Annotated in this window: 57 protein-coding genes (2 of these 57 cut by a window edge); 23 read left to right on the forward strand and 34 right to left on the reverse strand. The window is 55.8% G+C overall.

Annotated features, from left to right (window positions below):
• From KJZ99_06650 to KJZ99_06680, 7 genes are all read right to left on the reverse strand, one after another.
• Positions 1–257: the start of a proprotein convertase P-domain-containing protein gene (locus KJZ99_06650; protein ID MCL4305575.1), read on the reverse strand. 1,441 nt of this gene lie to the left of the window's left edge; 257 of the gene's 1,698 nt are visible here — the first part of the coding sequence; it begins with the start codon at positions 255–257; the stop codon falls past the left edge of the window.
• Positions 223–771, reverse strand: coding sequence for a GNAT family N-acetyltransferase (locus tag KJZ99_06655; protein ID MCL4305576.1), 549 nt, complete (start codon positions 769–771; stop codon positions 223–225). The genes KJZ99_06650 and KJZ99_06655 overlap by 35 nt, the downstream gene beginning before the upstream one ends.
• A gap of 62 nt (positions 772–833) precedes the next feature.
• A complete protein-coding gene (locus tag KJZ99_06660; protein ID MCL4305577.1) occupies positions 834–2,036 on the reverse strand; it encodes an acetyl-CoA C-acyltransferase in 1,203 nt (400 codons plus the stop codon).
• Between the two features lie 49 nt (positions 2,037–2,085).
• A complete protein-coding gene (locus tag KJZ99_06665) occupies positions 2,086–3,042 on the reverse strand; it encodes a paraslipin (protein MCL4305578.1) in 957 nt (318 codons plus the stop codon).
• A gap of 54 nt (positions 3,043–3,096) precedes the next feature.
• Entirely contained in the window at positions 3,097–3,543 is a 447-nt protein-coding gene (locus KJZ99_06670) for an NfeD family protein (protein ID MCL4305579.1), read from the reverse strand.
• 37 nt (positions 3,544–3,580) lie between these two features.
• The gene (locus KJZ99_06675) at positions 3,581–4,696 is read right to left on the reverse strand and encodes a patatin-like phospholipase family protein (protein ID MCL4305580.1); all 1,116 of its coding nucleotides are present in this window, start codon (positions 4,694–4,696) and stop codon (positions 3,581–3,583) included.
• A gap of 57 nt (positions 4,697–4,753) precedes the next feature.
• On the reverse strand, positions 4,754–5,614 hold the full coding sequence (locus KJZ99_06680) for a class I SAM-dependent methyltransferase (GenBank protein ID MCL4305581.1): 861 nt from the start codon (positions 5,612–5,614) through the stop codon (positions 4,754–4,756).
• Positions 5,615–5,762: 148 nt separating this feature from the next.
• Here KJZ99_06680 and KJZ99_06685 point away from each other — a divergent pair, with 148 nt between their 5' ends.
• Positions 5,763–6,887, forward strand: coding sequence for an aminopeptidase (locus KJZ99_06685; protein ID MCL4305582.1), 1,125 nt, complete (start codon positions 5,763–5,765; stop codon positions 6,885–6,887).
• A 69-nt stretch (positions 6,888–6,956) separates the two neighbouring features.
• On the opposite strand, the gene KJZ99_06690 is transcribed toward KJZ99_06685, so the two are convergent.
• The 5 genes from KJZ99_06690 to KJZ99_06710 all read right to left on the reverse strand — a co-directional run bounded on the left by KJZ99_06690 (position 6,957) and on the right by KJZ99_06710 (position 13,147).
• The gene (locus KJZ99_06690; protein MCL4305583.1) at positions 6,957–8,597 is read right to left on the reverse strand and encodes a T9SS type A sorting domain-containing protein; all 1,641 of its coding nucleotides are present in this window, start codon (positions 8,595–8,597) and stop codon (positions 6,957–6,959) included.
• 649 nt (positions 8,598–9,246) lie between these two features.
• Positions 9,247–10,848: a T9SS type A sorting domain-containing protein gene (locus tag KJZ99_06695; protein MCL4305584.1), complete on the reverse strand. Its 1,602-nt coding sequence runs from the start codon at positions 10,846–10,848 to the stop codon at positions 9,247–9,249.
• On the reverse strand, positions 10,845–11,354 hold the full coding sequence (locus KJZ99_06700; GenBank protein ID MCL4305585.1) for a hypothetical protein: 510 nt from the start codon (positions 11,352–11,354) through the stop codon (positions 10,845–10,847). The genes KJZ99_06695 and KJZ99_06700 overlap by 4 nt, the downstream gene beginning before the upstream one ends.
• Before the next feature lie 154 nt (positions 11,355–11,508).
• On the reverse strand, positions 11,509–12,528 hold the full coding sequence (locus KJZ99_06705; protein ID MCL4305586.1) for an aldo/keto reductase: 1,020 nt from the start codon (positions 12,526–12,528) through the stop codon (positions 11,509–11,511).
• A gap of 7 nt (positions 12,529–12,535) precedes the next feature.
• Entirely contained in the window at positions 12,536–13,147 is a 612-nt protein-coding gene (locus KJZ99_06710; GenBank protein MCL4305587.1) for an NADPH-dependent F420 reductase, read from the reverse strand.
• A gap of 176 nt (positions 13,148–13,323) precedes the next feature.
• On the opposite strand from KJZ99_06710, the gene KJZ99_06715 reads away from it, so the two are divergent.
• The 3 genes from KJZ99_06715 (at position 13,324) to KJZ99_06725 (ending at position 15,193) form a co-directional block, all read left to right on the forward strand.
• Positions 13,324–13,875, forward strand: a complete 552-nt coding sequence (locus KJZ99_06715) for a LemA family protein (GenBank protein MCL4305588.1) — start codon at positions 13,324–13,326, stop codon at positions 13,873–13,875.
• Complete coding sequence (locus tag KJZ99_06720; GenBank protein ID MCL4305589.1) at positions 13,872–14,861, forward strand: M48 family metallopeptidase; 990 nt, start codon at positions 13,872–13,874, stop codon at positions 14,859–14,861. Before KJZ99_06715 ends, KJZ99_06720 begins: the two co-directional genes overlap by 4 nt.
• A 113-nt stretch (positions 14,862–14,974) precedes the next feature.
• Positions 14,975–15,193 (forward strand): T9SS type A sorting domain-containing protein, encoded by a 219-nt coding sequence (locus tag KJZ99_06725; GenBank protein ID MCL4305590.1) that lies wholly within the window; start codon positions 14,975–14,977, stop codon positions 15,191–15,193.
• A gap of 87 nt (positions 15,194–15,280) precedes the next feature.
• Here KJZ99_06725 and KJZ99_06730 read toward each other — a convergent pair whose 3' ends face one another.
• The 4 genes from KJZ99_06730 to KJZ99_06745 are packed head-to-tail and all read right to left on the reverse strand — an operon-like array spanning position 15,281 to position 16,993.
• Positions 15,281–15,775: an SRPBCC domain-containing protein gene (locus tag KJZ99_06730; GenBank protein ID MCL4305591.1), complete on the reverse strand. Its 495-nt coding sequence runs from the start codon at positions 15,773–15,775 to the stop codon at positions 15,281–15,283.
• A complete protein-coding gene (locus KJZ99_06735) occupies positions 15,772–16,155 on the reverse strand; it encodes a DUF1801 domain-containing protein (GenBank protein MCL4305592.1) in 384 nt (127 codons plus the stop codon). Before KJZ99_06735 ends, KJZ99_06730 begins: the two co-directional genes overlap by 4 nt.
• Complete coding sequence (locus KJZ99_06740; GenBank protein MCL4305593.1) at positions 16,152–16,649, reverse strand: VOC family protein; 498 nt, start codon at positions 16,647–16,649, stop codon at positions 16,152–16,154. The genes KJZ99_06735 and KJZ99_06740 overlap by 4 nt, the downstream gene beginning before the upstream one ends.
• Positions 16,646–16,993, reverse strand: coding sequence for a winged helix-turn-helix domain-containing protein (locus tag KJZ99_06745; GenBank protein MCL4305594.1), 348 nt, complete (start codon positions 16,991–16,993; stop codon positions 16,646–16,648). The genes KJZ99_06740 and KJZ99_06745 overlap by 4 nt, the downstream gene beginning before the upstream one ends.
• A gap of 385 nt (positions 16,994–17,378) precedes the next feature.
• On the opposite strand from KJZ99_06745, the gene KJZ99_06750 reads away from it, so the two are divergent.
• The 4 genes from KJZ99_06750 to KJZ99_06765 are packed head-to-tail and all read left to right on the forward strand — an operon-like array spanning position 17,379 to position 20,192.
• The gene (locus KJZ99_06750; GenBank protein ID MCL4305595.1) at positions 17,379–17,825 is read left to right on the forward strand and encodes a hypothetical protein; all 447 of its coding nucleotides are present in this window, start codon (positions 17,379–17,381) and stop codon (positions 17,823–17,825) included.
• 7 nt (positions 17,826–17,832) lie between these two features.
• Positions 17,833–18,675, forward strand: a complete 843-nt coding sequence (locus KJZ99_06755; GenBank protein ID MCL4305596.1) for a 4Fe-4S dicluster domain-containing protein — start codon at positions 17,833–17,835, stop codon at positions 18,673–18,675.
• A complete protein-coding gene (nrfD, locus tag KJZ99_06760; protein MCL4305597.1) occupies positions 18,675–19,877 on the forward strand; it encodes a polysulfide reductase NrfD in 1,203 nt (400 codons plus the stop codon). The genes KJZ99_06755 and nrfD overlap by 1 nt, the downstream gene beginning before the upstream one ends.
• A 51-nt stretch (positions 19,878–19,928) precedes the next feature.
• Entirely contained in the window at positions 19,929–20,192 is a 264-nt protein-coding gene (locus tag KJZ99_06765) for a hypothetical protein (protein ID MCL4305598.1), read from the forward strand.
• A 272-nt stretch (positions 20,193–20,464) separates the two neighbouring features.
• Here the strand turns inward: KJZ99_06765 and KJZ99_06770 are convergent, their stop codons facing one another.
• Positions 20,465–21,304 carry a rhomboid family intramembrane serine protease gene (locus tag KJZ99_06770; GenBank protein ID MCL4305599.1) on the reverse strand — a complete coding sequence of 280 codons (840 nt, stop codon included), beginning with the start codon at positions 21,302–21,304 and terminating at the stop codon, positions 20,465–20,467.
• Positions 21,305–21,307: 3 nt separating this feature from the next.
• Positions 21,308–22,879: a PEGA domain-containing protein gene (locus KJZ99_06775; GenBank protein ID MCL4305600.1), complete on the reverse strand. Its 1,572-nt coding sequence runs from the start codon at positions 22,877–22,879 to the stop codon at positions 21,308–21,310.
• Positions 22,880–23,028: 149 nt separating this feature from the next.
• Here KJZ99_06775 and bshC point away from each other — a divergent pair, with 149 nt between their 5' ends.
• From bshC to KJZ99_06830, 11 genes are all read left to right on the forward strand, one after another.
• The gene (gene bshC / locus KJZ99_06780; protein MCL4305601.1) at positions 23,029–24,672 is read left to right on the forward strand and encodes a bacillithiol biosynthesis cysteine-adding enzyme BshC; all 1,644 of its coding nucleotides are present in this window, start codon (positions 23,029–23,031) and stop codon (positions 24,670–24,672) included.
• A gap of 3 nt (positions 24,673–24,675) precedes the next feature.
• The gene (gene bshB1 / locus KJZ99_06785) at positions 24,676–25,395 is read left to right on the forward strand and encodes a bacillithiol biosynthesis deacetylase BshB1 (GenBank protein MCL4305602.1); all 720 of its coding nucleotides are present in this window, start codon (positions 24,676–24,678) and stop codon (positions 25,393–25,395) included.
• The gene (locus tag KJZ99_06790; protein MCL4305603.1) at positions 25,386–25,874 is read left to right on the forward strand and encodes an SET domain-containing protein-lysine N-methyltransferase; all 489 of its coding nucleotides are present in this window, start codon (positions 25,386–25,388) and stop codon (positions 25,872–25,874) included. Before bshB1 ends, KJZ99_06790 begins: the two co-directional genes overlap by 10 nt.
• 15 nt (positions 25,875–25,889) lie before the next feature.
• The gene (locus KJZ99_06795; GenBank protein MCL4305604.1) at positions 25,890–26,408 is read left to right on the forward strand and encodes an SET domain-containing protein-lysine N-methyltransferase; all 519 of its coding nucleotides are present in this window, start codon (positions 25,890–25,892) and stop codon (positions 26,406–26,408) included.
• 1 nt (position 26,409) lies between these two features.
• The gene (bshA, locus tag KJZ99_06800; GenBank protein MCL4305605.1) at positions 26,410–27,594 is read left to right on the forward strand and encodes an N-acetyl-alpha-D-glucosaminyl L-malate synthase BshA; all 1,185 of its coding nucleotides are present in this window, start codon (positions 26,410–26,412) and stop codon (positions 27,592–27,594) included.
• Positions 27,537–28,109: a hypothetical protein gene (locus KJZ99_06805; GenBank protein MCL4305606.1), complete on the forward strand. Its 573-nt coding sequence runs from the start codon at positions 27,537–27,539 to the stop codon at positions 28,107–28,109. The genes bshA and KJZ99_06805 overlap by 58 nt, the downstream gene beginning before the upstream one ends.
• Before the next feature lie 96 nt (positions 28,110–28,205).
• A complete protein-coding gene (locus tag KJZ99_06810; GenBank protein ID MCL4305607.1) occupies positions 28,206–28,637 on the forward strand; it encodes an OsmC family protein in 432 nt (143 codons plus the stop codon).
• Complete coding sequence (locus KJZ99_06815; protein ID MCL4305608.1) at positions 28,630–29,139, forward strand: GNAT family N-acetyltransferase; 510 nt, start codon at positions 28,630–28,632, stop codon at positions 29,137–29,139. Before KJZ99_06810 ends, KJZ99_06815 begins: the two co-directional genes overlap by 8 nt.
• Before the next feature lie 38 nt (positions 29,140–29,177).
• Positions 29,178–30,560, forward strand: coding sequence for a phosphomannomutase/phosphoglucomutase (locus KJZ99_06820; GenBank protein MCL4305609.1), 1,383 nt, complete (start codon positions 29,178–29,180; stop codon positions 30,558–30,560).
• Positions 30,561–31,437: 877 nt separating this feature from the next.
• Complete coding sequence (locus tag KJZ99_06825) at positions 31,438–33,492, forward strand: T9SS type A sorting domain-containing protein (GenBank protein ID MCL4305610.1); 2,055 nt, start codon at positions 31,438–31,440, stop codon at positions 33,490–33,492.
• 118 nt (positions 33,493–33,610) lie between these two features.
• The gene (locus KJZ99_06830; protein ID MCL4305611.1) at positions 33,611–35,317 is read left to right on the forward strand and encodes a T9SS type A sorting domain-containing protein; all 1,707 of its coding nucleotides are present in this window, start codon (positions 33,611–33,613) and stop codon (positions 35,315–35,317) included.
• Between the two features lie 76 nt (positions 35,318–35,393).
• On the opposite strand, the gene KJZ99_06835 is transcribed toward KJZ99_06830, so the two are convergent.
• On the reverse strand, positions 35,394–37,289 hold the full coding sequence (locus KJZ99_06835; protein ID MCL4305612.1) for an Nramp family divalent metal transporter: 1,896 nt from the start codon (positions 37,287–37,289) through the stop codon (positions 35,394–35,396).
• Between the two features lie 7 nt (positions 37,290–37,296).
• On the reverse strand, positions 37,297–37,944 hold the full coding sequence (locus tag KJZ99_06840) for a metal-dependent transcriptional regulator (GenBank protein MCL4305613.1): 648 nt from the start codon (positions 37,942–37,944) through the stop codon (positions 37,297–37,299).
• A 387-nt stretch (positions 37,945–38,331) separates the two neighbouring features.
• Here KJZ99_06840 and KJZ99_06845 point away from each other — a divergent pair, with 387 nt between their 5' ends.
• The gene (locus tag KJZ99_06845) at positions 38,332–41,418 is read left to right on the forward strand and encodes a T9SS type A sorting domain-containing protein (GenBank protein ID MCL4305614.1); all 3,087 of its coding nucleotides are present in this window, start codon (positions 38,332–38,334) and stop codon (positions 41,416–41,418) included.
• A gap of 84 nt (positions 41,419–41,502) precedes the next feature.
• Here the strand turns inward: KJZ99_06845 and KJZ99_06850 are convergent, their stop codons facing one another.
• Positions 41,503–42,447, reverse strand: coding sequence for a hypothetical protein (locus KJZ99_06850; protein MCL4305615.1), 945 nt, complete (start codon positions 42,445–42,447; stop codon positions 41,503–41,505).
• 76 nt (positions 42,448–42,523) lie between these two features.
• On the reverse strand, positions 42,524–43,390 hold the full coding sequence (locus KJZ99_06855; protein ID MCL4305616.1) for a homocysteine S-methyltransferase family protein: 867 nt from the start codon (positions 43,388–43,390) through the stop codon (positions 42,524–42,526).
• A 180-nt stretch (positions 43,391–43,570) separates the two neighbouring features.
• On the opposite strand from KJZ99_06855, the gene KJZ99_06860 reads away from it, so the two are divergent.
• Genes KJZ99_06860 through nth form a run of 3 tightly spaced genes read left to right on the forward strand, consistent with a single transcriptional unit; the run spans position 43,571 to position 48,201 of the window.
• Positions 43,571–44,110: a TlpA family protein disulfide reductase gene (locus tag KJZ99_06860; GenBank protein MCL4305617.1), complete on the forward strand. Its 540-nt coding sequence runs from the start codon at positions 43,571–43,573 to the stop codon at positions 44,108–44,110.
• Positions 44,111–44,168: 58 nt separating this feature from the next.
• Positions 44,169–47,555: a T9SS type A sorting domain-containing protein gene (locus KJZ99_06865; protein MCL4305618.1), complete on the forward strand. Its 3,387-nt coding sequence runs from the start codon at positions 44,169–44,171 to the stop codon at positions 47,553–47,555.
• A 1-nt stretch (position 47,556) separates the two neighbouring features.
• A complete protein-coding gene (gene nth, locus KJZ99_06870; protein ID MCL4305619.1) occupies positions 47,557–48,201 on the forward strand; it encodes an endonuclease III in 645 nt (214 codons plus the stop codon).
• A 75-nt stretch (positions 48,202–48,276) separates the two neighbouring features.
• Here nth and KJZ99_06875 read toward each other — a convergent pair whose 3' ends face one another.
• From KJZ99_06875 to KJZ99_06930, 12 genes are all read right to left on the reverse strand, one after another.
• On the reverse strand, positions 48,277–49,017 hold the full coding sequence (locus tag KJZ99_06875; protein ID MCL4305620.1) for a redox-sensing transcriptional repressor Rex: 741 nt from the start codon (positions 49,015–49,017) through the stop codon (positions 48,277–48,279).
• Between the two features lie 9 nt (positions 49,018–49,026).
• Entirely contained in the window at positions 49,027–50,478 is a 1,452-nt protein-coding gene (locus KJZ99_06880; GenBank protein MCL4305621.1) for a sugar transferase, read from the reverse strand.
• Positions 50,479–50,519: 41 nt separating this feature from the next.
• Positions 50,520–53,033 carry a DNA gyrase subunit A gene (gene gyrA, locus KJZ99_06885; GenBank protein ID MCL4305622.1) on the reverse strand — a complete coding sequence of 838 codons (2,514 nt, stop codon included), beginning with the start codon at positions 53,031–53,033 and terminating at the stop codon, positions 50,520–50,522.
• Positions 53,034–53,095: 62 nt separating this feature from the next.
• On the reverse strand, positions 53,096–53,605 hold the full coding sequence (locus KJZ99_06890; protein ID MCL4305623.1) for a DUF1572 family protein: 510 nt from the start codon (positions 53,603–53,605) through the stop codon (positions 53,096–53,098).
• A 12-nt stretch (positions 53,606–53,617) separates the two neighbouring features.
• Complete coding sequence (locus tag KJZ99_06895) at positions 53,618–53,929, reverse strand: hypothetical protein (protein ID MCL4305624.1); 312 nt, start codon at positions 53,927–53,929, stop codon at positions 53,618–53,620.
• A 20-nt stretch (positions 53,930–53,949) separates the two neighbouring features.
• Positions 53,950–54,330: a hypothetical protein gene (locus KJZ99_06900; protein ID MCL4305625.1), complete on the reverse strand. Its 381-nt coding sequence runs from the start codon at positions 54,328–54,330 to the stop codon at positions 53,950–53,952.
• Between the two features lie 12 nt (positions 54,331–54,342).
• Positions 54,343–54,690, reverse strand: coding sequence for a hypothetical protein (locus KJZ99_06905; GenBank protein ID MCL4305626.1), 348 nt, complete (start codon positions 54,688–54,690; stop codon positions 54,343–54,345).
• Between the two features lie 9 nt (positions 54,691–54,699).
• Positions 54,700–55,269 (reverse strand): hypothetical protein, encoded by a 570-nt coding sequence (locus KJZ99_06910; GenBank protein MCL4305627.1) that lies wholly within the window; start codon positions 55,267–55,269, stop codon positions 54,700–54,702.
• 28 nt (positions 55,270–55,297) lie between these two features.
• Complete coding sequence (locus tag KJZ99_06915) at positions 55,298–55,822, reverse strand: putative metal-dependent hydrolase (protein ID MCL4305628.1); 525 nt, start codon at positions 55,820–55,822, stop codon at positions 55,298–55,300.
• Complete coding sequence (locus KJZ99_06920; protein ID MCL4305629.1) at positions 55,822–56,349, reverse strand: putative metal-dependent hydrolase; 528 nt, start codon at positions 56,347–56,349, stop codon at positions 55,822–55,824. Before KJZ99_06920 ends, KJZ99_06915 begins: the two co-directional genes overlap by 1 nt.
• Positions 56,350–56,379: 30 nt before the next feature.
• Complete coding sequence (locus KJZ99_06925) at positions 56,380–57,375, reverse strand: esterase (protein MCL4305630.1); 996 nt, start codon at positions 57,373–57,375, stop codon at positions 56,380–56,382.
• A gap of 1 nt (position 57,376) precedes the next feature.
• Positions 57,377–57,671, reverse strand: the end of a protein-coding gene (locus KJZ99_06930) for a T9SS type A sorting domain-containing protein (protein MCL4305631.1). The gene runs 1,481 nt beyond the window's last position; the window shows 295 of its 1,776 coding nt (coding positions 1,482–1,776); its start codon lies beyond the right edge, outside the window — the gene reads right to left on this strand; it ends in the stop codon at positions 57,377–57,379.

Raw genomic sequence — 57,671 nt, forward strand, 5'->3', positions numbered from 1 at the left:
ATGATGATGGACTGCTCGATGTCAATGATCGCGACGGCTTGACCCAAATCGGGAATCGGCACCGGAGTGCTGGTTGAAACGAACACGTCATCCAGCGAGCGCGCCGGAACACGCACGGGTCCCATCGGAGCTACCGTACGGTCATAATGCTTCTGCGGCTCGCTTGCGGGATAAGCGGCAAGCCAGCTCGCAAAGAGCAGAACGAACAGGAGTACGAAGAGCTTAGTCTTTGGTAAGGTCAATCGAATACTGGACACGGCCGGTCGAATCGGCGCGGTAATAGTCAAAGAGGTACTGAGCGACCATGTTCATGTTTTCGACGGTGCAGTCCATTCGAGTGTACTTCTGCTGCTTGCACCAGCGAATCGCATGGTCGAATAGTTGTCGGCCGAAACCCTTTTCCCTCTGAGTGGGCCTGATGAACAGGTCCAGCAGGTTGGGAATGCGTTCGGCTTCCAACGTTGAGGGAGTCAAATAGATTAGTAAGAACCCGACGGGGATTCCGCTGGATGTTTTCCCCAAAAAGATAGTGCCAAGACGGTCGTTCTCAAGAATCTCCTTTAGATACGATTCATTGATGTCATCCGGCAATGCCTCGAATTCTTCGCCTTCTCCCTGATACTCGGCGACCAGCTCGAGGAGCTGTGTGAGGTCCGCAGTCGTTGCGGTGCTAACAATCATCAGTTTGGTGAATGAAAAGGTAAAAGTGCCTGAATGTTCGTCACTCCCAATCTCCGGAGCGGTCGGTGTCGCCGGATGGAGAAGAACCACTAATATACACAGCGAACATTATGCCAACTTACGGTAAATTTAGCAATTATGCCAGATCTTGGTTAATTGCTGTTTTCCAATAAGATAGCTTGTCCTTGTCCTACTCCGACGCAGAGGGAGGCAATTCCCCACCTCGTTCCGGCATCCCTCATCGAGCGTGCAAGGGTGCCTAAAATGCGTGCACCGGACATTCCGAGGGGGTGACCGATGGCAATGGCGCCTCCCTTTGGGTTCACACGGTCAATGGGGGGATCGAGTTCTGCCAGCACGGCCAGCACCTGCACGGCGAACGCCTCGTTGACTTCCCAGAGACCAATTTCAAAACGTGTGAGGCCCGTTCGCTTGAGCAGTTTCTCGACGGCATTGACCGGCCCGATGCCCATAATTCGCGGATCAACACCTGCCGACGCCGTTCCGGCAATCCGGGCGAGCGGCTTCAACTTATGCTCTTTGACAAACTGCTCGGAACAAATCAAGAGTGCGGCGGCGCCATCGTTCAGCGAGGAGGAATTTCCCGCCGTGACCGTCCCGCCTTTGCGGAAGGCCGGCTTCAGAGCGGCAAGTTTTTCCAGAGTGGTGTCACCGCGGGGGCCTTCATCGCGGTCGACAAGCACTGCCTCGCCCTTTTTCTGCGGAAGTTCTACGGGAATGATTTCCTCTTTGAACAACCCGCGCTCGTGAGCTATGACAGACTTTTGATGTGACTCCAACGCGAATTGATCCTGAAGTTCGCGCGAGATATTCCATTTTTCATAGATATTCTCGGCGGTCTCCCCCATAGACTCGAGCGGAAACAGCTCTTTCATCCGAGGGTTGGGATAACGCCAGCCAAGGGTGGTATCCCATGCCGTCAGATTTCCGAAGGAAAAACCGTTCTCGAGCTTGGGCACACTGAACGGCGCACGGGTCATGGACTCCACGCCGCCTGCAATGTAACAATGTCCCTCACCTGATGCAATGGCTCGATAGGCACAAGCTGCGGCTTCCATTCCGGAGGCGCAGAGGCGATTGACGGTCACGGCGGGGACGGAGTCGGGAAATCCGGCCAACAGCACGGCCATACGAGCGACGTTACGGTTGTCCTCCCCTGCCTGATTCGCGCAGCCCATATAGACTTCATCCACAAGGCTGGGGTCAACGCCGGAGCGTTCGACGAGTTTCTTCAGAACGAGCGCCGCCATGTCGTCGGGCCGCACCGATTTCAAGATACCGTTATGCTTGCCCACCGGTGTGCGAAGGGCATCTACGAGAAAGACGTTTGTCATGCAGAAGATTGGAGACTTGGAAGAGTTCTGATTCAAAATGTGTAGCTGGTTACGACTTGCCGTCTGCCTTCTGAAACGCCTTCGTAGCCGCAGCAACCGTACCCGCAAGATCCGCGAGGTTTGTAGGAATAATCATGGTATTGTTCGTCTTGGCAAGGTTGCCGAACTCCGCTACATACTGTTCAGCGACGCGCAAATTCAATGCGTCCATGCCGCCCGGCGCCTGCAGTGCTTGAGCGACTTCCCGAAGTCCGTTGGCGGTTGCCTTGGCGACCAGCTCGATTTGCTGGGCGCGGCCCAAGGCTTCATTGATTAGCTTGGCCTTCTCACCCTCGGATTCATTGATGAGCTTCATGCGGATTCCCTCTGAAACCGCAATGGCTTCCTGTCTGTTTCCTTCGGCGATGTTGATTGTTGACTGGCGCTCGCCTTCGGATTTCGCAATCGTCGCACGCTTCTCGCGCTCTGCCCGCATCTGCTTTTCCATCGCGTCTTGAATGGGCGCAGGTAAACGAATATCCTTTATCTCATAGCGGGTTACCTTGATTCCCCACGGTTCGGCCGCCTTGTCCAGAGCATCCACCACACCAGCGTTAATCGATTCACGTTCCTCGAATGTCCTGTCAAGCTCCAGTTTTCCGATTAAACTGCGGAGCGTCGTCTGCGCAAGCTGCTGCGTAGCGTAACCGTAGTTGTTGATCCCGTACGAAGCCTTAACCGGATCCACAACCTGCAAATACAGGATTCCGTCAACCGCCACGACCACGTTGTCGCGGGTAATGCAATTCTGCTCCGGAACGTCCAACGCAACTTCTTTCAGACTGTGGCGATAGCGAATGACGTCCACAAACGGAACCAGGATGTGAAATCCTGCCTCAAGCGTTTGCGCGTACTTCCCCAACCGCTCAACGATATAGGCGCTCCGCTGCGGCACGACCACCGCTGTCTTAATGACCAAAATTAACGCCAAGAGGGCGATACTTCCGAACACAATTAATAACGCCATGTTTGCCTCGACGAATGTCGCACCGAGTACGTAAGATGATATCATTTCTAACTCCTACACGCGCTCAACGCGCAAGGTTAAGTTCTCCCTGCCGACGATTCTCACCGATGCCCCCTTCTCAATCACTTCGTTCGCCGCAGCATGCCATTGTACACCGCGAAACTCAATTTTCCCGCCTTCTCTCTTCGGGTCAATCTCTTCGCAGACGGTTGCAAGCCTGCCGATGAACTCCCATTCTTCGTTTTCCAATCCTTCACCCGACTTGCGGCCTTTGAATGTGCGGACCACGTACTTTCTCAATAGCAGCAATGAGAGTAACGATGCCGCCGTAAAGACCGCCAGCGATGCCGCAAGTGAATCAATAACCCCGGCCCATAACAACGCCGCCGCCAGCCAGGCGCCTATGCCAAAGAACAGCAACACCACACCAGGCAACATTAACTCTCCCAAAACGAACGCCAGACCCAAGAGAAACCAAAGTAACGGAGCATACTCGCTCATACAAGCCTCCCTTTATTTTTGCAACCCGAATCCTCTTCTACCTCGGCAGCTTAGGCACGTCGTCTTTGAAGAGGACGACTTCGAGCAGATAGTCTTGCTTGTGTTTCAGAAAGTCTGCCATGCGGCGGCGGCCAAGCTTGATGCCTTCGCGCACTGCCTCGCGCGTGAAACTACGGGCGGAAGTGGAGAATTCTCCCATTTCAGATTTTGACGGACCGATGACGTATGTGTCAATCACCGCGTAGCGGCGGTGCAGGTCGGCAAACTGCTCGCAAACTTTCCGGTCGGGAGAGCGCGAAGCGAGGTCAAATTTCGCGGCAAGCTCGTTAATGAAAGCCGCACGTTCATAGTCTTCGCGATCCGTGTTGTCTACGAACAACTCCAGAGTGCGTTCGAGAATTGGCACCACTCGATTGAACGGTCCGGTTCCGGGCTGCGGGAACGCAGACGCCCGCAGAATGTGTAACTCCTGCTCCTGAACGGGCAGTCTCGCGAGGGCCTGCTCTTCACGCACCTTGCGGAATTGAGCAAAGACCTCGCGCAACGGGGTGACGTCTGTAACGCCTCCGTCCACGTAGCCTTTAACCGGCGGAAACACAATCGGAATGGCCGCGGATGCCATAATCGCATCAATGGCCGTCATGCCGGGCAAAGGTTGATTGAGCGCAACCTCTTCAAATCTCCCGAACTGCAGGTTGACCATACCTACTTTGACTGCGTCCGGCCACTTCTTGTTGCCAAGATGTTTTTCCAACAGCCTGCGCAGAGGTTTGGTGTCGTAGACCGAGTCCGCTTTGCGCAAAATAGCAACTGCCAAGTCACCCGGCAAGTTCCTGCCTAACAGGCGGCGCGCACCTTCTGTCAGCACACCAGTGGTTTTGAGGGGGACATAGACAGACGCATTGTTGGAGATTTCATCGTCCCATAGTTCGGCCAGACGAACCGCGTTCTGCGGTTGTTGCTTTCTGCTGCTGGCTGGATGCCCATCCGGCGTGCCGAATAGTTGGGCGACATTCAGTCCTCCAACCGATACCCCGTATCCTCCGTCATAGGGCTGTCCACCGCGGGCAAAATACTCGGCAAGCATTCCGGCTTGATAGGCACCGTACGCTCCGCCTCCCTGCATGGCGAGTAGTAGATAAGGGGAAGTCATGGGGACGGGAGAAAGTCTGGCAGCAAGCGCGGGTAATATGAGAACGTTGTGTCGTGTCTAACGTATCGGTCGGTGGACCGCGTCGAGCGCGAATGTCATGGGAAGCTCAGGCTCGGATTCCGGCAGGCGGAACATGTCCGGTCCGGCTTCCACCATGTGCGGATAAGGCTTGAAGCAGCAGGTTGGGTATTCTTCGAACTGTTCGACCAGCAGACCTGCTCGAGTCAGCGCGCGGAACACGTCAGCGAGACTCCACTGCCATTCTCGCGTAGGAGCCTGCGGAATATAGCTTTGGTCGGCATAGTCCGGCATCGGTGGCATAACCACGCCCTCCTCGCAATGGAAGTATCCGAATTTCCGTTCCAGCTTGCCGTTTTCCCAGTCAAACATCATCAGCGCGGGATGAATTTCCACGATGACGAAGCGGCCATGAGGCGCGAGCAGTTTGGCGATAACACCGGCCCAAACATAGAGATCTGAGAGCCAGTTAATCACGCCGTAGCTCGTAAAAATAACATCGAACTGCTCATGAAGAACTTGATCGGCAAGCAGGACATCACACTCTACAAATTGGACTCGCTCCGCAACACCTGCTTTTGCAGCAAGTTCGCGCGCTGTGGCAATCGCGACCGGAGAAAAATCGAGGCCCACAACTTGTGCGGCACCGCGGCGAGCGATTTCAATGGTGGATTTGCCAAAATGACACTGCAAATGCAGGACGCGTTTCCCTGCAACATCGCCCAGCCAATCCAGCTCCAATCTGTCAAGCGCAGGTTTTCCGTTCAGAAAGCCCGGGACATCGTAGAAGTCGCTGGCCGCATGAATCGGCGTGACCTCGTCCCACCACGCGCGGTTAAGCAAATGAGCGGGGTGCGTCTTCTCGCCTGATGATCCTGCTAAATGATTATCTATGGTCATCTTAGGGTCTTGCATGGACATAGAATGTACGCTTTTTCCGGCAGGGGTGCAAGTGGGGATGGGGTATGACGGCTTGCGAAACAGAGCGATTTTGAGTAATTTGTCACATACAATCCGAGGAACATAACCACAGGAGATTCTCACTTAGATGTACGATCCTCGACACAAAAAACTTGCTGAAGTGCTGGTGAAGCACTCCACCAAAGTGAAGCCCGGCGACAAAGTGCTAATCGAGTGCTTTGACATTCCGCTTGAGTTCATCAGAGTGCTCTTGCAGGAAGTCTGCGATGCCGGGGGCCTGCCGGTGCTGGAATACAAGCACCAGTCCGTAATGCGCACTCTGATGCGTAACGCCACCGAAGAGCGCATGAAATTGATTGCCGACAGCGAACTCTACCGGATGAAGCAAATGGACTGCTACATCGCGGTTCGCGGTGTTTTCAATGCCAAGGAATTGATCGATGTTCCCGGCGATCAGATGTCGCTGTATGAGAAGCATTGGTTGAAGCCTGTGCATCTCAAGCAGCGCGTCGAGAACACCCGCTGGGTGATTCTCAAATACCCGTCGCCGCAAATGGCGCAGATGGCCAAGATGAGCCACGAGGTGTTTGAGGACTTTTTCTACCACGTGTGCTGCGACGTGGATTGGAAGAAGGCCAGCGACGCGATGATTCCGGCGAAAGCCTTCATGGAAAAGACCGATAAGGTGCATATCAAGGGACCGGGAACCGATCTGCAATTCTCCATTAAGGGAATTCCGGCGGTGCCTTGCGGCGGAAGCTTTAACATCCCCGACCTGGAGATATTCACGGCGCCCGTGCGTAATTCTGTGAACGGCAAGATCAGCTACAACTCACCGTCCACCTACCGCGGTTTCACGTTTGAAAACGTCGTGCTCGAATTCAAGGACGGCAAGGTCGTCAATGCGACGTCCAACGACACAAAGCGTATCAACGAGATTTTCGACACGGATGAAGGTGCGCGTTACGTGGGCGAGTTCGCGCTTGGTTTTCATCCGTATGTGCTCGAACCGATGGACGACATTCTGTTTGACGAGAAAATCGCCGGTTCGTTCCATTTCACGCCCGGCCAGGCCTACGAGAAGGAAGCCGATAACGGCAATCGCAGCCAGATTCACTGGGATCTTGTATGTATTCAGCGTCCCGAGAAGGGCGGCGGCGAAATTTGGATGGATGGGAAACTCATTCGCAAGGATGGCGTTTTCGTGCATGAAGCGTTCCTCGCAATGAATCCGGAGAATCTGGTGAAGTAGCTACTTCACGCATGATTGTAAGAGAAAGCCCCGCTAAGTAGCGGGGCTTTCTGGTAAGTGGAATCTAACTTACTTCAACAGCAGCAGCTTTGTGACAACATGTGTTGTTGAGGAGGATAGTTTCGCAAAGTACGTTCCGCTTGCGACATTGTCGGCACTGATTGTCAAGGTCTTGACGGACTGAATGCGGCCCGTGTATAACAACTTGACCAAGCGGCCATGCAGGTCGTAGAGTATAACACGGTACTCCCCGGGTTCTGCAACATGGATCGTCAGTGTCGTCGTTGCGTTAAACGGATTGGGAAAAACGGACAGCGAAAGTTCGGTCGGCAACTCGTTACGTTTATCTGCGCTCGTGCCTGATGTATCCGGAATCGAATCCGGCGGCGATGTCAGCCACGGAATAAACTCCACGCCGTTACCGACTTCAGTTCCTTGACCTTCGGGATTGAACACTGCGTGATACGGCCCCGTCGAATCCCCCCACCAGTTCTCACGCGCGTCAAAATAGGGTCCGGCCGAGAACGCAGCGATTCCGGGTGGCAGGAATTGATTGGCCCGAGCGAATACGGTGTCCAGAGGTGTGCTGATGGCTCGAACATCGGGAGAAGTAGCAGGTTGCAAATCGATGAACTTATTGTCTACCAGATCCACAGAACCGGAGATTTCAATGCCCGGTGCTGCGCCTCCAGTTGTCGTTCCGCCAACAAATTTGTTGCCGTAAACCTGTCCGAAGTAACCCGGCTGAGGGTCTTGGCAAATGAACTTTATCGCTGACGGTCCGGAGGCAATCCCTTCGCCTTGGTAGTTGTTAAACATGTTTCCCCGAATACTTATCGGCGAACCGTCTTCACTTGGACAGCCCATGGCGACCTCCAGCAACGCAGGGCACCGGCCTATGTCTTCAAAGGTATTACTGTCAATCCTGCAATTACTTACCGGATTGATGTTCACCAAAGAGAATCCCCTGCCAGACGGGCCGAACCGACAAGTGCTCACTTCAATGTCGCTGCCGTGCAATTGGAGCAGATGTGTTCCTCCATCTGTATCACGGCGTAACGAGCTATTGCGAACAATTGAACCTGTGGAACAGAAGATCAGCCACCAACCCGATCCGCTAAAATCGCATTTGTTAACTCGAACTGTACCGAACGCGCCCGGATAGAGACAGAACCACAGGCATCCGTTAAAGCGACAGTGCTCCGCTTCGATAAGTTGCGCGGCAAGGACCGCTTGAGAGACTGAATCAAACACACAGTTGCGCAGGTACAAAGCTGATCCGGTATGATGTACTCCACCGACTCTCGTCGGCCAATCTGGTTGACGCATTTCGGGCCGGTTAAAAAAGACGAATTTCTCAATATGGACCGTATCACCCGGAAAAACTGCAACGGATGGTGTATCCGATCCTCTGGGAATAGGATCAAGAACTGTTCTCAGCTCCGCAAGAGTGTCCGCAGGGTACCAGCCCGTCAAGGTCAACGAGTAGGCGGGGGCGATGAGAAATTCATGGTAGACTCCGGGACTCACCCGCACTGTGTCGCCAGTTTGCGTCACATTCAGTGCATCTTGTATTGTCGCGTATTCTGAAGGGACTTCCAGGGTCTCGGCTTGGACCAAGGAAGAAGTTATGCAGATCACGATCAACAAGTTGGCCGCAACCACCAGATTTCGCACGATTCCGTTAGGGTGTACAAGTTGTGACAGCATAGGAAATGCATGCATAGGCAGTGCAGTTTGCTTCACATGATTCACAGGATTGGACAGCAGGACAAGGAACCTTGCATACATACATGACGTATGTGGCGGTCGCCGACAAGCTTATCGAATTGGTGCAGACATAGCTGCAATTCCCAATATTACACTCGACTGTATGGCAGTTCTCCAGAAAGGTTTCGTTGCCGCCTTCAAGCTTATACAAGTTTGCGCAGGATTGACACTTGCTGCAATCTCCCGTGCCACCTGAACATGTTGTGTGGGTTGTGAAGGTGTAATTGCCATCGCACAAAGGCGAGAACTCAGTGCGCGTGCAATTAGCCGTTAGGTTTTCTCTGCAACCGGCAGTTGAGCACGTTGCATCGCTGAAACAAATACACTCTGTGCAGGCCCCAACTCCTATCGGCATTCCCAGACACAACAAAACCGCAAGAGTCGTCATTGCGAAAGTCGTGGAAGGTGTTCTCTTCATGGCTATCCTCCAAGTCATTCTGATTCCCCTGATGCTCTCTGTCATTTGGTGCACTACTCCTGATTTACAGCTTCAGGGTTTGCCGTCTAGCGTTTGCTGGGCATTCGTGGCAATATCGCGAACTATTTGCAACCAAGATGATTTCATCGCGTTGTCGGAGTTTTCCTACGGCTACTTCAGCAGGAGCAGTTTCGCTGCTTGTGGTGCGTGCGACGTCGTGAGCTTTGCGAAGTAGACTCCGCTTGCGTACTTGCTGCCGTCGAAGTGAACTTCGTGCAGTCCGGCTGTGAACAAATCGTCAGCGAGTGTCGCGATCCTTCTGCCCAATATGTCGAACAATTCGAGTCGCACAATCTCGGACTTCCAAAGCGAGAACGAAATCGTTGTCGTGGGGTTGAATGGATTAGGAAACACAGACAACAAGAGCTCGCTCGGCAACTCGTTGCGTTCATCTGCGCTCGTGCCTGAAGTATCCGGAATCGAATCCGGCGGTGCAGTCAGCCACGGAATGAACTCCACGCCGTTACCAACCTCGGTTCCCCGTCCCTCGGGATTGAACACCGAGTGATATGGTCCCGTCGAATCCCCCCACCAGTTCTCACGTGCATCGAACGGCATCCCATCAGTCTGCGCAGCCAGACCCGGCGGAAGAAACATATTGTCACGTGCCAGCGTAATGCCCGAGACGCTTCCAAACAACCACACGTCTCCCAAGTTCTCCGGGAAAAGATCCGCGAACTGATTGTTCGCCAGTGAAACTCGGAGATTTGACCGGACTCCGGGTCCTATGGTTGAACTGCCATTCTGAAAAGAGTTGCTCTCGATATGTGCAATGTTCTCGTTAGTGCTTCCTTGGCAACTGATCTGTATCGCCGTTGTGCCAGATGCGGGTCCAACGCCATGGAAATCAACAAACTCATTGTTGAAAATCGTAATCGGTGCATGTTCAAACATCTCATCGCAGTCCACGGATCCGTCAATCAATGAGTATGCACGTTCGATTCCCTCAAACGCGCAATTCTCAATCAAACAGTTTCCTTGCGAGTATAAGCTGAGAACCGGAAAGGCGCTGTAACATGGTCCGAAGCGGCAGCCAGAGACTGTGATACTGCTTCCGAGGATTATCAGAAATTCCGATTGTTGGCGATTGCAGAGAAATGTGCAGTTGCGCACTACTGAATTGCTGTAGCATTTCAGGAGGTGGGGGCCTTCGCCGTCAAAGGAGCAATCGCGGCAGTCCACCATGCCATAAACACTGGGTGTCACGCAATCACGATAACATCCTTCAAATATACAGTTCCTCAAGTAAAGTCTCGCGCCACCCCGCACTCCCCGCGAGACGGAATCAAAGCGGCAGTTCTCAAGAGAGAGCGCTGTTCCCATAAACCGCACTCCACCGGTGCGGGTCGCCGCACCATACTGACGATATTCGTGGCGATTGAAGAAAGCAAAGTTCCTGATTGCAACGGAGTCACCGCCGAACACCGCTGCCGAAGGCGTGTCCACTCCCGATGGAATCGGATCGAGTGTGGAGCGCAGAACGGCAAGTGTGTCCCCGGGATACCAGCCCGTGAGTGTCAAAGAGTGAGATGGGGCCAACAGAAACTCATGATAGACCCCCGGTGCCACACGAATGGTGTCACTCGTCTGCGAAGAATCAAGCGCAATCTGGATCGTCGAATAGTCTGCAGGAACCTCCAATACGCGACCCAAAGAGTCTGCAGTCAGGAACGCGACCCAAAAGAGCAGTGTTAAATAGGTTGCAGGCTTCATGGCGTGCACGGCATGGTTGAAAGCCCATACGATAAGCAGCCGACCGCTACGCAGGATGCATCACAATCCCCACAGTCCTCCAGACCTTCGTAGTCGGCACAGTATAGCTTGCAGACGTAAAGCACATAGGTGCTGCTCGAAGTAAGTGATACGGAACTGCAAGTTGTTCCACATTCGTCAACTGAACAGAGATTCGTGTGGCAGTTAGCAACCCAGATTTCGTTCCCACCACTCACTTTAAAGAGGTTAACGCAACTATAACACTTTCCGCAGAGCGTTTCACACGAGTTCACTGCTGCATAAAAGGCATACTCCCCGTCACACTCTGGCGTGAACTCCAGCCGCGTGCAATTCGCTGTCAGGTCAAGATCGCACTCATCGTTTGAGCAGGTGTTGTCCGTGACACAGATGCACTCCGTGCAGGCGCAGATCCTTGCCGGCAGTCCCAGACACAAAAAAACCGCAAGAGTCGTCATTGCGGCAGTCGTGAATGGTGTGTTCGTCATGGCAAACCTCTGAGTCTTCTTGTTTCCCCGATGCGGGCGGCCTCTTTGGTGCACGACCTAAATGTACGGCTTCAGGATTCCCTTGTCAAGGGTTTGCGGTGCAGAAAAAGATGGACAATTTCTATACTCTCCTATTGGTCTGATTCTTCGCAAGTTAACGTCTGATTGTTGTCTCCCCGCGAATGAGCTTTTTCACGTGTTCCGATTGAAGCATGGAATGTGGGAATCCGAGTTCGGGCGCCGTCGCATCATTCAAACGCTGCATTACCTCAATGGGAATTGTTACGTCCAGCGCACCAAGATTGTCTTCCAGCTGGGCGATCGTGCGCGCTCCGAGGATTGGACAAGTCACGCCCTCCTGCTCCATGTTCCAGCGGATCGCAAGCTGTGACGGCGTGCAGCCAATCTCCAAAGCGCATTCCGTAACGACTTGTGCAATTCTAAGGCTGCGGTCATTCTCCTTTTGTGCGCTGATGTTGGGCCGCAGTCCGCTCTCGTTGTTCTGATACTTTCCCGTGAGCCAGCCGCCGCCCAGCACGGACCATGTCGTGACTCCGATGCGAAACTCCCGCGCCATCGGAAGCAGATCGCGTTCAAGCGAGCGATCCATCAGACTGTATTTCAGTTGCAGCGAGGTGATAGGAGCTAAATTCCGAAACTCCGCAATGACTTGCGCCTGTGCCACTTTCCATGCGGGCGTATCTGATATCCCGATATACAGTATCTTCCCCTGGGTGACCAGATCATCGAATCCGCGCAGCACTTCTTCAATCGGAATGTTGCCCTCCCAAACATGCAGATAGTAGACGTCGATGTGGTCCGTTCGCAGCCGCTTCAAACTCTTCTCGACGGAGCGCATCATGTTTTTGCGGGAATTGCCGCCGGCGTTGGGATCTTTGGGATTGGACGAGAGCGAGTATTTCGTCGCGATGACCAACTCGTCACGGCGGACCTCCATGAACTCGCCGAGATACGACTCGCTCGTGCCGTCGGTATAGTTGATGGCTGTATCGATGAAATTACCGCCGCGTTCAGTATAGAGTTCAAACATGCGGCGCGAATCGTCCTTGTCCGCGCCCCAGCCCCAGTCTGTGCCGAACGTCATCGCCCCGAAGCACAGTGGTGACACCGCGAGTCCGCTGTGGCCGAGCAGCTTATAATTAGTCAATAGCATGGTGTAATTATCTCTTGCTTAGTATGAACGCAAACTCCCGTCCCTGTCCCTGTGTATAGGCAAGTTTAATCCAGAGCATGGCCAGCGCTTCCAAATAGCGCGCCATCGCCAGCGGTCCGGCGTCAATCGTTTCAAAGCCAAGTTCATCCGAGAGGCGCATCACTTGCGTCTTGGCAATCGCGTCCCCGCCGCACAGAAACATCACGGCATTGCCGTTCGGATAGCACGGATCGGCCATGTTGTTGAAACCCGTGCTGTTAAAGCACTTCACCACATGGGCATCTCGCTGCAGATTCTGCAGTTCCTCTGCGCCGGAAGAGTCTCCGCTCGCCAAAAGCCCTCCGCGACCCGGAGCTATCGGGTTCGTGGCATCTACGATGACCTTGCCTGTTAGCCCCTGTGCTTCGCGCAGAATCTCAAGGGCCGCAGAATAAGGCGTCGCCAGCACGATGACATCGCCCCATGCCAACGCCTCGGGGATTGTTCGCTCATTCAACCGCTCTGCTCTATCTGCTGAGCGATCGGGCTTTCGTACACCAAACACAACCTCGTGGTTCGCCGTCCAGCGCTTCCCGAGCGTCCCTCCCACATTGCCTGAGCCAATGATTGAAATCTTCATGGGAAATTGCCTGTTATCTGATTGGAAATGAGCTACTTCGTCCTCTTGGCGATAACAGCTCAATGCTTTTCCTCAAAGCTTGAACCACTTTATGAAAAGGAGATTTCCTGAGATTTGCAACTGACCTCAAACCGCCGTAAATTCAAGGAGTGTTTAGCAACTAACGGGAGATCCGCATGAGTTTTCTGATATTTCTGGGCATCGTGGCGGCACTGGTCATTTACATCATCGGCCTGTATAACGGCCTGGTGACGCTGCGCAATCAGGTCAAGGGCGCATGGTCACAGATAGACGTGCAGCTCAAGCGCCGGCACGACTTGATCCCCAATCTGGTCGAAGTTGTCAAGGATTATATGTCCTATGAGCAGGAGACGCTCGAAAAGGTGATCAAGGCCCGCAACTCGGCCGTCGCTGCGCAGGGTCCTGCCGCTGTTTCAGCCGCGGAGAATCAGGTCACCGGTGCGCTTCGGCAGCTTTTCGCTCTATTCGAAAACTATCCCGATCTGAAGGCCAATCAGAACGTGATGAAGTTGCAGGAGGAGTTGACAGCGACCGAGAACAAGATCGCCTTCGCTCGGCAGTATTACAACGACACCGTGATGACCTACAATACCAAGCAGGAACTCTTCCCCGCCAATCTGATTGCCGCAAATCTCGGCTTCAAAAAGGAAGAGTATTATCAGGTGCCCGAAGAAGAGAAGCAGAATGTGAAGGTTGACTTGCGGTGAGCGACTACCGCCGCGATTTTCTGGCAGAGATCCGGTCCAACAAGCGGAAGTCCCTGATTCTCTTCATTGGGCTTCCGCTTTTGTTGATCGCGCTCTGCTGGGTGATCGGCCGCACCTACGATTACGGCGACATCGGTTTGCCGATCGGGTTCATTGTGGCGGTTTCCGTCATGCTGATCACCTATTTTCTCGGTGACGACATCGTGCTGGGCTTCACCGGCGCGCGCGAAGCCACGTGGGAATCTGATCAAGTGCTGTTCAACGTCGTGGATGAAATGCGCATCGCCGCTGGTTTGCCGATGCCTCGTGTCTACGTCATTGACTCGTTCGCGCTCAATGCGTTCGCCACCGGCTGGAGTCCCGACAATGCCGCGATTGCCGTGACGCGCGGATTACTCGAGAAACTTAATCGCGAAGAACTGCAGGGCGTTATCGCTCATGAAATGGGTCATGTCGCGAATCTTGACATTCGTTACATGCTCCTCATCTCCACGATGGTCGGCGCGATCGCCCTGATTGCGGACGGATATCGCCGTTCGATGTGGTATGGCAGCGGGCGCACGGGCCGCGCGGCGACCAAAGGCGGCTCGCGTGGCGCTTTCTTGTTGATAGGCATCGTTCTCTCTATCCTTGCGCCGTTTGCCGCGCTGGTGATGCAGGCTTCCATTTCGCGCAAACGCGAATACCTTGCAGACGCCACCTCGGCTCGCCTGACCCGCAATCCTCTCGGCCTCGCCGCAGCGTTAGCCAAGATTGATCAGTCTCTGTTTGTCAATCCGCTGCCGTGGATCAACCGCGCGACCGTGCACCTTTTCATTGTCAATCCGTTGCGCAACGATGAGATGCAGAAGGGCATTATCTTCTCCACACATCCCCCCACCAAGGACCGCATTCAAAGGCTGCAGGCAATGGCAAGCCTGCACACAAATGTCAGCGAGATGCTGGCGGAGGGTGAGAGAGACTCGATGCCTCCGCGTACTGAGTGACAAAGTTGCTTTTCGTAATAGAGCCGTGTCACCTGCTTGCGGCAAACGGCTTATGGAGCTATGTTATTCGGAATTGAATTCGTGTCTGGATGAGTGGGCAGATATGCTAACTCCTGATAGGCGTTTCCCGTGAAAACGAGTCTTATTCTTTCTATTGCCTTAAGGTCTTCGATGTCAATGGCCGCGAAGTTGCCGCGCTGTTAAACGAACGCGTTGCAGCAGGTGTGCACCGTGTGGACTTCGATGGAAACGCGCTGTCTTCCGGAGTCTACTTCGCTCGGCTGCGCTCTGCGGCTCATGCTAAAATGACGCGGCTTGTATTGATCAAGTAGTACGGCCGGAGCTGCTCAATGTGAAGAGCGCGAGTCCCCCGACTCGCGCTCTTCTATTGGTCCACTTGCCTATCGGCAGCCTCACAATCAGTCTTTCAGCATCTCGTCCAACTTCTCGAAGCTCTGCGCCCAGCCTTCTGCCGCACCCATCGCCACAATCTTGTCGCGGCCTTCGTTGGTTTCAAATGTCGAGATCATAAGCAGCTTCGTCCTATCGCCGTGATCTTCAAACAGCACGGTTGTTCTGCTGTCCGGCGGCGGTCCGCCCGGTCCCCAGAAGTCTCCTTCAATGACCTTGTCCATCATTACGAGCTTCTCAATCGGCACGATCTCTTCGAAAATGAACAGGCACGGATAATCCCCGCCGTCCGGTCCGACCATCGTGATTGTAAATTGTCCTCCCGGTTTCAGGTCGACTCTGCAATCCTTGTTGGTAAACCCGTGCGGCCCCCACCACGCGAGCAGATGCTCTTTCTTCGTAAACGCATCCCACACCATTTGTCGCGGAGCGTCAAACATCCGTGTGAAGACAATCTCTCGGTCTTTGATTTCGACCCGCATTTTTTCGAGAGCCGTGCTCACTTTCTTTCTCCCCTTTTCTTTAGTTTCCGCTGTTCCTCAAGTTCCTCGTTCTCCTTCATCCGCGCCCTGACGATGGATTTCACCAGCGTAGCGGGCAGCGGCTTTTCGACCGTAAATTGAATTGTGCCTTTCGAAGTCTTGTAGCCCGCGAGTTTGTCTTTCAGTTCTTCGGTTACGAACGCGCTCGCGCCAAAGAAACTCATGTGATCCTTGAAGGCGGCATAGTGCACCAGATTGCCCTTGTAGTAGACCGTCGGCATACCGTAGGAAATCTTCTCCTCTGCACCTTTTGCGACAGAGAGGATCGTCTTTCGCAGTTTCTCTAATGCGTCTCGCTGCTTGGTGGGCAGGGCTGCAAGATATTTCTCTACCTCGTTCATCTCCCGTCAAACGCGCGCTTCAATTCGGCGATGTCGAGCTTCCGCATCGTGAGCATCGCCTGCATTGCACGTCCCGCCTTCTCTTTGTCAGGATTGTTGATCAGGCTTGCCCATTCCCTTGGAACGATTTGCCACGAGAATCCGAATTTGTCCTTCAGCCAGCCGCACGCGCTTTCCTGTCCGCCGTCGGCCGTCAGCGTGTTCCAATAGTAGTCGATCTGTTCTTGAGTATCGCAGTCCACCATGATCGACACGGCTTCGGAAAATTTGAAGATCGGCCCGCCGTTCAGTCCCATGAACTTCTGGCCGTTTAATTCAAACACCACCGTCAGCACACTGCCTTCCGGCCTGCCTGAGGCCTTTGCGGAGGCGGCATCATAGCGCGAAACATCCAGAATCCGCGAATTGGGAAAGATCGAAATGTAATAATTCGCGGCTTCCTCGGCCTGTGTGTCAAACCAGAGACAAGTCGCGAATGTGATGCTGCTGTTCATTTAGGTGTATTGCCTTTCTTATTCTGTGTTTGCAAATGTCTCAAGTATTCGTCCAGCCGGTCAAATCGTGCTTCCCACATCTGACGATATTGTTCAATCCAGTCTGACGCCTCTTTCAGTGGAAGCGCTTCGAGTTTCGCCGGCCGCTTTTGCGCGAAGCGAGTCCGCGAAATCAAGCCCGCCCGCTCAAGAACCTTCAGATGCTTCGTAATCGCCGGTCCCGACAGCTTGAATGGCTTGGCTAATTCGCGTACCGAACTTTCCCCGGTTGCGAGCTGTGCCAGAATAGCTCGTCTTGTCGGATCTGAAAGTGCTGAAAATGTTTGGCTTAATCTATCTTGCATGATTTTTATTAACAATTTAGTTAATTAACCTTTTGGTAATATACAAAACGAATTCTGATTTGTCAAGTCCCGCCGGCTCTTTTTATGATTCCTCCTGTATTATGGGTGCAATAAAAAATATGTCAAAAAGTATCGAATTCTTAAATACTGTGAATTCAAAACATATCTCTATCATACTATTTTTTCTTCGGTAACATAGTCACTTGACATTCGTGAATTTTGTCACTTTCTATACTCAACCATTTGCAATGAAGCTCTTCTATTATCAATTAGAGTGCGTCATTCACTTGCTCTCCTCCTATTTAAGCTCGCCTCATCATAGATAGTTCGCACGTCCGCCTCCGCCGTCTCGACTGATTAGCCACACCTTTGGATTGGAGCCGCGATGCCCCCACAAGTTTCTCGCCTCATCTATATCTTCGCCACAATCGTGCTCGCCTTTGTTGCGACGCGCTGGTGGCTGCAGCCCGACAGCTTCGGTCAATACGGACACTATCGCGGCAAAGCCCTGCCCGCCGCAGTCGCCCACGACCCCAGCTATGTCCCCAAGACCTCTTGCGCCGACTGCCATGAGGACGAAGCCGCCGAACATGCTGCCGGACCACATCGCAAAGTCTCCTGCCAAATCTGTCACGGCCCGGGCGCCACACACATCGAAGACCCGCAGACCACCAACATTCGAAAACCGGATGTCGCTGCCGCCTGCCTGCGGTGTCACGAACAGCGCGCCGCTCGTCCGGCTCGCTTCCCTCAAATAGTTGAAGCGGATCACGCCGGCGGAAAAGCCTGCAACTCCTGCCACACGGTTCATAATCCTTCCGAAACCGAGTGAGGTCAACATGAACGACAGACTCTACAAGCTCAGCAGAACCTCACCCGAATCCACCGACCTCGCGCAGACTGCGCAGGAGATGGCCAGCACCACCCGCCGTGATTTTCTAAAAACACTGGGCACCGCGTGCGTCGCCATCGCGATTGCGCCCGTCGCCGAGAAACTCTCCGTCGCCGAAGCGGCCAAAACGGAAAATACTCCCGCCGAAAGAGACTGGAGCAAACACAAGTGGGGCATGGCCATTGATGTCGAGAAGTGCATCGGCTGCGGACATTGCGTCGTCGCCTGCAAGGAAGAAAACGGCGTGCCCAAGGAACCCTTCTACTTCCGCACGTGGATTGAACGCTATCAGCAGTTCGGTGATGAAACGGTGGTCGACTCTCCGAACGGCGGATATGACGGCTTCCCGCCGGAAACCGAACGCGCGGAACGGCTCGACAAGGCTTTCTTCGTTCCCAAGCTTTGCAACGCCTGCGAGCATTCGCCCTGCGTGCAGGTCTGTCCTGTAGGCGCAACGTTCGAAACTCCCGACGGCGCCGTGCTCGTGGACCCCGACTATTGCATCGGCTGCCGCTACTGTATTCAGGCCTGTCCCTATGGCACTCGCTTCTTGAATCCCATCACGGGAGTCGCCGACAAATGCACGCTCTGCTATCATCGCATCCATAACGGTCAGCAGCCCGCCTGTGTCGAAAACTGTCCCACCGGCGCGCGGCTCTTCGGCGACCTCAAAGACCAGGACGGCCCGCTCAATCAGTTTCTTCGCGAACACAAGATTCACGTGCTGAAACCGCATCTGAATACCTATCCGAAAGTCTTCTACTCCGGTATCGACAAGGAGGTGCGCTGATGGAACATGTCAGTCATCTCTATGAAGCGCTGGAGCGTGTCGTCGGCTTCATCTATCCCAATGAGGTCGAGGCGCACTGGAGCGTTCTGATTGTCCTCTATCCCTATCTGACCGGACTCGTCGCAGGTGCCTTCATTCTGGCCTCGCTCGAGCGCGTCTTCAATGTGCGCGCCGTGCGGCCCACCTATCGTCTCGCGCTGCTCACTGCGCTGGCCTTTCTGATTATCGCTCCGCTCCCGCTGCTCTCGCACCTGTCCAAACCCTGGCGATTCTGGGAAATTCTCGTCACGCCCCATCTCACCTCTGCGATGGCCATGTTCGGCTTCGTCTATATGTGGTATCTGATGGTCGTGCTCCTGCTCGAAATCTGGTTCGACTACCGGCGTGACTTTGTCATCTGGTCGCAGCAGACCACCGGCTTCAAACGCTTCTTCTACAAAGTGCTCACGCTCGGCGTCACCGACGTTTCCGAAAAAGCCATCCGCTTCGACGAAGCCGCCGTCAAGACCATCACCATGATTGGTATTCCTTCGGCCTTTCTGCTTCACGGCTACGTCGGTTTCATCTTCGGCTCCATCAAAGCCAATCCGTGGTGGTCGAGCGTGCTGATGCCCGTCATCTTCCTCTTTTCCGCCATCGTCTCCGGCATTGCGCTCGTGCTGCTGATCTATCTCATCTCCAACAAGATTCGCCGCGTGCCGCAGAATATGGAGTGTCTCGACACGCTGGGCCGCTATCTCCTTTACATCTTCATCATCGACTTCGCCCTCGAAGGCCTTGATGTGATTCAGCGAACCTACACCGCCGAAGAATCCTTCGATATCATCTACGCGCTCGTGCACGGACACTTGTTCGCGACACACGTGGTCATGCAGCTCATACTCGGAACGTTCGTCCCGCTGGCCTTGCTTGGCTGGATTCAGTTCGGTAAAGTTTCGGCACCTGCTCGCGTCCGCATCTACTGGCTAAGTTCGGTGCTTACGTTGATAGGAATTTTCTTCATGCGCTGGAATGTGGTCATCGGCGGGCAGCTCTTCTCCAAGAGTCTGCGCGGCTTCACGACCTACAAGGTTGAATTGATTGGCTGGGAGGGCGGCCTGATGGCTCTCTCGCAGGCGATTCTGCCCGTTCTCATTCTCATCTTCCTGATTAAATTCCTGCCCCCGTGGCAGGAGCATCCTGTAACCGACCGCGCCCACTGACAACTCTTGCCCTGCGCGGAGTATTCGAGAATTTTCCATAAGGAGGTTCGCATGGAGCAGCCGGTATTTTCGTGGCGCAGCTACGATCGCATGTCGCAGATTCTGCAATCCGTCGGCTATGTCGTCGTCGTGTTCGGAACTATCGCGGGATTGTTTATCGCCGCGACCAGCGAGTCGCTGTTGCGGCTCGCGGGAGTGTTTATCGTTGCGATGAGCATTCTGCTTGGGCTTTATCATGTCAGCTTCTCGATGCTCATGACCGCGATGCACAACATGATTCGCCGCATGGACGGGGAGCGCGCGCCGGAAGAGTAGAGTTGGCCATTCTTCACCTCGTCTCCTGAAAGAAGTGAAGGATCCCGCCATGCCTTCAATTCACGCCTTTCCTCGCTGCCTCACGGCCTCCGGCTGGGGCATCTGCCTTCTCTTTCCTTAACCTCAATTTGCCCAAATGTTTACAACATTTTTACAAAAACCGCTTGACTTTTCGTAAATATTGTATTATATTAACGCCATCAAACTAGGATGCTGGCCATAAAAAAGGGACAGCCGCAGCCGTCCCTCATATCCCATCCCGCAACCCTCCGCTACGGCTTCAAGCCCTTGTCCCTCAGGAATTGACTTGCCTTCTCCAGCCTGCGCTGCTCGTCCTTGCTCAACCCGTCCATCCCCACTCGGTTAATCTTGTCGAGTAGCTCGTCCACTTCACGCCGCACCTCTTCTATCTCCGCTTCCTCCCGTTCACGGGCCGACTCTTCGAGCTTGCGCTTCCACTCCCGCATTCGCTGACCCGGCGCGCTGTAACGCAGCTTCCCCCACTTCAAGTAAATATACCCCATCACCATGCCGCCCAGGTGCGCCAGATGCGCCACGCCTGAACCCGGGTTGAAACTCGCCAGAAACTCGATAATTCCGAAAATAATCGCGAAGTAGCGCGCCTTAATCGGAATCACAAACCAGATGTATATAATGTTATCCGGAAACAGCACCGCATAGGCCAGCAACAAACCGTAAATCGCGCCCGATGCTCCCACCGTCGGCACACCCGAACCCATGTTGAACAGCGCGTAGCACAATCCGCCGCCCAATCCCGTCAGTAAGTAATACTTCAGAAATTCGCGGCTTCCCAATACGCGCTCGAGCATCGAGCCGAACATCCACAACGCCAGCATGTTGAACAAAATGTGGCTGAACCCGCCGTGCAGAAACATGTAGGTGAACAGCGTCCAGAAGCGACCGCCGAAAAAGTCTACAGGGATCAGCGCGAAGTTCGAAATGAAAAATCTGTTTAGCCCGAGAATCTCCTGCGCGGCAAATATCGTCAGATTCGTCAATATGAGAAACTTGACGACCTCCGTCCACGTCATCTCGGGATTGATAAACCGCAGCGGCGGCTCGCGAAACAGTAACTTGAATCGGGATATCACGTCCTACTGCACCTCGAACTTCCAAAGGTAATTGAAGATCTGATTCTTCTCTCCTGTTCTGATCATAATCCGGTTTTCGCCTTGAATCAAGGTATGTTGAAGCGACCACTCTTCATAACTCCCGCGACCTGCCGTCGTTTGGTCATGCCGCGGCCGGAAATTGTCGAGGAACAATCTCCCGTTCACTGTCACCGTCACTTCACAGCGCGATGAAAGCGAGAGCGGATACTTGCGATTCGTGCGGTAGATGTAAAGCCGCAGATTCAAGAGCGAGGACGGCGACACGTCTTCGGGTAACTCAAAAATAAACTCGATGTAGTCCGCGCCCGTCGGATTGCGGTTCGCGTCTCCCATCGCCAGCTCCCACCCCTGCATATCCGTCCCGGGTATCTTCTCTATCTTCGGCCCGTGCGTCTCCGAAACTCTTGCGCCCTTATTGCGCTCGTAGATGCCCGTTTCCCACCGGATATTCCCCATCGTCTTTACGCTTCCGTCGCTCCGGCATTCGGCGCTGACCTCAAACTTGCGCGTATACTTCGCGGTCGCGGTCGGATTGGGATTTGCCGGCGTAATAGACATCCGAATCGGTTCGGGTGTATGATAGCCGTCAACCTTTCCGAACGAGACCACATACACCCCGAAATCGTGCGGCACGACCGCCAACCCAAACCCCACCGAGTCTCCGTCTACAAATATCGGTCCCTGCACCGGCTCGGTCGTCACGGTCAACTCTTTGCGCGAACGCTGCTTTTCGGTCAGCGTGAAAAACACCAACTGCGCTCCCGCCGCTCGCGACAGTCTCACGACATGCTGTTCCGGCTGCGACGTATAGCCGTCAAGCTCCACTCGCACAGTGTGAGTTCCGAGCGGCAAAGTCACTACGGTCGGCGTGCGCTGTTCAAGCCGTTTGTCGTTCAGAATAATCGTGGCGCCCGGTAGCGAACTCGAGATCTCGACACTTCCCGTCGCTTCGTTATAGCCCGACCGCGCCGATTCATCGCGCATCAGTGGCGAAGTCTCCCGCTGCGGCAGCGATTCACGAACCGGAGTGGGCAACGGAGATTCTTCTATCTGCGTCGTTCTCGCGGTATCGCGGCTCACGGCGGGAGGCGCGGAAATACTCGTCTCTTCCACCGAACGCGGAGCGATGCGCGGCACCTCCCAGGGCTGCTCTTTCTTGACTCGTTCGCTGATTCCTTCCTGTCGCGGCGGCACCAATGAGGGCGGTGTCTTGCTTCCAATCTGCTCTGAATAGCGGGAGCCGTTGCCGCTGTCCGCTTCCAGCATAAAATACAGCGCTTCCGTCGTGCCGCGTCCCACTTCGACCACCTGCACAAACGGCTGCGCGCGATGACCCGGCAGACGCACAGTGAAAGAGTGCTTGCCTGCTGGAATATCACTAAGTTCGGCGGGCGTCGTGCGGCCCAGAGACACAAGGTTCATCCAGATTTCCGCTCCCGGCGGATCACTGCTGACCGTCACCGTTCCCACCGAGCCGGGTCCATAGCGGTCAATCAGCAAATAGCCGCCCAACCCAACTACCCACAGGACCAAGAGTATGAGGATAAGTCGCATAAACCAGTAAATATAGGCTTATCTTAGAGAAAAGCAATGGACCGGCGCGGAACGAATTCTCCCACAAACCGTTACATTGTTTGACAAACCGTGTGTGAATCGGTATATTTTGCAATTGCTTACACGACAGGATTCTGATGGAATTGGCCATGCCTCGCACCCTGCAGCGGGTTGCTCTCGCCTACGATAATCTGCCCGGATTCTCTCCGGCATGGCGCGCGGTTGTCTCAGAACACCCCGATTCCGAGTGGCTCTACGCCTGTTCTCCGGCCAATCCCGAAGCCTGCCGCGAGGCCGCGCACACACGCCTGAAAGAGTTTCCGTTCTTTTCCGAGTTGGCCTCGATTCTCAGAGAAGAGGTGCGCCTTTACGGCCTTCCCGACGAAACGCTGGGACGCCTCTCATTATTAGAGCAAGGCAAAGCGGTGATCGTAGCCACCGGACAGCAAGTCGGTTTCCTCGGCGGTCCGCTGTTTACCTTTGTGAAAGCTTACCATACCGTGCGATTGGCGCGCGCACTTGAGGCCTCTCTGAAGCTGCCCGTGCTGCCGCTCTTCTGGCTCGAAGGCGAAGACCACGATTTGGCTGAGATTCGCACAAGCTGGTTCCCGCAGCCCGACGGCACTCTCGGCTCGATTGAGTTCACACCCGCTCGCGAAATTCCATATCAGGAAGTCGGTCGCTATCCACTCGGCGAACACGCCGCAGCACAGGTACACGAACTGGTTGCACAGTTGCAGAATGTCTCCGGCGAAGCCGCCGAAGCGCTCGAACACAGCTACAGCGACACAGACCTGTCCACCGCAATGGGCAGATTGCTTGCCGCCACACTCGGTTCGCGCGGCCTGCTCATCTGCGAAGGTCGACACGCCGGACTGAAGCAACTCGCACAGCCACTCTGGGAGCAGGTGATTGAAAGCGGCTCCGTTCTGAGTGACGCTTTTCAAAGTCGCTCTGCCGAAGTTCGCGCGCGCGGATTCAACAGCCCCATGAGCCCGACTCCCGACGCGCACTTCTTCTACGTCGTCGGTCAGGACTTTATTCGCCATCCGTTGCAGTTGGATGGCACGGTCAAACACCTCGACGGCACAACCTCACGCGTTACTCCGCACGAGCTGTCGGCCAAACTCCGCTCGGGCGAATGGACGGTCAGCCCGAAGGCCGGTCTGCGGCCGCTCTATCAGGATTATGTGCTGCCCACCATTGCCTACGTGGCAGGTCCGGGTGAACTCGAATACCACGCGCAGCTTCAACCGTTCTATGAACTCTTGAACGTCACTGCTCCAAGTCTGTTTCCGCGCATGTCGGCGACATTCGTGGACCACAAGTGCGAGCGACTGCGCGAAAAGATGGCCCTCTCGTGGGAAGAACTGTTCCTCTCGGCCGAACACGAACTCACCAAACAACTTTTGCGCGAAGCAGACGAGCATGAAACTGCGACTCTGTTTGCCGAAGCCCGCGCACGGATTGAGCAGGCCTTTGAAGTTCTGAAGCACACCTTGCGTGTGCTGGACCCGACATTGGAGGGCGCGGCGACCTCTGCCGCCGGCAAGGCCTTGCATCCGCTTGAACAGTTGGAAGGCAAGGCCACCAAAGCCGTCAAGCAGCAGCACGCGGTCGAATTGGCCCGACTGCAGAAAGTTCTGTTCGCCATCCGGCCGAACGGCAAACCGATGGAGCGCGCGGTCGGCACGGCGTGGGCGCTTCTCCACTATGGAGTCACGGAGTTTATCGACATTCTTGATTCACTGCCCGCCGACGGTGCGGCACATCACATCGTAATCACAGACTAAGGCATGAGCGAAAACACCCAACACGTGGACGTGCTCGCAATCGGCGCGCATCCGGACGACATCGAACTATCCTGCGCGGGAACACTCCTGCGGATGAAATCGCTGGGCTACAAAATCGGCATTGTGGACATGACCCGCGGCGAACGCGGCTCACGCGGTAACGCCGACATTCGCGCCAAAGAAGCGCAGGAAGCCCTGCAGATTCTCGGCTTCGAATTCCGCGAAGTGCTTGACGTCGGCGATTTGCAGATTCAGGACACGCACGAACGCCGCGTGAAAGTCGTGGAGTGCATCCGGCGGCACAAGCCCAAACTCGTCTTCACGCATTGGGGCCGCGACAAACATCCGGACCACGAAGGCACAAGCGAACTTGTCAAGCATTCGATGTTCGTCGCCGGCGCGGCCAATTTTCCCGCGCGCTTTGAGCCGCACAATCCCGCGCGGCTGCTCTACTGGCCGTCGTCTTGGGTCATGGAACCCAACGTGTTTGTGGATGTCACCGATTTTTATGAACACAAGATCCGCGCGGCGAAGGCACACAAGTCGCAATTCTTCGACCCCCAGAGTAAAGACCCGATGACGATTCTTTCGCAGCCCGCCTTCTTCGAACGGTTGGAAATCCGCGCGCGCTACTTCGGCGACCAGATCGGCGTCAAATATGCGGAGGTATTCTATATGCGCGAGCCTGTGAAAGTGGACAACCCGATGCTCTTATGCCCATAGCCACGCGCGGCGAATACTGGTTCGTCAAACAAAGCAAATTGCACGGCCGCGGCCTGTTCGCACGCAAGGACATTCCCAAGGGCACGAAGATCATCGAATACAAGGGCACGCGCATGCCGCCCGACGATTTGCCCGACGTGGACGAGAATAAGCCCGACGCGCATCACACGGTCATCTTTACGCTCGACAACGGTTGGCTGATTGACGCGAGCCGGCGCGGAAACGCCGCGCAGTTTGCCAATCATTCGTGCGCGCCGAATAGCGACACCATTGAAGAAGACGGCCGCATCTACATTCGCGCGCTGCGCAAAATCCGCAAAGGCGAAGAAATTCTCTATGACTACCACCTCTATCTGTCCGGCCCGTTTCAGAAAAGCTGGCTGACCGATTACGCCTGTCACTGCGGCGCACGCAAGTGCCGCAGGATTATGCTGGACCGCAAGATTCCCGTGAAGTTCCGCAACAAACAGCACGCTTAACTCTTCTATCTTCCCATGCCCTCAGATTCTTCTTACTTCATCGTCCGTGATTCAGTCATTCAAGGCAAAGGTGCGTTTGCCGTCAAGGCCATCCGCAAAGGCACTCGCATTATCGAGTATACCGGCCAATTGATTCCGGAGGACGAAGCCGACCGCCGCTATGACGATTCCAAAATGAAACGCCATCACACGTTCCTCTTTCAAATCTGCGACGGCGCGGTGGCAATTGACGCCGCGGTGGGCGGGAACGACGCCCGCTTCATCAATCACTCCTGCAATCCCAATTGCGAAGCGGTGGAGGATCGCGGCCGCGTCTTCATCGAAGCGATTCGCGCGATTCAGCCCGGCGAAGAGCTGACTTACAACTACGGCTTGACCGGCAGCGGGGAAGAGCACGACGACTGGCGGGAGAAATATGCCTGCCGCTGCGGCGCACCGAACTGCTCGGGCAACATGCTCATCAAGCCGAAGAAACTCAGACCAAAACCCGCCGCAAGAAAAGCTGCGAAAGGCAAGCGCGCGAAACGCACCTGATATGAGAATCGGCATCATCCTCTATCCGACCTACGGCGGGTCGGGCATTGTCGCGACGGAGCTGGGCTGCGCGCTGGCGATGCGCGGGCACGAAGTGCACTTCTTCTCGACGGCGCGGCCGTTCCGTCTGCCTGCTTTTCAGCAGAACACCTATTTTCACGAAGTGCCGGTCGTGGGCTACGACTTGTTCGAGAATACGCCCTACACGTTGACGCTGTCTTCGACGCTCTTTGACGCTTTCAAGATGTATAAGCTGGATGTGCTGCACGCGCATTATGCGATTCCGCACGCGACGGCGGCCTATCTGGCGCGCGAGATGAACGGCGGGCTGCCGCCTGTCATCACCACCTTGCACGGCACGGACATTACGTTGGTCGGTGCGCATCCGGCCTATGCTCCGGTCGTCAAATTCACTCTTGAACAATCGGATGCGGTGACCGCCGTGTCGCACGATTTGTCACGGGAAACGCGCGAGAACATCGGCTACAACGGGCCGCTGCAGGTCATCTACAATTTTATTGACACGGACCTCTATAAGCGCGATACCTGCGTGCAGCGCCGTGAATGGCTGGCAGCGGCGGACGAGCCAATCATTCTGCACATTTCAAATTTCCGGCCTGTTAAGCGAATTCCCGATATTGTCTCGGTGTTTGCGAAAGTTCGTGAACAGGTCAAGGCCAAGCTTGTGCTGGTGGGCGACGGCCCCGCGCGCAGCAACGCGGAACTTCAGGTGCGCGAATTGGGTTTGCAGGGTGATGTCCGCTTTCTCGGCAAGCAGACGGGCCTGATTGACCTGTTGAGTGTCAGCGATATATATTTCCTGCCCTCGAACAAGGAAAGTTTCGGGCTGTCAGCACTCGAAGCCATGAGCTGCGAAATGCCGGTCGTGGGCTATGATGTGGGTGGTTTGCCGGAAGTTGTGGTGCACAACGAGACGGGCTATCTGCTGCCTGTGGATGACCTGGACGGCCTGGCGGCAAGCATTTTGCAGTTGGTGAAAGACACGGACTTGCGCCGTGCGATGGCCGAGGCCGGCCGTAGACGCGCAATGGAAGTTTTTCACATTGACAAGATTATTCCGCAATATGAGAAGTTATACTTGGATACCTTGGAAAAGACGGAGGCCAAATGTCTGAAACGAACGGCCGCCACGCCTTCTTTGTCGTCCAAGTCCGCAGTCACCTGACGAAGTTTTTTCATCTTCCGACGGAGCTGCCGGCCCGGACGGAGGATGAGGTGGAGGCGATTCTCAACAACGGATATGATTTGAGCGAGGGCCGCGAGGCCATGCGCTGGGTGCTCGAACATCGCCCCGATTACGAACACGCCGCGGCCTATCGCACGTTCCTGCTCAAGTGGGACCTCTACAACGAGGCCAAGCAGATGATCGCCGCGCACATGTATGAAGACGCGCTGTTGCGGCTCGGCACGGTGCTCGTGATGGACGACAAAGACCCTGCCGCTCACTATCACGAAGGCGTGGTCTATCGCTTCATGTATCGCTTCCCGGACAGCGAGCAGAGTTTGCGCCGCTGCCTGAATCTCTATCCGGAGTGCGCCATTGGCCACCGCGCGTTGGGCTACACTTTGGCCTACATGGATCGCAAACGCGAGGCGATCGAAGCGCTCGAAACGGCCCTGCTTGGACTGCCCGGCGATCCGGAAACGCTGCGCGCGCTTTCCGAAATCCGCGCACAATAATTCCTTCAATATTTTTCGATCTTATCGTTTTCCTGTTGCGGCGGCGCGTGACGGCACGCGCCCCGCTCATCCATCTTAACTCTTAAGGGTATTCTCATGGCGATTCGTAAAGCCACTGCAATTTGGAGCGGTACGCTCAAGACCGGCAAAGGTAATCTCACGACCGAATCCGGCGCGCTCAAGCAATTGAATTATTCGTTTCACGACCGGTTTGAAGACGGCAAAGGCACCAATCCCGAAGAACTTGTCGGCGCGGCGCACGCTGGCTGTTTCGCCATGGCATTGTCCGGCGGATTGGAAAAGGCGGGGCATCCCGCCGAACATATCGAAGCCGTCGCGCACATCACGCTCGACTTCGTGGACGGCAAGCCGACCGTCACCAAGTCGCACATCGTCTGTAAGGCCAAAGTGCCGGGTATGGACGCGGCGACCTTCCACGAAATTGCCGTCGAAACCAAAGCCGGCTGTCCGATCTCTCGCCTGCTGATGGGCTCCGCCGAAATTTCGCTCGACGCCTCGCTTGCCTGATCTGCAGCTGCCTTCTCCCACTGCTCGCATTCGCTTTCGTCCGTTGACGTTCGACTATCTCGACGTGATGTGCGAACTGCTCGGCGACCCCGAAGTGATGCGCCACTATCCGCATCCGCTGGATCGCGCGGAAACTCAGGGCTGGATTGAACGCGGGCTGGCACGTTACGAGCGTGACGGCTGTTCATTCTATGCGCTCGAATCGCTGGAAACCGGCGAGTTTCTTGGGCAGTGCGGCGTGCTGATTCAAATGGTCGAAGGCGTCCCCGAAACCGAGGTCGGCTATCTGCTTGTGCGCAGGCATTGGCACAAGGGCTACGCCACCGAAGCCGCGCGAGCTTGTATTAATTTCGCGCACAGCGAGCGCAGCGCTCCGCGCGTGATTTCGCTGATTAATCCGGAAAACATCCCCTCGCAAAACGTCGCGCGGCGTCTCGGCGCGGAAATCGAAAAACGCGTCATCTGGTATGACCTCCCTCACGACGTCTGGCTACATAGATGAATTGAAGCAATCACTCACCTTCTCATAACTTTCCCCACATGCTCAATCCCCACATTTTCCGTGAATATGATATTCGCGGCGTCGTTGAAACCGATCTGACTCCCGACACGGTCTATGAACTTGGTCGCGGAATCGGCACGTTCATTCGCCGCAAGGGTGCAAAAAAGTTTACGCTGGGTCGCGATGGCCGACTGACCAGCGAACGCATCGCCAACGATTTGAAATCCGGTCTGCTCACCACCGGACTGGAGCTGATTGAAGTCGGTCAGGTGCCGACTCCGGTGCTCTATTTCTCCGCCGCGACCTTGCAGACGGACGGCGGAATCATGATCACCGGCTCGCACAATCCGCCCGAGTTCAACGGCATCAAAATGGCTCACGGCAAGACCTCTATTCACGGCGAAATGATTCAGGAGATTCGCGGCCTCTGCGAGCGCAAGGACTACGAACAGGGCACGGGCAAAAGTTCAAGCTACACAATCCTGCCTGAGTATATTGCGTGGTTGACGGCGAACCTGAAGCTCGACCGCAAGGTGCGTGTCGGCGTGGACAGCGGCAACGGTGTCGGCGGAATGTGCGCGCCGCAGATCTTCCGCGAAATCGGCGCCGAAGTCTTTGACATTTACAGTGACGTAGACGGCCGATTTCCCAATCATCATCCCGATCCGACGGTCGAGAAGAATCTTGTCACGCTGAAGAAGCTCGTCGCGGACAACTCGCTCGAACTCGGCGTCGGCTTCGACGGCGATGCGGACCGGCTGGGCGCGATTGACGGCGCGGGACACGTGCTGTGGGGCGACGTGCTGATGACGCTTTTCGCGCGTTCGATCTTGAAGAGCTTGCCCGGCGCGAAGATTATCGCAGACGTGAAGTGCAGCGAGAATCTGTTTGCGGATGTCGCCAAGCGCGGCGGCGTTCCCATCATGTGGAAGACCGGACACGCGCTGATCAAGAGCAAACTGTGGGCGGAGAAGGCCTCGCTGGCGGGCGAGATGAGCGGCCACTTCTTCTTTGCGGATAGATTTTTCGGTTTTGACGACGGAATCTATTCGGCTGGCCGCCTGTTGGAAATCGTCTCGCGTCTGCCGCATTCGCTCGCGCAGGAACTCTCCGACCTGCCCAAAACCTACAGCACGCCGGAGATTCGCGTGGACTGTCCGGACGATGTGAAGTTCGGTGTGGTGGACAAGGTCAAGAGCAGCTTCAAGGCGCGCGGACTGGAGACGATAGATCTCGACGGTGTGCGTGTGAAGTTCGAGGGCGGCTGGGCACTCGTGCGCGCCTCCAACACACAACCCACGCTGGTGCTGCGCATCGAAGCGACGTCACAGGCTTCACTCGACGCGATTCAGGAGGATGTTTCGCGCGTGCTGAAAGCTGCGGGCTTCACCTTCGACCCGAGCCAGAGTAGCGGCCTTTAAGTTGATCTGTCATCCTTCCAGGGATGACAGACGATTCAGGTTGACCCCCCCGCCGTATCAGTGCCGAACCGCCCGTTTTTCAGCGTGGCAGAGAGTGCACAGCTTGCATCTTGTGCCTCTCTTTTTTCATCATGCACGATGACCGCACCGCTCAGCCATCTCAATCATCTTCATTCCTTTTTTTTCTATTCCTTGTTTATCAATAAGTTGGGCGGCTCCTGTCGCGGCAATTCCCCACCCTCTGCGCCATGCTGGCTGGCCGGACCATTGTTTGCTAAAGCAAGAGAGGCTCTTGAATTGCCTATCGAAACAGCTATATTAGAACAAATCAGTTGGAATTTCCGGGGAATAAACCGCAACCGTCGGTAACGGAGGAGCCATGATTCGCTTGAGAACTTCGTTTGTAGCTTCAGCTCTGTTGATGATGGATGCTGTTTGTTTTGGCCAATGTGCTCAATGCCCTCAAGGCTGGTGCCGAACTTTTGCAGACTTGTCATGTTCCTACGATGATTGTACTGGGTGTGAAACATACTTCCTTGAAGTGCCGTGCAATGCTCAGTACTTATGGCAGCTAAAGACATATAGTTTCAACAATGTGTGTGCTCCGTGTGTGACCGTCAAAGAGGTAGGCGGGGGCGTCGTTTTGAGCGCGGGGAATCTCAACAGTTGTTTAGATGGCGAAAGCGGCTCACTATTGCTTACTTGCGACAATGGAATGAAGTACGAGATTAGTGTTTGCCTCAATATCTGTAACGATGCTGGTCAAGAAGTCAACTGCGAGTATTGTGACGCGGACGTTGAGTTTGCATTGTTTTTCACAGCATGTAGCTGTTGTCAATAAACTACTCTAAAAAGAAGTCCTGAAAGGGAGCCGTGTATGCAATCGCTTAAAGTGTTTGCCATAGTGTTCATCGTCATGCTGTTTGTGGCTTCAGCATATGCGGCCCAGCGCCAATGCGTTATCATTGATGCTTTCACGCAGTGGAATTGCCCTCCTTGTGCTACATGGAATCCAACCGAGAGAAGCGTTTTGAACGCCATGACGCGCGATACAGTGATTTCAATCAAGACTCACGGTTGGTGGCCGGGTTCAAACAACGATGCCTTTCATCTGTACAACGTTCCGGAGTCGACGGCCCGCATCAACTATTATGGAGTAAACGCTGTTCCTACGGGCTACGCAGATGGCATCGTAAATTTTGGCCAAAGCGCAACAACGCTTCGTAATGCTGTTCGTTCACGTTATGCCACAGCGTCTCCGTGCACGATCGACAATCTAATAGCAGAAACGTCAAGTCCAACTGGAATTCAAGTCTCGGGCACGATTACAGCCGAGCAGACGCTTACTGGCGCCTATCTTTACGTGGTCCTAATCAGGGATGAAGTCACTTATGCAAGCCCTCCCGGCAGTAACGGCGAGACGTTCTTTCCAGATATTTTTACTGATGCCTCGCCCAATTTCAATGTTGGCACACTGATAAATGCATCACCTGGCTTCCCTTTTGAGTTTGCCACAACTCTTGTTCGAGACCCGTCTTGGGATGTCGAAAATCTCACGGTCATAGCATTCGCTCAGAGAAACTCGAATAGAGAAATTCTTCAAGGTGCATGGACAAATGTACTGCAACCTTACGCCTTCACGACCACAAATGACAATCCGGCACAGGCAGTCATTCAGCCAGCGGCCGGCGAGCAGGCCTATCTCGTTCAGCTCAATAACATCGGCACGATGGATGATTCCTACACGGTTACGCTTGATGGGAACTGGCCGACCGGTTGGGTCTACAGTGTCGAGGAGAACGGCGGCGCGTCGAATCCGACGAGCATCAACGTCAGCCTGAATGGTGGCGAGTCCACGTTCCTGATTGTCAGGGCAAATCCCAATACCAACGCAGGATCAACCGAGTTTTCATTAACCATCGAATCCCATAACAACGACGAGAATATTCAATCGTATTCGTGGCGGCTGATGGCCGGTTTGGATGTGCTGGTGATCGACGGTGATGGCGGCGAAACCTACGAAACCTACTACGCGGCCGCGCTGGACGCTGTGGATGAGACCATCAATGTCGTGTGGGGATGGTGGGATGCAAGCCTTGATGAAGTGGACGTGAACCTCTTCGAAGGCGTGGACGTCCTCGTCTGGTTCACCGGCAATCAATGGCAGGAAACGCTGACGCCGCTTGACCAGCTGAATCTTCAGGACTATCTGGAGAACGGCGGCAAATTAATGCTGACCGGTCAGGGCATCGGCTTCGACATGCGCAACGACCAGTTCTTCATCGACTACATGCACGCCCAGTATCTGCGCAACTTCCCGATCGGCACGGGCGTGACGGGGCTTGCAGGCACGGTCGGCGACGGCTTGAACTTCACGATTGTCAGCGGCACGGGCGCGAATAATCAGAACCGTCAGTCCGCAATCGCGACGCGCAACGAGCAGGCGACGCTGATGTTCAACTACGTGCAGGAATACCAGGGCCAGACACAGGGCGCGGGTTTGACTGTGGACAACGGCAACTACCGCATCCTGTATCTCGCTTTCGGCTTTGAGGCCATTTCGACGGAACAGAACCGCAACGCGATGATGGAGCGCGCCATCGGCTGGCTGCTCTATGGAACGACCAGCTCGCCTGAGACTCCGCAGACGATGCCGACCGAGTTCAGCCTGTTGCAGAACTATCCGAATCCGTTCAACCCCGAGACGACCATTCCGTTCGCTCTGCCGGTGCGTTCCAATGTGACCCTGAAGGTGTTCGACCTGCTGGGCCGCGAAGTGGCGACACTTGCAAATCGTTCGTTTGAAGCGGGTCTGCACAGCGTCTCGTGGAACGGCAGCGACCTCTCAAGCGGTGTCTATTTCTACACGCTAAAGGCCGAGAACGGCGAGCAGAGCTTCTCAAGCACGCGCAAACTGGTCTTGATGAAGTAATCCCCGCCGGATGACTGGCACGGTTTCCTTGACAACTCACCTTTAATTCCTGAAGCGCCGCCTGCCGCGATGTGACGGTGGGCGGCGTTTCACCTTTTCTCTGGAGGGGAAAGGACCCATGAATTCCCATCACAAACACTTTTCCGTTCCGCTACTCGGCGCGCTGGCCTTGGCGCTGCTGCTCTGCTGGCCGTTTGTGCGCGAGTCGCGGCAGACGACGGCTGAGGCGTGTTGGAACAACGTGCTGATCGAGTGCTTCGACTCGACGCGCGCGGCTTGGCCGTGGGCTAAACCCTACGGCGCGAATCCGGTGCGTCGCTGGCGCATTTCGCCTGCGCTCCCGCAACTCACGTGGGGCCTGCAGGACCGCTTCTACAGTCTCGGCTTGCAGTCGTTCTGCAATGATGAACAGGCAATCTGGGTGCTCGGCGGGCCGGGTACCGAAGATCCGAACTTCGACGACTATCCGGCCAATTTGAACACCTACGTGACCTACGGTCCCATCAATTTGTCGACGGCCACGGAAGCGCGCGTGCAGTTCGCTCTCTATTTCCGCAACGCTATGGATATCGGCGACACGATTTGCTGGGGCGCGGATTCGGTGTTCACACTCGCGACGACGCATATCTGGCTGGACAGCACATTGGCGCACGAAGAAGCGGGCTGGCGGAATTTCACGATGGACTTAAAAGACCTCTATCGTAACAACGCCACGCGCGACAGCGTCTCCGCATTGGGCCGCACCGACGTCTATGTCTACTGGTGGTTCCGCTCCAACAGCAATCAACAGCGCGGACGCGGCGCGTTCTTGGATGACGTCATTATCGCTTGGGACAACGGCCAAATCGACATGCTCGCGGGCTCACTCAATATCTTGAATCCGGACTCGCTTACCTATCCCACGGTAATCGAAGTGGGAGACTCTGTGGTGTTTCAATATTCGTTCAGATTGTGTGACGGCGGCGTGTTGTATTATCCTCCGTTTCACGTCATGCTTGCCATTGATGGAAACCCGATTCTCGATTCCGTCATCGTGGATGGTCAGCCCGGACAATTCTTCACGTGGTTTACCGAACCGATTGAGATGACTGCGGCGGGCAACTTCAATTTGCAGTTGATGATTGATCCGGGTCAGGAAGTTGCCGAGTCGAACGAAAACAACAACACAGCCGTCTATCCGTTCTCCGTTCAAGAGCCTAATGTTCGTCCGGTCTTCGAGTGGCTCGCTCCGGGTCCGCTCTCTCCGACGGGCGACACATTGTTCGCTTATGGACAGGGCACGCTGCGCTGGAGCCTGCAGGATCCGGATGACGACGCAACGGTTTCCATTTATGCGGATACCGATGCGAACGGATGTCTCGGGCCGCTGATTCCGGGCGGGTCAAACCGTCCTGAAGTTGGTGTGGATTCGCTGGTGTGGAACGTGAGCGGAATGATTGCCGGCTCGGTGCGCTGGCCGTTCGCGCAGGTGAGCGACCCGACGCATTCTGATTGTTACTATGCACCGTATCCCCTCGTGGTGCGCAGCCTTTCAACGGGAGAAGAAGTTCTCGTCCCGTTGTTGTTCCAGCTTGCGCAGAACTATCCGAATCCCTTCAACCCGAGCACGCAGATTGAATTTGCCATCACGCGCGGCGGCCACACGAGCTTGACGGTCTATGACATCACGGGCCGCGAAGTCGCCACCCTGATTGACAACGACTTGACACCCGGCATCTATCAGGCCAACTTTGACGCCGGTCCCGACCTGACCTCCGGTGTGTATATCTATCGTCTCGATGCGCCCGAAGGCAGCCTGACGCGCAAGATGATTCTGATGAAGTAGGCTTGTCGTCTTTAGACGTGCAAAGCGCCGCGAAGTTTCGCGGCGCTTTCATTTGGAACATCTTCGTGCGATGTTGCTACGGGTCTACGCGCACCATGAACACCGGAATATCCACACGGTGCCGCACGCGGGTGGCGGTCGCGCCGAGCAGGAGGTCTTTCAGTGCGCGGTGGCCGTGCGTTCCGATGATGAGCAGTTCCGCCTGCTCTTCCTTGAGCAGCCGCACGATTTCGTCCGGCGGATTGCCGTAACCCATCACCGGCTTCGCACTGATTCCGCGCTGCGCGAGTTCAACTTTCAGGTGTTCGAGATACGCTTCGTCGGCAAGCACTTCACGGTCTTCTGCTTTCTCACTCCAGACACGCGGCGCCATCGTGTCGGCGACGTGCACGAGCAGAAGTTCCGCGCCGCTGTCTTTGGCCATTGCCATCGCACGTGCCACGAGCACACGGTCGCTCTCTGTTGCTTCCAACGCCACAGCGATACGCTGGTAACGTGCGTGTTCAGGCTCCGGCAGTTCAAACGCCGGTGCGACAGCATCCACGTGCAACATCCGCTTGAACAGCGGCATAGTCACCAGATACAGCAGCAAAGCACCAAGTCCCACCGCAATCGCCAGCACCAGCACGTGCGTCCACTGCAGTCCTTCGGGCGACGCCGCAATCCAATCTCTCAGCACACCGGTCACCAGCCAGACATTCAAACTGATAATCACGGTCGCCGCACTCCACGCGAGTATCTTCACCCACAGCTTGCTCGCGAAATCGCCCATTAACCTGCGGTCGCTCGTGAATTGAATCAGCGGCACAACCGCAAACGGCAATTGCATCGAGAGCACGACCTGCGAAAGAATCAGAAGCTGATAGCTTCCCGAGTCTCCCATTATCCAGATAGTCACTGCGGCGGGAATAATCGCCAGCGAACGCGTGATCATTCTGCGCAGCCATGGCCGGATGCGCAGATTGATGAATCCTTCCATAACCACCTGTCCGGCGAGCGTTCCGGTGAGTGTGGAGCTTTGGCCGCTCGCGAGTAGGGCAATCGCGAATGCGGTGCTGGCGACTTTTGCTCCAAGCAAAGGCGCGAGCAGTTCGTGTGCCTGCTGAATTTCGGTCACTTCAATGCCGTTTTCGTAGAACACCGCCGCCGCCAGCACGAGAATCGCCGCATTCACGAAGAACGCCGCGTTCAGCGCAACCACCGAGTCAATCAGATTATATTTGCAGGCCTGCCGCACGTTCGCAATGCTGCCGCCGACCGCGCGCGTTTGCACAAGGGCGGAATGCAGATACAGATTGTGGGGCATGACCGTCGCGCCGAGAATACCGATGGCTACATACAGGCTCTCGTGTGTGATGCTCGGTACGAAGCCGGAGACGATGCCCGCGACATCCGGTTTGGCCAGAACCATCTCCAATAGAAAACAGATGCCGATAGTCGCAACCAGCGTCAGGATAAACGCTTCGACTTTGCGAATCCCGAGATGCTGAAAGTAGAGCAACAGAAAAACATCAACGGCGGTAATCAATACTCCCCATAAGAGCGGAATACCGAACAGGAGATGCAATCCGATAGCTGAGCCGATGACTTCGGCTAAGTCGCAGGCGATGATTGCAATTTCGCAGACAACCCACAACACAAAGCCGACCGGCTTTGAATAGCCTTCGCGGCAGGCGCGCGCAAGGTCACGGCCCGTGACGATCCCCAGCCGTGCGGACAGGGCTTGAAGCAGCACGGCCATCAGATTGCTCATCAGCAGCACCCAGATCAGCGCGTAGCCGAAGCGCGAACCACCTTCAAGGTCAGTGGCCCAGTTGCCCGGGTCCATATAGCCGACGCTGACGAGATAGGCTGGTCCCGCGAATGCGAACAGCCGCCGCAGAATACTCGTCTTTTCAGGTATCGTTACGGAGCGGTGGACTTCGGAGAGCGAGACCAGTTCCGGCGCTGGCTGCTTAGTGTGTCTTCCCACTTTCAACTCACTCCACTAAGATATTCGCCGCGACGGTTGCGCCTAATGTGCGCTGCACGCCTTCGACGGAGATGTGTACGATTTCATCCTGCGCGGGAGCGTAGGTCACCTCGACGTCCGTGCCGAGTTCGAGTCCGAGTTTGGTGAGATAGAGCAGCGCGTCGCGTTTTCCTTCAATAATGCGCGCGACCTTGCCGTGTTCGCCGACTCCCATTTCCGAGAGCCTGCGCAGCTTCCGCGTGGCAAAGAGTCCTTCCGCATCGGGAATCGGGTCGCCGTGCGGGTCGAACTTCGGGAAGCCCAGCTCACGGTCAATGGCTTCGACAAATCGGTCGGAGACGGCATGCTCGATCCGCTCCGCCTCGTCGTGGACCTCATCCCATGAGTAGCCCAGCTTGTCATGCAGATAGCTTTCTATCAGCCGGTGTCGGCGGATCAGCTTCCGGGCAAGCTCGACTCCCACATCACTTAAGGAGACTTCCCGTCTCGGAACATGGTGAACGAGTTTTTGTCTGGCCAGCTTCTGAATCATGGCTGTCACGGTCGAGTCTCCCAGCCCTAATCCTCTGGCTAAAGCCGAAATAGATAGCTCCTCTCCTCTCTCGGAGAGTCTGTAAGCAAATAATAAACAATCTTCTGCGGCTGTGGACAGCATATTCATCACGTAGACTTTATTATTTCGTTGGGTCGAAATATAATATTCATTTCGCCGAAAGTCAAGTCGCTTCACACTCTAAGTTCAGAAACTTCATCACACAACAGACGTTTCCAGCCAGTCGAAACCTCCGGGAACTTTGGTGATTGCCCATACGTTCAATCTGTATTCCACGCCTCCACACACCAACATCCTCTCCACGGGATCTGGTATTCCACAGAACAAATCCAATATTATCAAATCTTTTATGTTCTGAGGTCGTTGCGGAATCCTGAAAATTCGGGATATAGAAATCTACTTTTCTCGAGGGAAATGGAACGCCATTTCTGGAAAATTCGTTAAATTGTAGATTATCCCTTGCACTGCAACCAATCGCAGGATCCGATTATGCCCCAGAAGAACGATTTACATAGAGCGTTTTGGCTCGCCTTGCTGCTTCCCGCGCTTGTTTTCGCCCAGTTTCAGTGGCCGGACAACGGCGTAGCTATCCGCCAGGGCGCCCATTTAGGCTGGAACGGCGCGGCCATCGCAGCCGGAGAAGACGTCGCACTCTTCTATTATGATTGTCTACGCGACGGCACCCGCGATGTCTGGGGCACGCGCATCGCTCCGAGCGGCGAGCATCTGTGGGGTCAGAACGGACGACTCGTCTCCGGCAACATCAGCGAGCAGCGGGCACCCGTCGTCGCGGCCTATCCCAACGGCAGCGTTTTGGTGGTGTGGGAAGACTACGCATCGGGACGTTTCCGCGACCTGCTGGCCCAGCGTTATGACGCGAACGGCAATGCAATGTGGTCTCCGTCTACAGGTGTTGCAGTCATCGAGGCCTATCGAGATCAGTTTGACGCGCATCTTGCACTCAACGATCAGGGTTACGCCTTCATCGCGTTCACCGATGACCGCTTGACCACCGGTGCCGACACGCGTCTCTCCGCATATGCCCAAGTTCTCACTCCGCAAGGTCAGCGCGTCGGTCCGCTCGATGGTATTCAACTCGTGGACCGTATCGCAAACTACAACAGCACTCTCGGCGTGGTGTGCGTGGGCAGCGACGCATACATCTTGTGCGACGTCACCAACGTCACCAAGGAACTCGTCATTCAGAAGCTCTCTCCTTCCGGAGAGATTGGCTTTCCCGACGACGAAGCGTTGGTAGAACCCGCCGACTATGGCCGCAGCACATTGATTGCTCTCGATAACGCGCTCGCGCTCGCGTGGACGGAACGCAACGGCGTGGATTTCTACGGCGACGCGCGCTTCACTTTGCTCAACCTCGACCGCACACCGCTGCCGGGTTGGACGATGGAAGGTGTTCTGCTCGCTTCCGGTCCGTATACTCAGTCTGTGGTGGCCATGACCGAAGCTCCCGACGGTGGAATTGTCGCGGCCCTTGCGGACTATCAGTTCGACCCGGATGAAGCCGAATTGAGTTTCTATCGCTACAGCCGTTCGGGCACGTTGGAATGGGGACCTGTCAGCTTTGGCAACGCCGCGCAGCGCTCCTCTCCTGTGGACTGGTATTGGCAGAACAACGATCTCGTGATTGCGTGGGTGGAGACGTTTAATTATACGGAACAGCGGCTCCACACTCAGAAACTCTCGCTGAACGGAGTCAAGCAGTGGGGAGAGAACGGCCGCACGCTTTGGTCTCGCGAAAGCAAGAAGCTGCGTGCAAATATCGTCAAACCGTCTGCGGGTCCGGCGCGAGTGGTGATTGTCTCAGGACGATTCATCGCGCAGCCGGAGAGTCTGTTCGTCGGAGAGCTTTCCAGTTCCGGCGAGTTGTCCGGTCAAGCCGAGTTTATCAGCGGCGGGTGGACATACGACAGTAATGACGCACGCATCGCGCGCATCGGCGAGCAGAAATTAGCCGTCATCTGGACGGACACGCGAACACGCTTCGACCGCGATGTATACTATCAGCTGCTTGATGGAAACGGTGCTCCGTTACTCGAACCGCAGGGCCGCAAGCTTGAAGTGCCCGGTCAGTTTTCGAGTTACGCTGCGCCCTCGGTGGAATCGGACGGACAGGGCGGCGCGCTGCTCTGTTGGATCGGCGACTCGATGGCCTACACTCACATAATCCATGTTCATCGTATTGACGGCAGCGGAAATCAAATATGGGCCGAACCCGCGAAGATTCGCTCGCAAAACGGATTCTACGGTCAAACGCGACTCGTGCCGGACGGCAATGGCGGAGTGTTTGTCGCCTTCTCCCGATTCACACAGGCGTTTGTCGCGCGCATCAGTGTTGCGCATGTGAACGCGGCGGGGCAGACAAGTTGGGTCGGCGACTATCATGAGTTTCCCGGCACGCCCGGCAATGATGCCATCCTGCACGCCGCGATTGCCGACGGTCAGGGTGGATGTTACTTGGCGGGCATCACCGGCCCGTGGACGGACACGGATCCAGTAATCTTCCACGTCAATCAGGACGGCACATTCGGAGAAAACTGGACCGGCAATGGCCGCATCTTCGGCGGCACAGGCGAGCGCGACCGCACTCCGTCACTCGCTATGGTGAGCGGCAACGTGCTCATGACCTACGAACGTCCGCAGTCGGACGGCGCGGCGACTTACGACGTGCGCGGCGTGCTCTTGAGTCCGGCGGGCGACGCATTGTGGGGACAGCAGGGCCGTAGACTTTCCGCTCAGGAATCCGCAGTCATCAGACACGTCGTCACCGAAGACGGCACGGGTGGATTTCTCCTGGGCTATGAAGATTACCGCAACAACGCCACACACTTATATCTTGCACGTTACAACGACGACGGTGTGGCGCAATGGGACGGAGTCGAGCGGCTCGTCTGCTCGCATCCGCTTGACCAGACACGATTGGTCATGACACACGACAACAACGGCGGCGCGTGGATACTCTGGGAAGATTTCCGCAACAGCGACGAATATCAGGAAGTCGACCTTTACGGAACGCACATTGACGGTCAGGGAAACTTCGCCAGCATCGGAGGCTTCACATGGCCGGCGGACGGACATCCGGTTTGCGCGATTCCCACGTATCAGCAGGAAGCCGTGCTTGTGCCGTGGGCCAACGGGTCCGCGCTCGCATTGTGGAAGGATTTGCGCTCGAGTAATCCCGGACGCTGCTGCGGAGCGGGTGCGGTGGGAGATGTTTTCAACAATGTCTACGCGCAAGTTCTTTCTGAAGTGAGCTTGAGCGCGCGCGACCGCGACGTTGTTCAATTTGTGCCGGAATCCCTTTTTCTCACGGCCTATCCGAATCCGTTCAATCCGAGCACGAGCTTGAGTTTTACTCTGCCGCAAACCGCCGGCGTGAAATTGACCGTCTTTAACGTGTTGGGACAGGCCGCCGAAGTGCTGTTCGATGCACCCTTGGCGGCGGGAGAGTATTCGATGGTGTGGGACGCAAGCGCGTATCCGAGCGGACTCTATTTTGCAAAACTGGAAACGACCACCGGACTTTCGACGGTGCACAAGCTGACGCTGCTGAAGTAGCACAGCAAGCACCAAAGCACGAGCGGGGCGGCCAGTTGGCCGCCCCGTATGTTTTGTCTGTTAGCGTTTTCGAATCTCGATCTTCTACTTCACTTCCCACTCGCAGTCTTTCGAGGAGAAGACGACCAACCGATTCGCATCAAAACGAATACCAGTGACATCACCGGTTGAACGGCAGAGCTCGCCGATTTGATTGCCCGTCAAAACATCATAGGGCGTGAACGCCGAGCCGCTCTGCGCGATGGCAATCGTATTGTCGGGAGAGAGCCACACCCGCTCGGCATTGCGAATCGTCATAAACGCGTCGCCGCGCGGAATGGTGCGCTCAAAGAAGCCGACATTCACCAAAGTCAGCGCGCCGGTGTTCTCCCACACGCCCGCAATCGCGCACGTTCTGCCGAAGCCATAACCCTTCGAGGAAACCGAAAACTGCCGAGACCCGATGCGCTGATTGTCCGGCAGCTTGCTTTTGTCATCGCATTCCTGTCCCTTTTCCTTCAGCAAATCATAGAACGCAAGCTTACCGTTTGTCACCTTCGCGCAGATGTTGCGGCACTCCACGGAGGAGTTGAGCGTCTGCAAAGCTTCGAGTGCTCCCGACTGCCGCACAACTTCGATTTCGATTTCTGTTTCGACAGGACTCTTCAAGCCAAAAGCCGTAGCCTGTAATGTGACCTTGTGTTTACCGCGCTTGGCCCAACCGAGTTCGGGCGCGACGGTGACCGTCACAACACCCGGCGGATCGAGAATCACGGGCTTGACGGAGACATTCAGCCACTCTGGCGTGCCCGCAGCGGGTGCAACCTGTACGGCGTATTTTTGTCCGGCTTTCCACGAGACGTTTAAAGCAAAGTCCGCCGTCTTACCCCATTCAACCTGCATGGAACTTTGCTGAGCCTCGATCACAAGATCGCTCTTCTGCGCTGTGCCGAATCCTTCCGGCGCGGTTTTGGGTTCGCCGCTCTCCGGTCCTTGACAGGCCCGTGTAAACACCGACGCCGCAATCACAATCATGGCAATAGTTTTCATGGTGATGTGCTTTCTCTATTTGGTGAGACAACTTATCCGATTGAACGTCGCGACAAGAAGTTCGACGTGGAAACTCCTAAAGCCTTTTTGCAAGCGCCCGGATATGCTCCGGCCCAATCCCGCAACAGCCGCCGATAATGTCCGCGATGGATTTGATGCGCACGCCCCAGTCGGCAAATTCGTCCGGAGTGATGGACTGGTCGAGCGCGTTGGGATAGACGCCGATGGCGATGCCGCCGTGCACGTGCATTGATAGATTCATCACGGCCTGCGCGGCGATGGGCAGCGGTGTGCAGTTAATGAGCACGGCGGCTGCTCCGAACTTGACAACGGTGCGCGCGGCTTCGCGCAAAGAATCGCCGTTCAGCAGCTCCGAGTCCGACTTCATCACAAAGGATGTCCAGACGGGAATGCCTGTGGCGCGAGCGAAGTGTGTGGCAATCTTCGCTTCGCGAATGGAATTCTGGGTTTCGACCAGAATAATATCCACTCCCGCTTCGGCGAGTAGCTGCGCGTTGTGCCGATGTTCCGCGCGGAGCACCAAGTCGCCGGGTGCGAGTTCCGGATGAAAACAATCTTCAAGCGGGGCCATCGAACCCGCGATCGGCACATGTTCAGGAGCGGCGGCGCGCGCGAGCGCGACAGCCTGCTTCGTCAACTCGGCGGCATGCTCGGCAAGTCCGACTTTCGAAAGCGTGTATCTTGATGTCCGAAATGTCCCGGCCGTGAGAACGTGCGCGCCCGCCTGGACATAAGCGCGATGCACTTCCGAAACAAGCTCCGGGGCCTCCCGCAACGTTTCGGCAGTCCATAAAGGAAGCCTGCAAGCCGCGCCGCGAGCCTCAAGTTCGGTCCCGAGCGCACCGTCCAGCAGGATCGGCCGCGCAGCGAGTTTCTGCATTGCTTGCGGGCCGTCCGCAGGGTTTGCACGACTTAGGGACATTTAACCTATTGTTTATACGTATCGGAACAGGTCTTGCACACTCGAATTTGGGGAGATTTCCGCCTGTGAGAAAAGCACATAAATCCTGTATTCATTGCTCTGGGCCGGAGATTTCCGTATCTTAAGTCATTGCAACTGCTCGAATTTGCCGAAATCTGCTCAGAAAGGCAAGGTGGAGCGATGCAGACTATATATAGGATAGCGCGTATCGGCCAGCGAATCCGTCGCCGGTGCTTTCTTCTTCTGGCCGCCGGAATTCTCTTGGGCAATTCTGCCTGCCACATTGAGGACACGCGCGAAGGAGCGGGTACGGCTCTGGATTTCAGTCTGGAGCTCGTCAACGGCAAGGTGATTGATGTAGCCGGGTTCTTCGGTTCGGTGGTGCTCATCAATTTCTGGGATACGCGGTGCGGGGCCTGTCATGCTGAACAGGATGATTTGAACCGGCTGTTCGCGGAGCATCACAACGAGGGGCTGGTTATCATCGGAATCGCTCTCGCAACTCACGGTCTCACGGATGTGCTTGCCTACCTTGCAGAGAATCATGTCGAGTATATCTCCGGAGTCTTTGGCGAGAGCGTGCGCGAGAGATTGGGCCAGCCGTCCGTGATTCCGAGGTCCGTTCTTGTGGATCGAGCCGGAGTGCTGGTCGGTGATTGGACGGGCGCGCGCGCGTATGACGAGCTACTGGAACAAATTGGGCCCCTGCTCACGGGGTAAATTTTTTGCGGACGGCCGCACACATATCAAGATTTCTCCTAATTAAGGTTCGATAGCAATGTTACAGCTTCTCGCACTGCTTTGGATAGTGATAGTTTCTTCCCTGACGTTCGCGCAGACGGCGGACGTGCAGATCAATGTTCAGAACGACCTTGCGCCGTTCAAACAATATTATGAATCCCGCGCGGAGTGGCCGCGCTCGCACGGCTGGAAGCCGTATATGCGCTACCTGTATGACGTGGAACAGCGTGCGTATCCCGACGGCACAATTCCCGCAGGCGCGCGTTGGCGCGCGTGGGAGGAAATGCAGCGGATGGAGCGCGTGTCGCTCGATGAACCGTGGCGCGCATTAGGGCCGTTCAATCACGGCGGCCGAACTCGTGTGCTGAGATTTCATCCGAATAATCCGAACATTATGTTTGCGGGTTCCGTCGGCGGCGGACTCTATCGCAGCGACAATGCGGGCGAGAGTTGGTATCCCTTGACGGATGCGCTGCCCAATCTTGCGGTGGGATGTTTCGAAATCTCATTAAGCAATCCCAATATCATGTTCATGGGGACGGGAGAGGGCTACTTCAACGGCGACGCCATCAAAGGTATCGGATTGCTGAAGTCTGTGGACGGAGGGGTAACGTGGAACCTGACGAGCCTGAATTACACCTACTCGCAGGGCAAATCCATTCTGAAGATCAGCATCGACCCGCGCAACTCAAACAACGTGCTCGCGTCCACGAACGACGGATTGTATCGCTCGACGAACGGCGGCGCGAGTTTTGATCTGGTGCGCTCGGGCAACATCAACGAACTAAAGCGCGATCCGCAGAATCCGGATGTGCTGCTGTGCGCGGCGGGCTACCCGTGGGGCGCGACACAGAACGGAGTCTATCGCTCGACGGACAACGGCGCGACGTGGCTGCCGTCGTCAACGGGTCTGCCGTCATCCTCTATTACGGGTCGCTACGTGATTGATTTCTTCCGCGAGTATTCGCTGGTGGTGTATTGCGGAGTGTGCGGAGATTTCGATTACAACGGATCGCAGATGATCGGCGTGTTTCGGTCGCTGGATAACGGCGTGACGTGGGAACAGATGTCGGTGCCGGGAGAAGAGAACCACTACGCCAGTCAGGGTTGGTATGACATGGCCATCGCGGTCAAACCGAACGATCCGGAAGTCGTCTTCAATGCCGGGCTGGATGTCTATCGTTCGGTGAATGGCGGGCAGAACTGGTCGCGTCGCTCGTGGTGGCACCACTCATTTGGTGAACCGACCTTCTCGCATGCCGATCATCACGAGTTGATTTTTCATCCGACCGATCCCAATCAACTCTGGGATGTCAACGACGGCGGGATTTTTGTCTCTTACGACAACGGTCAGACATGGAATGAGAAAAATACGGGATTCGACACCTATCAATATTATGCGATGGGGAATGCGACGCTCGATACGGCATTGGCTTACGGCGGCACGCAGGATAACGGCACGTCTCGTTACGATGGCGACGGGGATTGGGATATGGTGTTCGGAGGCGACGGCGGCTATTGTGTGGTGGACTACACAAATAACAACACAATATACGTAGAGTATCAGAACGGCAATCGCTATCGCTCGGACGACGGCGGACACAACTTCTCGGAAATCAATCCCGGCATTTCGGGAACAGGGCCGTGGGTGACGCCAATCGTTCAGGATCCCTTCGCCCCGAATACGATCTACACAACGACCAATGGCACGGGCGCCAGCGTCTGGATGTCGCCCACTCAGGGGCGCAACGGAAATTGGGTGAACCTCGGACCGGTCGGCAGCTCCAATCAAGTGCTGGCCGCATCTCCCGCGTTGCCGGGAAGACTTTATCTTGGCAGCAGCTCCTCGGTCTTTCGCTATGACACGCAGGACGGACAGTGGATCAATGTTTCCGGCAATCTTCCGGGAACGTATACGACGCGCATCACGCCCGACCCGTATGACCCCAACACGGTGTATGTTACAAAATCCGGATTCTCGGGCGGCCACGTATGGAAATCGGTGACATCGGGAACCACGTGGACGGATATCACCGGTAATTTGCCTAATGTGCCGTTTCAAGATGTGATTGTGGACTTGAATGATCCGGCGGTGCTTTATGCGGGCGGGGACATCGGCGTATTTCGCACTGAGAACGGCGGGCAAAGCTGGCACATCTTCGGAGACGGATTGCCGGCGGTGCGCGTGGATGATATGGATATGCAGACCCAATCGGGCGTGTTGCGCGCGGCGACGCACGGACGCGGCATGTGGGAAATTCCGACCGGTTCAACGACGCTCGCGATGCTCTATCCGAACGGTACGGAACTGCTCGCGGTTGGCAGCACGATTCAGATACGCTGGTCCGGCACGACGTTCGGCGGCAACGTCAGTCTCTCGTTGAATCGCAACTATCCGAGCGGCGCATGGGAAACGATTGTCGCGTCGACTCCGAATGACGGAATTCATGCACTTATCGTCTCCGGACCTGTGACGGATCACGCGCGCTTTCGCATCACACATCTGACACAAGGCGATCTGTCAGACACTTCCAACGCCGATTCGCGCATCGTCAATCCTGCGCTGAATCTGTTATCTTTGAATGGCGGACAGACCGTCTTGACCGGAACGAATGACACAATCCGTTTTGAGCGCGTGCTCGTGGAAGGAAGCGTCTCGATAGAACTCAATCGGGATTACCCGAGCGGCAACTGGCAGATGCTTGCCGAGAATTACTCAGGCGCGGATTCCTATCTCTGGCGCGTGCTACAGCCCGGTGGTGAACGCTGCCGGATTCGCGTAACGAGCGACGAGCAGCCGTGGCTGAACGACATGTCCGAGACGGACTTCATCATGCGCGCGCCGCAGATGACGGTGCTCTCGCCGAATGGCGGCGAGGTCGTCGTTGTGGATCAGCCTTATGAGATCACTTGGGGCGCTGCCGAATATCCGGGCACATTCCGCGTAATGTTGAACCGCAGCTATCCGGATGGCAACTGGGAATTGTTAACAAGCGTCACGGAAAACGACGGCAGCTGGCTCTGGACACCGCGCGGTGCCTCAACTACTCGCGCGCGAATCCGACTGGCAACACCGCTGGATCCACTGGGAACCTACGTTGAGAGTGCGGGCGACTTCACGATTGAAGGCGGCGCGTCGGTCAGCGACCGGCCGCTACCCACAGCCTTTCAGGTCGGCGAAGTCTATCCCAACCCCTTCAATCCTTCGACACAATTTACGCTTGATCTGCCGACACGCACACACGTCACCGTTCGCGTGACAAATCAGCTCGGTCAAACAGTCGCTACCGTGCTGGACGCGGAGCGCGATGCCGGTTCGCATACGATTGTGTTTGACGGCTCCGGTTTGTCGTCGGGAATCTACTTCCTGCGTGTGGACGCCGCACGTGAGACGATCGTTCGCAAATTGACGTTGCTGAAATAGCGTGCCGAAGCTCTCGCCGAAGGCTCGCGCGGCACGGATTACTGAAGAGTTGTTCCGACTCTATCCGCAGCCCGAGTGTGCCTTGACGCATGCCAATGCGTTCGAGCTTGCGGTCGCGACGATACTCTCCGCGCAATGCACCGACGAGCGCGTCAACATGGTTACGCCCGTGCTGTTCAGGAAGTTTCCAACTCCGGCGAAGCTCGCCGCGGCAACTCAGGAAGACATCGAAGAGATTATCAAGTCTACCGGCTTCTTCCGCAACAAAGCCAAAAACATTCTGGGCTTCGCGAACGCGATCGTGAATCAATTCGGGGGAAACGTGCCTCAAGACTTGGAGACGCTGATCACCTTGCCCGGCATTGGCCGTAAAACGGCGAATGTTATTCTCGGCACGGCCTACGGCATCGCATCAGGTGTCGTTGTGGACACTCACGTCTCTCGGCTTTCCGCTCGCATGGGACTTACGAAGAGCGAGGATGCCGTGAAAATCGAGCGAGATTTGATTGCGCTGCTCCCGCAGGAGCACTGGATAAACTTCTCGCACGCCATGATCTGGCATGGCCGCCGCGTCTGTAGCGCACGTAAACCTAACTGCGCGGAGTGCACGTTGACGAAGTTCTGCCCAAAGGTGGGCGTGGAATAGATCACTTTGATCTTAACTGCTAAACAAGAAAACCCCGGCTCATCACCGGGGTTCTTGATTCAAAGCACAACGGGATTACTCTCCCAGAATTTGTCTCGGCTTGACTCCTTTGCTCGAAAGCGCATAGGACAGCGCTTCAATCTCGATCGCCATGTTTTCGTAGCGCACCGCGACGCCTTTCGGCACAAAAATGGAAACAGGAGCAAAGTTCAGGATAGCGCGAATTCCCGCTTCCACAAGTTGATCGACGACGCGCTGCGCGGCAAACGCGGGAACCGCCACAATTGCGATCTTAATGTTCTCCTCTTCAAGGACTCGTTTCAGACTTGCAAAATCCTGAACGACAAGTCCGCCGACTTCATGGCCGACCTTCTGGGGGTCGCTGTCAAACACCGCGCGGATCAGAAATCCCTGCTCGGCAAACTGTTTGAAGTGCACAAGCGCGGTTCCGATATTCCCGACTCCGACCAGACAGACGTGCCACGTGCGGTGTAGTCCCAGAATGCGGCTGATAGCGCGATGCAAATCCACGACGCTGTATCCGAGCCCTCGTCTGCCGAACGCGCCGAAAAACGAGAGGTCTTTCCGCACCTGCGCGGCGGTGAGGCCGTTTAGCTTCCCGATTTCTTCCGAAGAGATCGTGGTCTTTTCCGAACTTAACGCGGTCTGCAGTGTTCGATAGTATTTCGAGAGTCGCTTAACCGTCGCGTCGGAAACGTGATTCGAATTCTTCTGCTTCTTGGGCCGCGCAACGGGTTTGCGCGCCTTGCGGCGTGACTTCGCCGCAACTTTCTTCTTTGTCTGCTCAGCAGCCATAACCCTTCCTTACATTGCACCTTTGCCGGAAATTACCGCCGCAATCGTGCGCAGCATTATCCGCAAGTCGAGCCAGAGGCTCCAATTTTCGACATAAAACAGATCGTATTCCGTGCGCTCCTCGATTGTCGTATCGCTGCCGCGGAATCCGTTCACTACCGCCCAACCCGTCAATCCCGATTTCACTCGATGCCGGTCAAGATAATTGGGAATATATTCCGCGAACTTGTGCACAAACTCGGGCCGCTCCGGACGCGGTCCCACGAGCGACATATCGCCGCGCAGCACGCTCCAAAACTGGGGAATCTCATCGAGTGACCACCGCCGAATAAATTTGCCGACGCGTGTCACTCTCGGATCGCCGCGCACCGCCCATACTGCACCGGTCTTGGATTCGGCGTCGGTGCGCATGGAGCGGAACTTGATCATATCAAATTCCTTCCCGTCCATCCCGACACGCCGTTGTCTGTAAAAGAGCGGTTTCCCGCTGTCAAGATAGACGGCCAGCGCAATAATCGCATAGAGCCACGAGAAGGCGATCAGGAACAGCGCGGAAAACACAAAGTCCAGAATGCGTTTCATGACGTAACCGATTCCCGACATTGCCAACGTCTTAAGTTTAAGAACGGGCTTGCCGCCGATTTCGGTCACCTGCACGCGTGAACGTGTCATGTCCACCGCCGCCGAAACGTAGAGCAATTCAAGCGGCGTGCCTTCGGCCGCGCGGGCAACTTCGCCGAGCTCATGCTCTTCTTCCGGCGACGGAGCAAGCATCAGTGCGTCGAGTTCATGTTCCTGCCAGAGATTCCGCAGCGCGTGAATGTCGCCGAGGCTCGGTCCGTCAGGAACAGGAGAAGGCCCGAGCGCGCCAACCAACTCAAAGCCGCGGCCGCGTTCGCCCATTAGGCTATTCCAGAGTTTCGCCGCTTCCGATCCGCTGCCCCAGATGGCGATTCTCGACACGCCGATGCCGCGCTTGAACAGCGAGCGGCGCATCCTTTGGTAAATCGCTCTTGAAACAACCAGCATCGGAATCATCAGCACGAGCGTAAGCAGGAACACCAGCCGCGAATAGGAGAACTCGCGGTAGAAGAAGATTCCCGCCATCACCAGCCCCATCGCGAGCACCGATCCGCGAATGATCCGCGCGATTTCCTGATCCAGCGGAACCGTGACTTCGGTCGCGTAGTGATGATAGGACCAGCCTATCAAAATGTAAGTCAGGCCGAGCAGCGCGCCGAACGACAGATACTCCAGCGCGCTCGGCACCCAGTATGAGTGAAATACCTCGTAGACCGGTCCGAAAAAGCGAATATAAAAGGCGAGCAGCGACGCGGCAAGCACACCGAAGAAGTCCATTCCGCTGCCTGCCATCGGCAGCCAGAAGGAAGAGAGCAGCGATCGTTGACGCGATGAACGCGTCGCCTTATGATGCAGCGAGTTCGATTGCCCGGATTTCATTGCTCCCGGATTCGCCATTTCGTGCAAAGTGTGCTTCGGAATTACGCTTCCGTATCCAGTTCAATTTCTTCGTCTTCTTCATTCACGATCTTCGCGACATCGGAAACTTTGTCGCCGTCGTCCAGTCTGATCACGCGCACGCCCTGCGTCACGCGGCTCATCGCGCGGATGTCCTTCACGCTTTGCCGGATGACGACACCTTGCACGGTGATGATAATCAGGTCGTCTGCGTCGCCGACCTCCTTCATGGCAACCATACGACCCGTCTTGTCGGTCGTCTTGAGGGCCAGCACGCCGCCCGCGCCGCGTTTCGTCAGGCGATAATCTGCAACTCCCGAACGTTTGCCGTAGCCCTTCTCTGTAACGGTCAGAATTGTGGAGTCACCGCGCACCACAATCATACCGACTGCGTCCACATGAGGTTTCAAGAGCACTCCGCGCACGCCGGTCGCCGTGCGGCCCATCGCCCGCACGTCGCTTTCGTGGAAGCGGACGGCCTTGCCTTCCGTTGTGCCGATGATCACTTCGTTGTCGCCATCGGTCAGCGCGGCATCCAGCAACTCATCGCCTTCCGAAATATTAATCGCGATAATACCAGTCGAGCGCGGATTGGAAAACTCGGACAGCGCGGTCTTCTTGACCGTGCCGCGCTTCGTGCACATCAACACGTACTGGTCATCGGCGAATTCCTTGACCGTAACGTACGCGCGAACTTTCTCGTCTGCGCTGCGCTCGATGAGATTCACCAGAGCCTTGCCGCGCGTGCCGCGGCCCATCTGCGGAATCTGGTAAACCTTCAGCCAATAGCACTTCCCGCGGTCTGTAAAGAAGAGTATGTAGTCATGCGTGGATGCGATAAACAGCGTTTCCACCCAGTCCTCTTCCTTGGTGGTCGCTCCCTGCGAGCCGCGTCCGCCACGTCCCTGCTTTCGGAAACCCGAAACCGGAAAGCGCTTGACATAGCCGGAGTGTGAAATCGTCACGACCATATCCTCCGGAGCAATCAAATCCTCAACCGTGACTTCCGCTTCGTCTTCCACGACTTCCGTGCGTCGCTTGTCGCCGTATTTCTCCTTGACCTCTTCAAGCTCTTTTCTTACTACTTCGAGTCGCAGTTTACGGTTCTCGTCTTTGGCCAGCGGCTCAAGTTCCGCGATCTTTGCCTTGATTTCACGGATTTCGTCTGCAAGCTTCTGCCGTTCGAGACCCGTCAGTCGCGCCAGACGCATATCGAGAATTGCCTTCGCCTGCTTCTCCGACAATCCAAAACGGTCGCGCAGCTCCATCGCCGCCGTATCCGGTGACGACGCGCCGCGAATGATGCTGATGACCTCATCAATGTGATCGACGGCAATCTGCAAACCTTCAAGGATATGCAGCCTATCCATCGCCTGCTGCAGCTCAAAGCGCACGCGCCGCAGCGTGACTTCGTTGCGGTGTTCGATAAACTCGCCGATCAGATCCCGCAGCGTCAATACGCGCGGCACACCCTTCACCAGCGCGAGCATAATGACGCCGAACGATTCCTGCATCGGTGTGTGCTTGTACAGAGCGTTCATCACGACTTCGGCGACCGCTTCGCGTTTTAGCTCGATAACCAGTCGCATGCCGTCCCGATCCGATTCGTCGCGGATGTCTGCAATGCCCTCAATCTTTTTGTCGTTCACAAGGTCGACAATGCGCTCGATCAGGCGAGTCTTGTTCACCTGATAGGGAATCTCGCTGACAACAATCTTTACCCGCGCGTTGGCCTTTTCCGGCTGTTCGATATTCGCTTTCGCGCGCACAACGATCTTGCCTCGTCCCGTCAAGTATGCGTCGCGGATTCCCTGCTTGCCGAAAATGATGCCGCCCGTCGGAAAGTCCGGCGCGGTCACATATTGCATCAAGCCTTCGGTGGTAATTGTGTCGTCGGCGATCATCGCAATCGCGGCGTCACACACTTCATTCAGATTATGCGGCGGAATGCGCGTGGCCATTCCGACCGCAATTCCGTCCGAACCGTTGACCAGCAGGTTGGGAATCTTCGACGGCATCACGGAGGGAATCATGATTGATTCGTCGTAGTTCGGAACGAAGTCCACCGTATTCTTATCGATGTCCGCCAGCATCTCTTCCGCGATGCGGTTCATTCGCGCTTCGGTATATCGCATCGCCGCCGCGCCGTCGCCGTCCACCGATCCGAAGTTGCCCTGACCGTCCACAAGCGGGTAGCGCAAGCTGAAATCCTGCACCATGCGCACGAGCGTATCGTAAATCGCCGCGTCTCCGTGCGGATGATACTTACCCATCACGTCGCCGACGATACGCGCGCACTTCTTATACGACCTGCCTGCACCCAAGCCCAGTTCGAGCATGCCGTAGAGGATGCGACGGTGCACAGGCTTCAGGCCGTCACGCACATCAGGCAGCGCCCGCGATACGATCACGGACATGGAGTAATTGATGTACGAAGACTTCATTTCGTCTTCGACATTCACCGGGATGATGCGGTTTTCGCCGTTCCCGTTGCCGTTACCGGCCAGCTGCAATTCCAGATTGTCTTTGTCGGACATGTGCTATCGTGTTATGATTGACTGCATGATCTCTCCCGCCATCGACCGCCTATTCACCCTTTTCATGTCCCCTCCAAGTAAGAATACCAGCGAAAACCTTCTGATGTCATATCCTTCACGCGGATGATAATCTGTCCCGTGTGATACGAGAAGTGTTCCACCGCATGATAGATATCCTGCAGGAGGACGACCTCCTTGTTCTGGATCACGCGCGTTTCCATCAAGAGATCCGGATCGAGCGCCGCAAGCACGTCACATGCCTCCTGAACGGTTTGTTCAAGATCGCTCAGCAGCACGCCTTTCGTTGGAGCAAGTGCTTCATCGTAGTGGACGGCGAATTCCTGCGAACGCTTGCGCACGTCGGTTTGCCCGCCGCAGCCTGAGATAATGTGCTGCCGCAGGTTTCCCGCAAGATGCAGCAGCAGGTTTCCGATTGAGTTCGACGCCGGATTGGGCCGCTCCCACACCTGCTTGTCGTTCAGGCGGTTCACCGCTTCTTCAATCTTGCCGTAGTACTCGCGCAAGAACGCTTGACTCGTCTCCAGAAAGAATGCCGAAGGATTGTCGCTCATGCTATGTTTCGCTCAGTAGTCAAAGGAATCCTTATCCTGCTTGCCGCCGGCAGGCTCAAAGCGGAAGTTGCAGTAGATTTCCTTCCCGTCCACGTAAGTATGCACGCCGATGGAAGACTTGTTGCCGGGCAGCACTTCCACAAGTTTATTGTAGGCGACTTGTGCCGCGCGAATCATGTTCGCGTAGCCCTTTTGCTCAAACAAGTTGCGCAGGTGCGCAAGGATTTGCTGCTTGTTTTTGCATTCGCCGATGGCGCGTTCGAATGCGTCCCAGTTGACATCGTCCACCGGCTGCCAGCCGGGTTTCAGCTTCTGATCAGACATAAAGTTGGTAATCCGTCCGTTTACTTTGCGGATCGCTTCGCTTCTTTTGCGGCCCGCTTGGCTTCTTTCTTGTCGGTCTTGTGCTCTTTCTTGTCGAGCTTCAGCTCTTTCATGCGCATCTTGTGGTCCTTCTTCTCGACGGCATTGCGCTTGAGTTCGAGTTTTGCGGCCTTTAAGCGGCCGGTCAGGTCCGCGATTTCCTGCTTGAGTTCAAACTCGCGGCGATCGAGCGCGGTGCCTTCTTCCCGCAGTGCGCGGCGGCGCGCTTCGAGCGAATCTGCTTGCATTTTCAGTGCTTCGGCCTGTGTGGGCTGTGCGGACTGGTCTGTCTGGGCGGACAGCATTGCCGCGCCGCTTAACAGAAAGGCCGCAAAAGCGATCATCAATAACCTGCTTTTCATGCTGCTACTCCTTTATTCTTCAACATTCGTGCTGCGTCCCGGATCTGGAAAATCGCGGTACAGCGCCGATTTGAAATCCGTTACCATGACAAACACCTTGCGGTGTAAATCCTCCATCTCGCCGGTGCGCTTGGCGACGTCGCCGAACGTGTTCTCCAGCTCCACCAGCGATTTGAATTCCATCGTGATGTGAAACTCTCCGAGTTCGGCGGGTCCGAAACCGAGCTTTCGTCTCGTCAACCGCCACTCGACCAATTCCCCCGTCTTCTTCAAGAAGTCCAGATAAACGCGCACGTTCTCGACAAACTCAAGATCGCGCCGCGATTCCTTCAGGTTGCACCAGACGTGGTAGATGTTCATACGAGCGAGCTACTTCCCCAGTTTCGCCAGCACCACGCCACCGATTGCCCAGCGTATCGCGTTGTCCACAATATTCACGAGCACGTATCCGGTCGAGAAGCTCCACCACACCCATTGTTCAAGCTGCACGAGCGCGACCCCCACAGTCCCTGCTATGACCACAAACAACACCTTGCCGGAAAATGTCAGATTGGGCACTGTTCGCAGCACCCACAGCATCACAAATGAAACGAGCACCAGCACGAGAAAATCGAGGATCATCGGAAGGGCCATGCCGCTCGTCCCTTCGCGGCGGAATGACATGAAAACGTTGGGGCCTTGCGCGCTTTTGTCCCACGCCTCTTCCTGAGCTTTCTGTCGTTCTTCGGGACTCAGGTTTCTCTCGAGCGCGCCCGCCATCGGCGCGACATAGATTCCCGAGTTCGGCGCTTCGTGCATCAGAATCTCGGCAACCAGATCCTCGTCGCGAAATGTGCAGTAGGTCGCATCATGCCACGGAATCGCCGTGTGAGAGATCGCTCCCCACACAAACATCGCCAAGCCCGCCAGAACTCCCGCCAAAATGAATCGCGTGCTCATTCCGACCTCCGGTGATTTGATGCTTTTGCTACCAGCTCATCCGCTTGCGCAGGTGAGTGATGTGTGCGGTATGATGCCGGCCGTGCCAAGCGGCATAAGCGATGAGACGGTCAACAGTTTCTTCGCCGCGCTCAAAGTGAATGTAGCGCCGCTCAAAGTCCGCAGGCTGCATGGCGTCCAATATTGCCGTCCAGCGCACGTGTAAACCTGTCAGCAGCAACACGGCCGCGGCGGGATCCGTCTTGGTGTCGGCAAGCTTCAGCCATGCGTCGTCATTATATCCGAGAAACTTAGGTCGGTCGTCCGTCAAAGCGTGTTTGGTTCGGCTGTAAAAGATGATGCTTGCATCCGTGATATGATGCACGACCTGCCGCACACTCCAGCCGCCCTCGCGATAGGGAGTTTCAAGCTGTGTGCTGTCGAGCGCGTCAATCGCATTCCCCAGCTCCACGGGCAGCGCGCGAATCTGTTCAAGCTGATTCTTGCGCTCTTCGGCGGTGGACTGTCCCGAATAGTGAAACTTTCCGATCGGATAGCGCAGCGCGTCGTCCACTACCATCCCATCCGTTCACGAAGTTGTGTGATGTGCGCCGTGTGGTGCTGTCCGTGCCAGGCGTAAAGCCCCAGCAGCCACTTCACGTCAAGCGTTTGGCCCTGCCGCTCGGGATGCGTGAACGTGCGGTTGTATTGCTCGTCGCTCAAACTCTCCAGCAACAGAATCCATTTCTCGTGCAGCGCATCCAGAAATTTCAGCGACGGTTCAACGGGTAACCTTCCGTCCGGCGTCATCACCCACGACGTTTGATTGTATGTTTTGACGACGTAATCATCTTCTGTCAGCGCGAACTTCGTACGCATGTAGGCGTTCAAGTGTGAATCGGCCAGATGATGCACAAGCTGTCGCACCGTCCAGCCACCCTCGCGATACGGAGTGTCAAGCTGTGCATCGTTTAATCCCGCCACCGCCGCTCTCAGCTTGGACGGCAGCTCGCGTAGACTCGCAAAGGCTGCTGCGCGCGCTTCGGCCGTCGCCGGTCGCCTGCCGTCAAACTTTCCGATGGGGTATTTCTGCTGTTCAATATCCAAACTCGATGCTCCGCGCTTCTCGTTCTAATGTCTTCTTTCGTTCCACCACTTCAAGCTCTCGTCATACCTCCATTGCAGCCCGAAGTGCCCGCCGTCAAACTCAACGTGCGTGTGCGGCACTTCCGCATCCGTCAGACGCGTGGAGAGAATTCGCGCGCCCCACTGCAAATGAAACTCATCCGCCAGTCCGCACTCGATGTAAAGCCCAGAAAGTTTCTTCAGATTCTCGACGACCGTATCGTCGCCGGCCATTCGCACGGGGTCATGCGTGAGCCAGCGCGCCCACACGTCGTCGCGCAGCTCGCCCGTTTCCAGGTCGAACGGATAGTCGAACCCCCACGGAGAAAGCGGATTCGGAGAATAGCAGGCCGACATCGCCGTGATGTTGATTGCCGGATGCGCAACCTTCTTCAGCGGATTGCCGTAGTGTGCGATCATCTCTTTCGGCGACGAATATTTTCGCAATTCGCGCAGCGCCAAAGGGAACTCCGGCAGATATCCATACTCAAAATAGCTGTCCGCCGAATGCACAAGCGCCCACCCGAACAATTCGGGATGCTTCGCCGCCAGCACGAACGCTCCGTAGCCGCCGGAAGAGATGCCCATCAGCACGGTTTGCTCGGGCGGCAACCCCGCGTGAAATTCTGTCTGCGTCCACGGCAGCAGTTCACCGCAGACAAAATCCTCGTAGTCGCCCGTAGCGCTCGAATTGAGAAACTGTGCGCCGCCCAACCGCGTAAAGCAATCCGGGATCATCACGACGCACGGCGGAATCTTCTGCTCTCTGATGAGCCGTTCGACGCGCTCTGGAAAATTCTCGCCCCACGCGCTCCAATTCAAATGCGAAAGCGAGCTTGCCGTGAATCCCGAGAGCAGCACAATCAGCGGATACTCCCTCGCCTTCGAGTATCCTTCCGGCAGGTACACAGGAATCTCACGCACTGCGTTATCCCCCAGCGGATTGTCCGCGAGACACCGCGAACGGAACTCTTCGATGACTAATTGACCGCGCAGCCGCATCTCATTTCAACAACACTATCTTTTGCACTTGTCTTGCATCTCCCGCCTGCAACACGACCAGATACACTCCGCTCGCCTGCGAGCCGGCGTTCCATGTCAGCACGTGCTCGCCCGCTTCGCGTCGGCCGTTGACCAGCGTCGCAATCTCCCGACCCGTCACATCAAATAGCTTAAGCGTCACGTCGTTCGCATGCGTCAGCGTATAGTTCAGTCGAAACTCCGCATTTCCCGGATTGGGAAACACTGAAAGCGTCGGCATATCCGGCAGCACCGGCCCGCCGTCCCGCGCCGGAGTT

The organism is bacterium, assembly GCA_023382385.1.
Taxonomy (GTDB): domain Bacteria; phylum Electryoneota; class RPQS01; order RPQS01; family RPQS01; genus JABWCQ01.

Excerpts from the sequence above, each read along its gene's own strand:
- KJZ99_06660 (MCL4305577.1), bottom strand. The coding sequence starts at position 2,036 with ATGACAAACGTCTTTCTCGTAGATGCCCTTCGCACACCGGTGGGCAAG.
- KJZ99_06665 (MCL4305578.1), bottom strand. The coding sequence starts at position 3,042 with ATGGCGTTATTAATTGTGTTCGGAAGTATCGCCCTCTTGGCGTTAATT.
- KJZ99_06670 (MCL4305579.1), bottom strand. The coding sequence starts at position 3,543 with ATGAGCGAGTATGCTCCGTTACTTTGGTTTCTCTTGGGTCTGGCGTTC.
- KJZ99_06675 (MCL4305580.1), bottom strand. The coding sequence starts at position 4,696 with ATGACTTCCCCTTATCTACTACTCGCCATGCAGGGAGGCGGAGCGTAC.
- KJZ99_06680 (MCL4305581.1), bottom strand. The coding sequence starts at position 5,614 with ATGACCATAGATAATCATTTAGCAGGATCATCAGGCGAGAAGACGCAC.
- KJZ99_06685 (MCL4305582.1), top strand. The coding sequence starts at position 5,763 with ATGTACGATCCTCGACACAAAAAACTTGCTGAAGTGCTGGTGAAGCAC.
- KJZ99_06690 (MCL4305583.1), bottom strand. The coding sequence starts at position 8,597 with ATGCTGTCACAACTTGTACACCCTAACGGAATCGTGCGAAATCTGGTG.
- KJZ99_06695 (MCL4305584.1), bottom strand. The coding sequence starts at position 10,848 with ATGAAGCCTGCAACCTATTTAACACTGCTCTTTTGGGTCGCGTTCCTG.
- KJZ99_06700 (MCL4305585.1), bottom strand. The coding sequence starts at position 11,354 with ATGACGAACACACCATTCACGACTGCCGCAATGACGACTCTTGCGGTT.
- KJZ99_06705 (MCL4305586.1), bottom strand. The coding sequence starts at position 12,528 with ATGCTATTGACTAATTATAAGCTGCTCGGCCACAGCGGACTCGCGGTG.
- KJZ99_06710 (MCL4305587.1), bottom strand. The coding sequence starts at position 13,147 with ATGAAGATTTCAATCATTGGCTCAGGCAATGTGGGAGGGACGCTCGGG.
- KJZ99_06715 (MCL4305588.1), top strand. The coding sequence starts at position 13,324 with ATGAGTTTTCTGATATTTCTGGGCATCGTGGCGGCACTGGTCATTTAC.
- KJZ99_06735 (MCL4305592.1), bottom strand. The coding sequence starts at position 16,155 with ATGAACGAGGTAGAGAAATATCTTGCAGCCCTGCCCACCAAGCAGCGA.
- KJZ99_06740 (MCL4305593.1), bottom strand. The coding sequence starts at position 16,649 with ATGAACAGCAGCATCACATTCGCGACTTGTCTCTGGTTTGACACACAG.
- KJZ99_06745 (MCL4305594.1), bottom strand. The coding sequence starts at position 16,993 with ATGCAAGATAGATTAAGCCAAACATTTTCAGCACTTTCAGATCCGACA.
- KJZ99_06750 (MCL4305595.1), top strand. The coding sequence starts at position 17,379 with ATGCCCCCACAAGTTTCTCGCCTCATCTATATCTTCGCCACAATCGTG.
- KJZ99_06755 (MCL4305596.1), top strand. The coding sequence starts at position 17,833 with ATGAACGACAGACTCTACAAGCTCAGCAGAACCTCACCCGAATCCACC.
- nrfD (MCL4305597.1), top strand. The coding sequence starts at position 18,675 with ATGGAACATGTCAGTCATCTCTATGAAGCGCTGGAGCGTGTCGTCGGC.
- KJZ99_06765 (MCL4305598.1), top strand. The coding sequence starts at position 19,929 with ATGGAGCAGCCGGTATTTTCGTGGCGCAGCTACGATCGCATGTCGCAG.
- KJZ99_06775 (MCL4305600.1), bottom strand. The coding sequence starts at position 22,879 with ATGCGACTTATCCTCATACTCTTGGTCCTGTGGGTAGTTGGGTTGGGC.
- bshC (MCL4305601.1), top strand. The coding sequence starts at position 23,029 with ATGCCTCGCACCCTGCAGCGGGTTGCTCTCGCCTACGATAATCTGCCC.
- bshB1 (MCL4305602.1), top strand. The coding sequence starts at position 24,676 with ATGAGCGAAAACACCCAACACGTGGACGTGCTCGCAATCGGCGCGCAT.
- KJZ99_06790 (MCL4305603.1), top strand. The coding sequence starts at position 25,386 with ATGCCCATAGCCACGCGCGGCGAATACTGGTTCGTCAAACAAAGCAAA.
- KJZ99_06795 (MCL4305604.1), top strand. The coding sequence starts at position 25,890 with ATGCCCTCAGATTCTTCTTACTTCATCGTCCGTGATTCAGTCATTCAA.
- bshA (MCL4305605.1), top strand. The coding sequence starts at position 26,410 with ATGAGAATCGGCATCATCCTCTATCCGACCTACGGCGGGTCGGGCATT.
- KJZ99_06805 (MCL4305606.1), top strand. The coding sequence starts at position 27,537 with ATGTCTGAAACGAACGGCCGCCACGCCTTCTTTGTCGTCCAAGTCCGC.
- KJZ99_06810 (MCL4305607.1), top strand. The coding sequence starts at position 28,206 with ATGGCGATTCGTAAAGCCACTGCAATTTGGAGCGGTACGCTCAAGACC.
- KJZ99_06820 (MCL4305609.1), top strand. The coding sequence starts at position 29,178 with ATGCTCAATCCCCACATTTTCCGTGAATATGATATTCGCGGCGTCGTT.
- KJZ99_06825 (MCL4305610.1), top strand. The coding sequence starts at position 31,438 with ATGCAATCGCTTAAAGTGTTTGCCATAGTGTTCATCGTCATGCTGTTT.
- KJZ99_06830 (MCL4305611.1), top strand. The coding sequence starts at position 33,611 with ATGAATTCCCATCACAAACACTTTTCCGTTCCGCTACTCGGCGCGCTG.
- KJZ99_06840 (MCL4305613.1), bottom strand. The coding sequence starts at position 37,944 with ATGCTGTCCACAGCCGCAGAAGATTGTTTATTATTTGCTTACAGACTC.
- KJZ99_06845 (MCL4305614.1), top strand. The coding sequence starts at position 38,332 with ATGCCCCAGAAGAACGATTTACATAGAGCGTTTTGGCTCGCCTTGCTG.
- KJZ99_06850 (MCL4305615.1), bottom strand. The coding sequence starts at position 42,447 with ATGAAAACTATTGCCATGATTGTGATTGCGGCGTCGGTGTTTACACGG.
- KJZ99_06855 (MCL4305616.1), bottom strand. The coding sequence starts at position 43,390 with ATGTCCCTAAGTCGTGCAAACCCTGCGGACGGCCCGCAAGCAATGCAG.
- KJZ99_06860 (MCL4305617.1), top strand. The coding sequence starts at position 43,571 with ATGCAGACTATATATAGGATAGCGCGTATCGGCCAGCGAATCCGTCGC.
- KJZ99_06865 (MCL4305618.1), top strand. The coding sequence starts at position 44,169 with ATGTTACAGCTTCTCGCACTGCTTTGGATAGTGATAGTTTCTTCCCTG.
- KJZ99_06875 (MCL4305620.1), bottom strand. The coding sequence starts at position 49,017 with ATGGCTGCTGAGCAGACAAAGAAGAAAGTTGCGGCGAAGTCACGCCGC.
- KJZ99_06880 (MCL4305621.1), bottom strand. The coding sequence starts at position 50,478 with ATGAAATCCGGGCAATCGAACTCGCTGCATCATAAGGCGACGCGTTCA.
- gyrA (MCL4305622.1), bottom strand. The coding sequence starts at position 53,033 with ATGTCCGACAAAGACAATCTGGAATTGCAGCTGGCCGGTAACGGCAAC.
- KJZ99_06890 (MCL4305623.1), bottom strand. The coding sequence starts at position 53,605 with ATGAGCGACAATCCTTCGGCATTCTTTCTGGAGACGAGTCAAGCGTTC.
- KJZ99_06895 (MCL4305624.1), bottom strand. The coding sequence starts at position 53,929 with ATGTCTGATCAGAAGCTGAAACCCGGCTGGCAGCCGGTGGACGATGTC.
- KJZ99_06900 (MCL4305625.1), bottom strand. The coding sequence starts at position 54,330 with ATGAAAAGCAGGTTATTGATGATCGCTTTTGCGGCCTTTCTGTTAAGC.
- KJZ99_06905 (MCL4305626.1), bottom strand. The coding sequence starts at position 54,690 with ATGAACATCTACCACGTCTGGTGCAACCTGAAGGAATCGCGGCGCGAT.
- KJZ99_06910 (MCL4305627.1), bottom strand. The coding sequence starts at position 55,269 with ATGAGCACGCGATTCATTTTGGCGGGAGTTCTGGCGGGCTTGGCGATG.
- KJZ99_06925 (MCL4305630.1), bottom strand. The coding sequence starts at position 57,375 with ATGCGGCTGCGCGGTCAATTAGTCATCGAAGAGTTCCGTTCGCGGTGT.